The sequence below is a fragment of the Deltaproteobacteria bacterium genome, from assembly GCA_019308925.1.
Taxonomy (GTDB): Bacteria; Desulfobacterota; B13-G15; order B13-G15; family RBG-16-54-18; genus JAFDHG01.
Genome location: JAFDHG010000003.1, coordinates 1 through 57,671 on the forward strand (window position 1 = coordinate 1; position 57,671 = coordinate 57,671).

Genomic DNA, 57,671 nt, shown 5'->3' on the forward strand with positions numbered 1-57,671 from the left:
TGGAGACCCCCTTTCAGGTGGTGGAGAGCAGCGGGGGATGCGTGGAGGACTGCGGCATAGCAGATTTTGACCTGGCCGCCTGTACAGAACAGTCTGCCAAGGGCGGAAGTTATTCCATAAGCACAGTGTTCCCTTGCTCAGGGTGCGAGGTTGGTGAGGATTTGGGGATTAGCTGCAGTTATATGAATATCAGAACTTACTGCTGCGATCCCCCGGATGGACCTGCTGCCTGGGCCGTGGGGACCGATGTCTTTGAGCAGGAGGGTGGAGGCACTAAGTATGAGGGAGACGGAAAGTCCTGGGGTATCAGCCAATCTTTGCCCCCGGGCAGTGTAGTCGAAGAGGACGATGTAACCTGGTACAAAGAATCCTTTCCCACGGTGTCCCAAAGGAGGATCGACAACGCAAACTGTGTATTTGAGATGATAAGATGTTTTGCGGCAGGGGAGACAATCTGCATTCCTCAATGCGGTGAGTGCCCGCCCCATTATCCCCCCTATACGAGCGGGTTGGCAGGGTGTTTCAATTTTGACATATACTATGAGACCTTTGCCAAATTTGAAGACGCCGATCCGTGGGAATACAAGTTCAAACTAGGGGATGTGGAGACAATCTTTAGCGGCAATTGGGCAGGAGTCTCGGAAAACGGATCGTACAGCCTCACTTATTGCGATAGGTCGTTTCAGGACTGTCCTGACAGCCCTTGCGGCCTCTCTGTAAGGGGAGAAGGACTTTCTGGGAATTACCAAAGGTTTGAATGGAATGAGACCTCCTGGGGCCTAGATGGGAGCTTCAGCACATATCTTGAGACGGGACGCTTTGCCATCTTGATCCCCAAACTGGTGATGTCCATTGCCTCGCAGTATAAGACTGAAAATGGCGATGAGGTTGAAAACGAGTATACGATCTCCGCCGTTACTAGCATAATTCTTAGGATCGTGGATGGCGGAAGCTATCAGGACTGGGAGCTTGCCTCCAGCGACTACTCTGACGCAGGAAGCGGGTACTGGTCTAACAGAAAGGACAGCAATGTCAAGCCCGACTGCTACGGGGCCAATCCCCATCTGCCAGAAAGGATGTATGTTAGGGCATTTCACTGGTACAAAATTAGCGAGATGAGCGAGGCCCTGCTGGTGGATTTTGGGTTTGACGGTGATTATCATGCCGTACTTTTTGAGAAGGAAGAGGAAGGGGACTGGACACCGACGCAGTTGGATGCATTTGAGAATTGGGTCAAGGACAATGGGCTTGAAGACTACAAGGCTTTTCTGAACTAAGGAGGTCTTATAGGGGGTCATGCATAAAAATTAAGCATTGGCATTTCAGACATACTTTCCTCTTACATAATATACCCTTGCCAACAATCCTTCACCCTAATCACAAGATAAAGAAGAAAAGAGGGGACATCCTACCCTCCCGAAGACCAGGCAGACGTTGTTCCCTCCGAAGGCGAAGGAGTTGGAGACAGCTATGTGGATTTCTCTCTTCCTGGCCTCATTAGGGGTGTAGTCGAGGTCGCACTCCGGATCAGGAGTAGAGTAGTTGATGGTGGGTGGGATGACCCCCTCCTGAAGGGAGAGGAGGGTAGCGATCGCCTCGATCCCCCCCCCAGAGCCCAAGCAGTGGCCGATCATTGACTTTATGGAACTGAGGGAGATCTCATAGGCCCTCTTACCAAAGACCATCTTTACCCCCCTGGTCTCCACCAGGTCGTTCAGTGGGGTCCCTGTCCCATGGGTGTTGATGTAATCCACTTCCTTTGGGGATACCCCCGCATCCGTCAGGGCCAACCTTATGGTCCTGGCAATCCCCTCTCCCGAGGGTTCAGGAGCCGTGAGGTGGTGGGCCTCGGCGCAGACCCCATAACCCAAAACCTCACCCCATATCCGGGCACCTCTCGCCCTGGCATGTTCCAACTCCTCCAGGATCAGGATGCCCGCCCCCTCCCCCAAGGAGAGCCCCTGCCTGTTTTTATCGAAGGGCCGGCACCCCTTTGGATCTATGGCCCTAAGACTATTGAAGCCGGCATAGGTCACCTCGCAGAGGGAATCGCTCCCTCCTGTAATCATCAACTCCGCTTCCCCATAGACGATGGCTTCATGGGCGAAGGCAATCGCCGCAGAGCTGGAGGAGCAGACAGTGGCCGTGGTAGTCCTGGGACCGCGCATATCAAACTCCTGGGCTATATGGTCCGTGGTGGTGGCGAGGGCAAAGGAGACCAGCAGGCTGGGTGAAGGCCTTTTGGGGGCATGGGTGTAGATGGTCCGGAAGTACTTTTCCATTGAGAAGATCCCTCCAGAATCCGCCCCCAAAATGATCCCAAACCTCTCCCGTTTCAGATTGGCCAGTTCGATACCTGAGGAGTTTATTGCCTCCCGGGCAGCAACGATCCCAAACTGATCGCAGCGGGACAGCCTCCGCAACTCCTTGAGGGAGAAATGTCTCTCCGGAGATAACCCATCTACCTCACCACCATTGTGGCTGCGATACCCGGAGGTATTGAAGATGGTGATGGGTTTGATTCCGCAGCAGCCCTCCTTCAGCGACCTCCAGAAGATAGGGACTTCATTCCCCACCGCGCTCACCACCCCCATTCCAGTGATTACTACCCGTCTCTTCTGCAAGGCTCAGACCTCCAACAGGACCGCTCGCAGGGGGGAACTGCCGCCCCCCTTATCCCCTCCTCCTGGGAGAGGGAAGATCTGAATTTTTACGAGATGATCAATCATGGAAGTCTTAGCGACTCATCGGTTCTATTATCTCGACGTCAGGGGGTAGATGTAACTCAAAAGAGGAATCCGGAATCCCGGAGTTTATCCTGATATGGTGGTAGCTGATGGTGGTGAGATCGCCGTTCTTTTCTAGCATCTCCAACCTCTTCAGCATCCAGTTTGAGGTGTCGATCCAGAGCCTTATCTCTTGGAAGATAGCGAGGTCCTCTGCGGGGTCTATGTTTAGCACCACTTCCCCCTTCTTCTTTTCCTGCAGTGATACCCTTTTGCCCATGGTCTCGATGGGGTTTTGGAAAAAGAGGAGCCATTTAGCCAGAAGGGGGTTGCCGGCCACCTGATAGCGCTGGGCCGCCCTTTCCTCCGGGAAATAGATCCAGAGGACACCTTTGTTCAAGACCGTTAGGCTGGGATAGGGTGGGTACATATCCACCCATATCTGGTTGGGCCGCTTAAATCTCATCTTGCCTTTAGAGACCATTGGTTCCTTAAAGATAGAGGAGATCTTTACCTGGGTGATGTCGGCACTGAAGTCCTGTATGGCCTCCTGGGCCTTTTTGAGTTGCCCCATGATATAGGCAAGATCTCTCCCCTCTTGCTGGGCCCAAGAAGAGGCACCCAAACCCAAAGGGATCAAGGACAAGAGCAGGAAGAAGAGGGGATATAAGGCCTTTTCTCTCAACTTTGCACCTTTTGTGCGATGGTCGTCTTGCTCACCCCAGGCAACAAGATCTTTCCCCAAGATAATTGATGGAGGACCTCCGCCACGTTGCCGAAGAGGAGCCCTGCCAATCTACCTGCCACATTTGGGGGGTTAGTGAAGCCCCCGACGAAGGTCTTTATCTTTTTAAACCCCGCCTCTTCCAAGGCCCTGCGCATGGTCCTGGGGGAGAAGTCGCTGAGATGGAAAGGGAGGTGGTAAAGTTGGTCCTTTATTCTCAAAAGGGAGAGGATATCTTTTATGGGGGTGGTGTGGGGGTAGCGCAGTAAGATCATCCCCCCAGGCCGCAATATCCTGTAGACCTCTGTGAGGAAGGCCAGGGGATCGGGGAGATGCTCTATCACGTAAAAGGCAGTGACCACGTCAAACTCCCCCTCCCGAAAAGAGGTCTTCTCCCAAGGTATAGGAAGGATAGACAGCCCAAACCTTTCCCGGCCATATCGCACCCCTGATGGGGAGACCTCCACTCCCTTGACCTTCCACCCCCTGGCCTGCATCAAGGCGAGGAAGAAGCCATATCCCGCCCCCACATCCAGGATCCTCCCCCGGGGGATGTATCGCTCGATGAGGTCTGCCCCTTTTCTGAAGACTGGCTCCATCATCCTTTCCCAGGCCTCAATTTCGCCTTCTCCCTCGGGGAGGTAGGTTTGATAGGCCTCCCATAATTCTTGTGGTGAGGGGCGGGGATTTTGATAGACAAAACCACACGCAGGACAACGGAACATGGCATAATCACCCTCTTGGTGGAGTCTCTTTCCTCCGTCAGCACCGCAGAGGGGACAGGAGATCCACTCCACCCCCTATCTCCTTTTGACCAAAAAGGCCTCCATATCCCATAGGAGGGCCCACACCACCTTCTCGAAGGACCTGCCCGCCGCTGCATGTCCGTAGTGATTTCTTAAAGTACCCACCTTCCTGGAGGTCACCCCCTTGTAGTTCTTCTTCAGGTAGACCCTCTTGCCCCCTGGATACAAGTGTGGCGTGCGATTGAAGGTTACTTCCCGATCTTATATCGGTAGACGAGCTTGGCTGCTGCCTCGGCGTTTCTCTCCATGGCGTAATCCACTGTATCTTCTCTATAATGAGCGCCAGTCCTCAGATCGGTCTCATAGATGACCTCCCCGCTATCCCTATCGATGAACTTATAGTGGGCGGCAAAGGCGGCTGTCGAGGTGTACTCCCCTCCGGGGATGAAGGAGCGCCTTATACGCCTCCCCACACTAGGTCTGGTATACTCCTTTACCTCTCCCTTGATGAGAAGGGTCTTCTTACCTGCGGGGATCTCCTTAACCCCCTCCTTGACCACTATCTCAAAGAGACCGAATTTCTGAGAATACCTGCGGAGCTGGTAGACCACCTTCTCGGCGATCCGAGGACCTGCATAATCAGGGGCAGGAATGTTGAGGGGGACCTCAAACTCCTGGACCACCGCTGCGTTATAATCCTTGAAAAAAAGCTCTGCCCCTACGGCCATGTTGCTGGCCCCAAAGACCATGGCCAATACCAAAAAGATGCCCAAAAACCTGTTGATCTTCATACCTTTTCCTCCTTTTTGCTTTTTATTTTTGCCTATTACTTTTTCCCCACCTTATAGAGATAGACGATCTTGGCGATAAGTTCAATACGACTCAATCCACATCTCAATGGCCTGGGGGTATATCCTCCAGGCCTGCAGGGCCGAGCGCCGCAATAGTCTATTGCACTCCTCCAGGGTGAAGGAGGCCTTGAGCGAGTTCCAAAGCCCGTCTCTTGCCTTCTCCTCCCTGATCATGAGACGCCACAGGAGGTCAAAAAAGATGGCCAGGGACTTAGGGGCATCCCGGCGAAGGTCCACCATAACAAACCTTCCCCCCTCTTTCAAGACCCTAGCGACCTCGTTGAAGAAGGGGAGGGGGTCTTCCAGGTGGTGAAGGGTATTCACACAGATTACCAGATCTATTGTCTTATCCTTCAGCGGAAGGGCATAGGCGGAGCCTAACTGAAAGTGTACCCGATCTTCTAGGCCTATCTCCTTGGCATTTGCCTGGGCCACTTTGACCATGGCCGGTGAGAGGTCAATGGCCAGAAACTCTATCTCAGGCAGGGATCTGGCGATCCATAGGGGAAAGACCCCCGGGCCTGTGCCCACATCCAGGGCGAGACCCCTCTCTACCCCCCGGGCCCTGATCCTGGAAAGGACCCTCTTGACCGGGAACCCCATATACCTCTTGGCCATACGGCTGTAATAATCCGTCAGGGACTCATCTTCCAATGGGCTGGCCTCAGGTATCCTCTTTTCGGAGATCATCTTGTCCCTTCTGCCAAGACCAATACCCCCTGAGCCACCGTCTCCCCTTCTGCCTCGGCCCTTACCCGTACCTTGGCCATCCCACTGAAACGGAACTCCACCTCGGCACAGAGCTTGAGCCGGCCCCCAGGCCTTAACGCCTTCTCAAATTTCATCTCCTCTACCTTTACCAAGACCCCGGTTCCTCCTTCCCTTGTGCTCAGCAGGGCGATCCCTCCTGTCTGGGCCAAGGCCTCCAAGATGAGGCCCTCGGGTATGCAGGGGTCCCGGGGATAGTGACCTGAGAGGAAGAAGTCGTCAAAGCTCACCACTTTTATCGCTATAGCCCTGCGGCCGGGCTCCAGCTCAATCACCCGGTCGATCATGAGGAAGGGGTAGCAGTGGGGCAGACCTTTTTTCACATCTTGATCTGCTTTCACCTCTTTATCCTCCCTTCAGGACCCACCATATCCCTATCGCCCCCTTCATCAACCCCACGGTCAGGGAGATACCCAGCAATGATCCGATCACCAGGAGGGTTGCCCCCTTGATTCTCCCCTTGCCCAGAAGATAGGCGACCACAGTGGCCGAGAGCACCCCAAAACCCCTGATGGGGAGGGCGCACAGCAGCACGATCCCCACATCCCCCAGAGAGGAGACCCTCTGGACGAGCTTCTTGCGTTGCCAAGCCTCTGAGGCCCTTTTTATCCTCGTTTTCACCCACCTCAAAAGGGGGATGCGGGAGGAACGCTCCAAGAGGAAACCGTATACAGGGATCTGGATGAAGTCGTATCCCCAGGCCAGGGGGAGATAGAGATGGAGAGGGAGGTGGTTGATAATGGCATAGACCACAGAGGCGGTCCTCCCAATGGTAAAGTGTAGCAGGGTGAAGATCAAAAAGGCGCTCTCCGGCGACCTAAAGAACTCCATCGTCACTCCCCAGGAGGATGGATATATATGTCCCATCCAGAGAGATCCCGGTGTGCAAGATTGTCCTGACCAGGGTCTTTTGAATAGCCTTCACGACCATTAGACCACATTTTGGATCGGGATATTCATAAGTTATGGTGGGGGGGATGACCCCCCTGTCCATAATCAGAAGGTCCGCCACCATCCTTATCCCCCCTGAGGCGATTCCCTCCCCCACCATCGACTTGATGGAGCTGAGGGGGATATTGAGATAGCGGTTGGGAATGGCGAGCCTTATCCCCTCGGCCTCTACGGCATCCACTTTTGGTGAGGAGTTCCCCGCGCCATCGATGAAATCGACTGTTTTCACCCCTCCTCTTTTCAGGGCACCAGATATGGAGCGAGCCACCTTTTCACCCGGACCCAGCGTCCCGGCCGTTGCGGCGAAGCCCAGGATCTGCCCGTAGATCCGCGCCCTCCTCCGCAGCGCATCTTCCCTCCTCTCCAAGACCAGGATCCCGGCCCCTTCTCCAGGGATAAATCCGTTTCTCTTTAGGTCATAGGGGGCGCTCCTTTCACCTTCGCCCTCATCCCAGGCCGTCAGGTGCAGTTCGTTCCACCCCCGGTATAAGATGGGGCTCAGTTCGTCTATCCCCCCTGTCAAGATGGCATCGGCCCTCTTGGTGATCAACTGTTGGTAGCCGAAGACAAAGGCCGCCTCTGCGGTGCAGAAGGACTGGACCACGGTACTGTTGGGCCCCTTTATCCCCAGCTCGATGGAGGCATTGCTGGCCGCCGCATTAGGGACGGTATTGGGAAAGAGGATAGGGTTGAGATCCCCAGATCCCCTCAGCACCTGCCCCCGATGGAAGGCCTCAGAGTTGGCCAGGCCGCAGAAGCCAGAGCCGAGGATAATACCGACCCTCTCCGCGGGGATGTCCTCCCCGATCTTGAGACCGGCGTCCTCCAGGGCCATCCTGGAAGAGGCGATGGCAAATTGGCTGGCCCTGTCCAGTCTCCTGACCTTTATCGAGGGGATAAACGCCTTGGGATCAAACCCCTTCACCAACCCACCTTTTTTCGATCTAAAGGGGGTGGTGTCAAACTCTACGATCTCCTTTATCCCGTTCCTCCCCTGCGTCAATCCCCTCCAGAGCTCCTTCTTCCCCACGCCCAAGGGACTTATTGCCCCCAGTCCTGTTATCACCACCTCTCCCATAAGGTCTATAGGTCCTCCTTTGCGAAGATCAGTGCCGTGCAGTTGCCACCGAAGGCAAAGGAGTTGGACAGGACGATCTCCGTCTTCTCTTTCCTGGCCAGAGGGACATAATCGAGATCGCAGATCTCGTCCCCCCGCTCAAATCCGGCGGTGGGGGGGAGAAAGTGGTGATGGATGGCCAACAGTGAGGCCACCGCCTCCATCCCTCCTGCGGCCCCCAGACAGTGTCCGATCATAGATTTGGTGGAGCTGACAGGGATTTGATACGCCTCCTGTCCCCATACCTCCTTTATGGCCAGGGTCTCCACTCGGTCGTTGAGGATGGTCCCGGTGCCATGGGCGTTGATGTAATCGACCTCTTTTGCCTCAATCCCGGCATCCTGCAGGGCCTCTTTCATGATCCTCGCCTCCTCCCTCCCCGTCTCCTCTGGCGCGGTGATGTGGAAGGCCTCTCCTCCAATGGAGTAGCCCAGGAGCTCCCCGTATATCTTTGCCCCTCTCCCCAAGGCCCTCTCCCTATTCTCCAGGATCAGTATCGCTGCCCCCTCCCCCAGGGAAAGCCCTTGTCGGCGGGTGTCAAAGGGGCGACATGGTAAGGAAGCCATGACCTTCAATGAGCAGAACCCGCCGAAGGTAAGCTCACTTAAGGCCTCCCCCCCACCGCAGACCATCACCTCGGCCTCCCCCAATCTGATGAGTTCGGCCCCGTAGGCGATGGAGGTGGCAGAGGAGCTGCAGGCGGTGGTGATGGTCGCCTTGGGGCCTTGAAGCTCGTACCTTTCAGCCAATTGATCAGTGGCATAGCTGGGGATGAAGGGAACAAGGAGAGATGGCCTGGGCCTTGCTCCTGCTAAGAGTTGACGGTGGTACACCTCAGCTGAGTGCATACCCCCTGCACCTGCCCCGAGGCAGACCCCTATCATCTCCCTATCGCCTGGTCCGGGCCTCAGCTCGGCATCGGCGAGGGCCTCTTGGGCAGCGATCAGGACGAACTGATCTGCCCGGGAAAGGCGGCGTAGCTCCCTTTTGTCAAAAGACCCCAGGGGGTCGTATCTCTCGATCTGCGCCGCCACCTGCGAAGGGTACCCGGATATATCGAAGAGGGTGATCTTCCTGATCCCCCCTTTCCCCTCCCACAGGGAGGCCATAAACTCCCCTAAATTCCCCCCTGTGGCGCAGATGATCCCCATCCCTGTGATGACCACGCGCTTTTTACCCTTCATTTTCCTTTCTCTGGGCAATCAGGTCCAAGAAGGCCTCCATGCGTGTCTTCATCCCCTCCAAGGTGGTGTGTTCGTCGAAGGTAAGGGTCATGAAGGGGATATTCCCCCTCCTGTTCGTCCCCACCATCCTTTTGAGAAACTCTTGCATCAGGGCATCTATGCCGCACTTAAAGGAGGTGACAAAGACAATGCCGTCGACACCCCCCTGTTCGGCGAAGTAGAGGATGCTCCCCACTACCTCCCTCGCAGTCTCCCAGTAGATCTCCTTGGATAGCAAGGAGACCCTCCGCTCCCTTTCTTTAAGGGGTATTATATCAGAGGTCACTATCTTTGTCCCCCATCCCTTGGCCAGGGTGAGGAGGTCTTTGTTGATGAAGGGGTCAAAGAGGTTATAGGGACGGCCGATGAAGGCTACCTTAAATTGGTAGTCCCTTTCCTCTGCCGAAGGGGTAGGGAGCGCTGGATCAAAGATCTCCTCTGTCCGCATGGTGTTTATCCTTTCAGTCAGCTCCCTGCTAAATATCCGGTAGCGCTCCTGTCCCATCTGGTATGCCTGACGCACTTTTTGGGGGTCTATTACCGTTCGTTTCGCCATGTCGAGGAAGAAGTTGTGCAGTCCCTTTCTCCCCTGGCGCAGGTCTATCACCCCATCCCAGATCTCCAGCTTCCCCTTCAAGGCCAATCTCAGCACATCGGGTGCCCCTCGGAACTTGGGGCAGAGGATATGGCGGCCCTCCAGACTGATCAAGCGGGGCAGGAAGATGGCATCCACCTTCCCCACCAGGCTTTGGGAGTGGGGGATCAACAACTTTAAGGGGAGGCAACTATCCTCGTAGTAGGGGATACCTTTTCGCAAGATGTGGTAGACCTCCTCATCGGAGGTCATCACCTCCATCCCCAATTCCTGCAGGAAGGTCCTCCAGAGGGGGAAAAGCTTGTAATACATCAAGGCCTTGGGGATACCGATGCGCATGAGCAAAAATCCTTTCCTTTTATCGTCGGCAATTTCAAAAGATATCATCGAATGGAGTAGAAGGCAAGCTGGCCAAGAGAAAAGGAGATGTTGACAATCTCTGCTGAGGGGTGCTAATTAAAGGGGCAGCGAGGAGGCCTTTACCTTTATGTCCCTTTATTCCCATCCTACTATAGCGGAAATAGACTTGGGGGCCCTGGCCTATAATTATCGTCAGTTGCGCCAGCTTGTCCCCCCTTCGGTCAAGTTCTTGGCGGTGGTGAAGGCCGATGCCTATGGTCATGGGGCGGTCCCCATATCCAAGAGGTTGGAGGAGTTGGGGGCGGACCTCCTGGGGGTGGCCACGGTGGAGGAGGGGGTGGAGATGAGGGAGGGGGGGGTCCGCAAACCGATCCTCATCCTGAGCGGCATATATCAGGAGGAGATAAAAGAGGTATTGAGATATCGGCTTACCCCCGTGGTCTATCGTCTGGAGATTGCTGAGGAACTCTGTGCCGAGGCGAGCAAGATGGGCAAAAGGGTCCCCGTCCATATAAAGGTGGACACAGGGATGGGGAGGATAGGTGTCCTCTACGAGGAGGCCCCTGCCTTTTTGAACCATTTGCGGAGCTTAGAGAACATAGAGATAGAGGGGGTTGCCTCCCATCTCTCTACGGCCGATGAGGAAGATCCCTCCTTCGCCGAAGAACAACTGAGGAGGTTTTCTTGGACTATAGAGGAGATAAAAGGGATAGGGATGACCCCGACATTATGCCATATCGCCAACAGCGCTGCCCTATTCAGCCTCCCTGCTGCCCATCTAAACTTGGTGCGGCCTGGGATCATGCTCTATGGCTCCTATCCTTCACCCTCCTTTAAGGACAAGGTCACCCTGCAGCCGGTGATGTCATGGAAGAGCCGGGTGGCAGACCTAAAGGAGGTCCCCGAGGGCTTTCCCATAAGCTATGGGCGGACCTTTTTCACCCGGCGCCCCAGCTTCATCGCCGCCATCCCCGTCGGGTATGCCGATGGTTACAGCCGCCTCTTTTCCAATCGAGGGGAAGTCTTGATAAAGGGCAGAAGGGTGCCGGTGGTGGGGAGGGTCTGTATGGATTGGACCATGGTGGATGTGACAGATGTCCCCGGGGTTGAGGTGGGTGAGGAGGTGGTGTTGATGGGGAGGCAATTGGATCAGGAGATCACCCCTGAGGAGTTGGGGGAGCGGATCGGGACCATCCCCTATGAGATCCTCTGCTCAGTGGGCAAAAGGGTCCCGCGCATCTATAAGGGGTAGCCTATGTGGAAGGCCGTAAATACCGTGGGAGAAGGGGCAGCCGGGTACCTCAAGGAGATGGGCAGGATATTTCTCCTCCTTCTGGATACTGCCCGTTGGTCCCTTTATCCCCCCTTCAGGTTTGATCTGCTCTTTCAACAGATGGAGAGGGTGGGGGTGAGGTCGGTCTTGGTGGTGGTCCTCACCGGGGCCTTTACTGGCATGGTCTTGGCCCTGCAGACCTTTTACGCCACCAGGAAGTTTGGGGCGGAGACCATGGTGGGCGTCACCGTGGCCTTAGGTATGGCCAGGGAGCTGGGGCCGGTCCTCACCAGCATCATGGTTACAGGCAGAGCAGGATCAGCCATGGCTGCGGAGATAGGGACCATGAGGGTCACCGAGCAGATAGATGCCCTCTTCGCCATGGCGGTAAACCCCATCAAGTACCTCATCGTTCCCAGGGTGTTGGCCAGCATCTTAGTGGTACCCATTTTGACCATCATTGCCGACTTTGTAGGGATTGTGGGAGGGTATTTCGTAGGGGTGATCATCCTGAGGATCAACGCCGGGGCCTATGTGGCCAACATGGAGAAGTATGTGGAGTTGACGGATATAAACAACGGCCTCATCAAGGCGGCGGTCTTTGGCCTCATCCTCTCCATCATCGGGTGTTACAAGGGGTTCACCACCACTGGAGGTGCGGAAGGGGTAGGGAAGGCCACCACCCAGAGTGTGGTACTGGCGGCGGTAACCATATTGATGGCGGATTATCTCTTAACGGCGGCGCTGTTTTAGATGATCAAGATCAAGGGATTACATAAATCCTTTGGCGAGCAGAAGGTCTTAAACGGCGTGGACCTCCAGATCCCTAAAGGGCAGACAACGGTCATCGTGGGACGCAGTGGGGTAGGCAAGAGTGTCCTGCTGAAACACATCATTGGACTCCTCCGGCCCGATAAAGGGGAGGTCCGGGTAGAGGGGGTTGACATCGCCCGTTTGGGGGATAAAGATCTGAACGAGATGAGGAAGAAATTCGGGATGCTCTTTCAGGAGGCGGCCCTCTTTGATTCTATGACCGTGGGGGCAAATGTGGCCTTTCCGCTACGTGAGCACACCAAGCTCAAGGAGGAGGATATCAGAAGGATTGTGACCCAAAAACTGGAGCAGGTAGGGCTCCCCGGTGTGGAGGAGAAGATGCCTGCTGAGCTCAGTGGGGGTATGAAGCGGAGGGTGGGCCTGGCCCGGGCCCTCACCTTGGACCCGGAGATCGTGCTCTTTGATGAGCCCACCACCGGCCTCGACCCCCCTATGGCCGAGGCCATTGAGGACCTCATCATAGAGACCCAGAGGAGGTTTGGGGAGACCTTTGTGGTCATCACCCACGATATCCAGACCACCTTTCACATCGCCCACAAGATAGCTATGTTGCACGATGGCAGGATCGTAGAAGAAGGTCCCCTTGAGGCCTTCAGGAGGTCGTCGAACCCGGTGGTTCAGTCCTTCCTGGCGAGGGGGGAGAAAAGGAGGTGAGAGGATGAAGGAAGGCAAGGTCAGTCCAGAGGCAAAGGTGGGGATCCTGGTGCTGGCGGGGATCGTCCTGTTGTTTTTCATGTCTTTCAGGATAAGCAGGCTGGAGAGGGTGAGGGGAGAGGTATACACCGCCCTCTTCCCCTCGGTCTCAGGCCTGGTGATCAACTCCGATGTAGAGGTGGCCGGGGTGCCTGTAGGAAAGGTGGAAAAGATCGGTTTGGAAAAAGGCAAGGCCAAGGTCTGGATGAAGGTCGGGCAGGTCGAACTACATCGGGATGCCGAGGCGATCATCAAGACCCACGGGGTCCTGGGGGACAAATATATCGAGATTAAGCCGGGGTCCCCTGGAGCCCCTCTCCTACAACCAGGGGGGACCATAACCCGGGTGAGATCAGCACCGGATATGGATCAACTCTTCGTCTCTTTGGAGTCCGCCGCCCGGGGTATGGGCGATCTAGGGCAGTCCCTGCGGGAGGTCATCGGGGAGGAAGAGGGGAAGAATGCGATCAGGGAGTTGGTCATCAACCTCAAAGAGGCGAGCTCAGACTTCAGGGAGGTCGTCAAGGATAATAAGGACAAGGTAGGCAATATCATCGCCAACCTGGAGGACTTCTCCCATGGGCTGAAGCCCCTCTCACAGAGGGCCGAGCGGACCTTGGCCAATCTGGAGGAGATCAGTGCCAAGGTGAGGGCAGGGCAGGGGACCTTGGGGAAGCTCCTCACCGACGAGGCACTTTATTACGATGCCAAAGAGGCCCTGGCCAGTTTCCGCAGGGTCATGGTGAAGGTAGAAAAGGGAGAGGGTTCCCTGGGGAAGCTCATGACTGATGATACATTCTCCCAAGAGGCCGAAAAGACCATGAGGAAGATGCAAAAGGCCTCCGAAGGGGTTCAGGAGCAGACCCCTATCACCACCCTGGGGGCCCTATTGGGGCTCTTCTTTTGATCGGTGGGAGGTCCTTTGCTCAGCAAGGTCTTTACATGGTTGCTCATTTTTCTTCTCATCCCCCCTTTTTTTCTGACCTCCCCTGCTGCCCAGGGGAAGTCTTTGGGATTTTGGCCCTTTTTTTCGTACTACGAATCCGAAAGCCTCAAGGAATTGGAGGTCCTGGGACCCTTTTTTGTCTGGCGGGAGACTGAAGATGGTAAGGAGTGGGGGATCAGGCCCTTTGTGTACCGTGCTACCGATCCCTCCCGGGAGGTCGAGCGTACGGAGTTCCTGTACCCTCTGGGGAAATATCAGCATGTTCAGGGTGACACTAAGTTCTATCTTGTTCCGGTCAGCCTATCGCGGGATGAGGTGACCTATTCTTCCCCCGAAAGGAGGGAGAAGGCCTCCTCCATCCTCACTGCCTTTTGGGGAGAGACGGATACAGGTGAGCGGTACGGGGGGTTTTTCCCACTGACCGGACACTTGAAGGAGCGGTTCGGTAGGGATGAAATTACGTTTCATCTGTGGCCCCTGTATTCGCAGATTAAGAACGAGGGTGAGGTTACGTGGCGGATACTCTGGCCATTTATCTCTGTAACCAGGGGAGCGGCAGAGGGTGTGTATCTGTGGCCTCTCTGGGGTCATAAGGTGAGGAAAGGTGAGTATTCCAGAGGGTTTTTCATGTGGCCCTTTTATGCCTATTTTGATGAAGATATGGACACCGATACGCCGGTACAAAAGCGGTATTATCTCCCGTTCTATGCATCGATTCGGTCACCTCAAACGACCGTTGATATGGTTTTCACCCCCTTCTTGTTCCATCAGAAGAGCGATACGCCTGCCTTCGAAAAGTGGGCGCTCTGGCCCATCGCGACGAAGATTGAGGGAGATAAAATTCGAGAGAGGAGACTCTTCCCTTTGTTCCGCAAACGGGAAGAGCCTGGGAAGGAGCGGCGCTTTTTTCTCTGGCCCCTAAATTCCTATGAGTTTGATCGATTTGGGACAGAGGAACAGGAGGTACACCGTTTCCTACTCATCAATAGGTACAGGATAGTTAGGGATGTTGGTACGGGGACAGAAGCCATCGATGCCAATCTCTGGCCCCTCTTTGACTATCGTCAAGGGTTTGAGGGTGAGGTAAGCCTTTATATCTTTCCCCTTCTCCCCCTCCACGATGAGGGGATGAAGCGCAACATCTACCCCCTTTTTTGGGTCTACCGATATACTCGCTCCCCAGAGGGGGAGACTCTGTCAGACCTCCTCTGGGGGCTTTACAGACGCAGGAGCTCACCTCAGGTTTCATTTACCCAACTTGCCTTTTTCCTGCGCATCGAGAAGAAACACAATGGAGATTTTTATTTATCCTTTTTCGAGGGATTGTTCCGCTATCAGAGGACGAAGGAGGGGGAGATGATGAGATTTCTGTTTATTGATTTTTGAAGTAATAATTCTCAAGGGTGTGGGTTTTGCTTTTAATTCGGCTGAGCTTACCCCTCAGAGTCGGGTCGTCTTGGACAAGCAGGTTGCTATCTTAAAGGAGAATCCTGATGTTAGGGTAGAGATTGCGGGTCATACTGATAGCGTTGGCTCAGATGCTTACAATCAGAGCCTTTCAGAGAGGAGGGCCAAGGCGGTGATGGAGTATTTTATTTCGGAAGGTATCTCTCCAAATCGTCTAAAGGCAGTGGGTTATGGAGAATCACGCCCCATCATTTCCCAGAAGGCTGAGGTAGTGGGTTCAAAGGGTTTTTAAAAAATTGAACATGATAAATATTTTTTTTGACAAAGCGAGGGTTAGCAGGTAAAGTATATCACTAAACGCTTCGCTGAGTTCAAAAGGATAGGGAAAGGAGAAAAGATGACAAAGGCGAAAGAAGGGGACACAGTTAAGATCCACTATACCGGCAAACTCAAGGATGGGAGTATATTTGACTCCTCTCGGGACGGCGACCCCTTGGAACTTATCTTAGGAGCCGGGCAGGTGATCCCTGGTTTCGAGGAGGCGGTGGTAGGGATGAGCCCGAGTGACTCCAAGACCTTCGAAATATTGGCTGAAGAGGCCTATGGTCCCTATAGGGAGGAGTTGCTTGTGGAGATCGACAAGGAACAAGTCCCAGAGGATCTCAATTTAGAGATCGGGCAGCAACTCGTCTTGCGCCAGGCCGAGGGGCAGATGGTTAGGGTGATGGTGACGGATATATCTGAGGCCACCGTAACCTTAGACGCCAACCACCCCCTGGCTGGGGAGGACCTGACCTTTGAGGTCCAGTTAGTAGAGATTGTTTAGCAAACCCTCATGAGGGTTTGCCCTCATCCTCGACTATGTAAAATACAGGGTTCAAAGATTTAAATCATAGGATTCCAGGGGTCTAGGGGCCCAGGGTTCTAGTGAAAGACAAAGACCTTGAACCCTGTAGAATTAAATTATTCACAGGGTGAATCCTAGAACCCTCAAATCCTGTCTTATATAGGGTTTCAGGGGGCGAAGCCCCCTGAAGTAAGGCTGCAACACGTAAGAACCTAAATGAATTATATAAACTTCAATTTACCATGAAGTATTTTCACGGTAAATTTAGACTCCCTGTTGAGATAGATAATCACCCAGAAACCTGGCGGTATATGATTTGTCCTTCTGCTCTATGATCTCCCATGGGTTGCCCTGGACGACAATGTGGCCTCCACCTGCTCCGCCTTCAGGACCAAGGTCGATGATATAATCGGCCTCCTTAATCACCTCCAGGTTGTGTTCGATGACTACTACCGTGTTTCCCCTGTCTATTAGATTTTGCAGTACCTTCAGCAGTTTTTCAATATCCGCTATGTGGAGGCCGGTGGTCGGTTCATCCAAGACGTAGAGGGTCTTTCCCCTGGAGGGCTTGCAGAGCTCGGCGACCAGTTTTACCCTCTGTGCCTCCCCCCCAGAGAGGGTGGGGCTCGGTTGCCCAAAGGTGAGGTAGCCGAGCCCCATATCCACGATCATCTGCAGGATCCGCTTCACCTTGGGTATGGCGGAGAAGAACTTCAGGCCCTCCTCAAAGGTCATCTCCAAGACCTGGTGGATGTTTTTGCCCTTGTAGATAACAGAGAGGGTTTCATCATTGTAGCGGCGCCCAGAGCACCCGTTGCAGTACACATATACATCAGGCAGAAACTGCATCTTGACCTTGATCTTGCCCTGGCCTGCACACTCCTCGCACCTCCCCCCTTTTACGTTGAAGGAGAACCTCCCCGCTCCATACCCCCTTCCCCTCGCCTCGGGGGTCAGGGAGAAGATGCGTCTTATTTCATCGAAGAGCCCCACGTAGGTGGCAGGGGTGGAGCGAGGTGTCCTCCCGATAGGGGAGTGGTCCACCTCCAAGACCCTCTCCAGATGCTTCCATCCCCTGATCTCGTTGTGGGCCCCCACCTTTCCCTTGGCGTCGCTCAAGAGGTTTCTCAGCCCACAGAAGATGGTCTCCTTCAGGAGGGTAGATTTCCCCGATCCTGAGACCCCGGTGATACAGGTGAAGCTGCCCAATGGGATACAGACATCGATCTCCTTCAGATTGTGTTCCCTGGCTCCCAGGACCCAGAGCCATCGCCCCTCCTTGGGTGGGCGCAGGCGGGAGGTGATCTTTCTTCGACGACGGCCGTTCAGGTAGGCACCGGTGATCGAGGCGGGGCAGCTTTGGATCTCCTCCAGGGTGCCGGCAGCTACCACCCTCCCTCCATGTACCCCCCCTCCAGGCCCTAAATCTATGATGTAGTCCCCCCTTCTAATGGTCTCCTCATCGTGCTCCACCACCATGATGGTATTGCCTCGGTCCCTCATCTCCCCGAGGGTGGCCAGCAGCATCTGGTTGTCCCGGGGGTGCAGCCCAATGGTGGGCTCATCCAGGATATAGCAGACCCCTCTCAGGTTGGAGCCGAGCTGGGCAGCCAGGCGGATCCTTTGGGCCTCTCCCCCTGAGAGGGTGTCCCCTCGGCGCTCCAGGGTGAGGTAAGAGAGCCCAACCCTGTTGAGGAACTGGAGCTTGGTCATGACCTCTCTGATGATCCCCTCGGTAATGGGTATCTCGGCCTCATCAAAGTGGAGCTCCCCAAAGACCCTCTCGGCATCCTGCGCTGACAGGGAGACAAGATCCCATATTCCCCACCCCTTCACCTTTACCGCTAGGGCGTTCTCCTTCAGGCGTTGCCCCTTACAGAGGGGGCATTCTCTCTCCCCCATATAGGGGAGCAGGTAATCAAGGAGCCCATTCCCCTCGGCGTATCGGAGCAGCTCCCTCAGGATAGGGATCACCCCCTGGAATCCATCGCCACCATGGAGGATCTTTCTTTTTATCTCCTCCCTCAACTCCACCAGGGGCCTGTCCAGGGGGATGCCGAGCCTTTTATGGATCTCCCTGAGGACCTTCCCTTTCTGTCTTCGCAGCGGCCCCTCCTCAAAAGGGGTCAAAGCACCCCCTTCAAGAGACCTCTTCGGCTCAGGCAACACCAGGTCATCGACGAAGTCGCTCAGGCTTCCCAGCCCCTGACAATAGGGGCAGGCCCCGTAGCGACTGTTGAAGGAGAAGAGCCGTGGATCGAGCTCCTCAAACCCTATGCGGCACCGAGGACAGTAGAGCCGCTGGCTGAAGATCCTCTCTTCCCCGTCATGGGCCAGGAGATAGATGGTTCCCCTGCTCAACTGCAGGCCCCTGTGCACCACCTCCATGAGCCCGGAGCGGCCCCCCCGGCTGATCTCCCGCTGATCCACCACTACCTCTATGTCATGCTCTTGGTAGCGGCTCAAAAGTGGTAAGGGGTCAAGATCCACCATCACCCCGTCGATTCTTGCTTTGGTGTAGCCAGCCCGCCTCGCCCCCTCCAAGGCCTCCTTGTGAAACCCTTTGCGCCCCATCACCAAGGGGGCTAGGATGGCCACCTCCCTTCCCCCGTAGTCCTTTATGATCTCCTGTGTGATCCCCTCCAGAGGGTGCGAGGAGATCTCCCCGCCACAGTGGGGGCAATATTGCACCCCTACTTTGCTGTACAGCAGCCTCAGATAGTGGTAGATCTCCGTCATGGTGGCCACGGTGGAGCGACTCCCCCCTTGACTGATCCTCTGCTCGATGGCCACGGTGGGGGGGATGCCGGTGATGAGGTCCACGTGGGGTCGGTCCATGATCTTGAGGTACTGCCTGATGTACGAGGAGAGGCATTCCAGATAGCGCCTTTGTCCCTCGGCGAAGACGACATCGAACGCCAGGGTCGATTTTCCCGAGCCGCTCATGCCGGTGATGATCACCAGCTGGTCCCTGGGGATGGCCAGTTTGAGGTCACGCAGGTTGTGCTCCCTGGCCCCGGTGATGCAGATGGCCCCTCTATCAGTCCCTTTTTCCTCCTTCAGTTCCAGGGGCGTTGGGAGAACTTTTACCTCCTCCCCCTTCAGATATCTATGCAGGAAACGCCCGGTATGGGAGCTCTCACATTCCGCCACCTCCTCGGGGGTGCTGGCGATCACTACGTACCCTCCCTCTTCGCCGCCCTCGGGCCCGAGGTCGATGAGGTAATCTGCGCACTTGATCACGTCCATATTGTGCTCGATGACCACCAAGGTATTTCCTTCCTCCACCAGCCTGTCGAAGGCGGACAGTAACTGGCGGATATCGTCAAAGTGCAGTCCTATGGTGGGTTCGTCGAAGATGAACAGAGTGTTCGCCCTTCCCCGTTTCATGTACTGGGCCAGCTTCAACCTCTGGGCCTCTCCCCCTGAGAGGGTATTTATCGGCTGCCCTAGCCTCATATACCCCAACCCCACCTCCACTAGGGGAGACAGGGAGGCGGTGATCCGGAGATGGTCGCAGAAGAACTCTATGGCCTCCTGGGCCGTCATCTCCAGGACATCGTTGATATTCTTTCCCTGGTAGGTAACCTCTAAGATCTCATCTTTGAACCTCTTGCCCCTGCAGACAGGGCAGGTGATGTAGACGTCAGAGAGGAACTGCATCTGGACCTTTTCGAACCCCTCACCCTGACACTCCTCACACCTGCCTCCAGGGACATTAAAGGAGAAGGTCCCCGGGGTATATCCCCTCGCCCTGGAGAGGGGAACTCGGGAGAACAGGTGACGGATGGGGTCGTAGGCCTTGAGGTAGCTGATGGGGTTGGCCCGCGGGGTCTTCCCGATGGGCCTCTGGTCTACCAGGACCACCTCGGAGACCAGATCAGCCCCAGTGATCTCCTTAAACCTTCCCGGCCTCTCTTCATGGGCGCCCTTGGCCCTCTTGAGCCCCTTGTAGAGGATATCCTCGGCCAGTGTGCTCTTACCTGAGCCGGAGACCCCGCTGATACAGGTCATCAGCCCCAGGGGAATCTCCAGGTCGATCCCCTTCAAGTTGTGCTCTTGGGCCCCGCGGACCCTGATCACCTCCCCTTCTTTGGGTCTGCGGCGCATTGTGGGAACAGGTATCCGCAGGTCACCCTTTAGATACCTACCCGTGAGGGACCCTGGCTCCTGCGTGATTCCGGCTATGGGGCCATGGTAGACCAAGGTTCCCCCCTTCTCTCCGGCCCCTGGCCCCAGGTCCACGATGTAATCGCATCCCTTGACGATCTCTGTGTCGTGTTCCACCACCACTACCGTGTTTCCCATCTCCCTGAGGGCCTGAAGGATCTGCACCAAGCGGTGGCTGTCCCGGGGGTGTAGTCCGATGCTTGGCTCATCCAGGATATATAAGGTGTTCACCAAGGAAGAGCCCAGGGCCTTGGTGAGGCTTACCCGTTCTACCTCCCCTCCTGAGAGGGTGCGGGACTGGCGCTCCAGAGTAAGGTAGGCTAGCCCCACCTCCATCAGATACCACAGCCTCCCGGTGATCTCCCGCAGGAGGAGCCCGGTCACCTCATCACCGGGCAACGCACTGAGCTCATTGAAGAACTCCTGGGCCTCACCGATGCTCATGGCATAGACCTCGGCGATGTTTTTTCCCTTTATCCTCCAAAGGAGCGCTTCATTCTTGAAGCGCGTCCCAACGCAGCTGGGGCAGGTCACATAACTGCGATAGCGGGACAGAAAGACACGAACATGGAGCTTATACCTCTTGGTCTCCAGCCAGCGGAAGAATCCCCTCACCCCGTAAAACTTCCCATCGCCGTCGATGATGGCCCTTTTGTCCTCCTCCTTGAGGTCCTTGAAAGGGATGTCAGTGGGGATCCCCCGACGCCGGCAGAAGGTCATCAGGTCCTCGAACTCCAGACGGGCGATCCCGGTCCACGGTTTGATGGCCCCTTGGCGCAAGGTCTTGTTCTTGTCAGGGACTACCAGGTCGAGATCGATGTCGATGACCCGACCAAACCCCCGGCAGGTCTTGCAGGCCCCGATGGGGGAGTTGAAGGAGAATAGATTGGGGATGGGGTCCCGATATGAGATATCGCAGTAGGGGCAGTGCAGCCGGGTACTGAAGCGCAGGGTTTCCCCTCCAAGGAGGTGGATCGCCATCTCTCCTTTCCCGAACGTGAGGGCCTGCTCAAGGGAGTCGATGCACCGCTTCCTTTCCTCGGGCCGGAAGACCAGACGGTCGACTACCACCTGGATCTCCTCCCCCGTTTCTACACCCCCCTCCAGGGGTGTCACCTCCCCATCTCTGAGGATCCGGAAGAACCCCAGACCTGCGAGGCGGCTTGCAGCCTGCTCTGGTGAGATTCCCTGCAGGCGGAAGGGAAAGGTGATGACCATCTTTGTGGCGGAGGGGAGCTGAGAGAGCTCGGCGAAGATGGTTTGAGGGGTATCCCGCTGCACCTTACGGCCACACCCCCGGCATGAGAGCTCGGCAATGCGGGCAAACAGCAACTTGGTATAATCGGTGATCTCAGTCATGGTCCCCACGGTGGAGCGGGAGGTCTTGACCGGGTCCCCCTGCTCGATGGCTATGGCCGGGGGGATCCCCTCTATCCTCTCCACGTGGGGCCTGTCCATGCGGTCCATGAACTGGCGGGCATAGGGGGAGAAGGTTTCCACATAGCGGCGCTGGCCCTCTGCATATAAGGTGTCGAAGGCGAGGCTTGACTTCCCTGAGCCGCTCACCCCCGTGACGACGGTGATCTTCTGCAAAGGGATCTCGAGATCGAACCCCTTCAGGTTGTTCTGCCTGGCCCCGATGACCTTTATGGCCTTCTCACCCATTTCGATATCATTTTATCCCCTTATTGGGGAAAGGGAAAGGGGGTCTTTTGGGGGTTATTGGACTGTTATTCCGTGATTTAAGTTCAGGTTCAGTTTTTTTCAATAAGTTGCTTTATCAGTAACTTTGTTCTGGCATTAAAGCCTGTATTTGATAAAATGATAAAAGTTAAACCCTTACTGAGGAAGGAGGTTGGATTATGGATAAAAAATTTTTCTATTTTTTGTTAGTAGCTGGATTGGTTGTTTTTGGAATAGTGCTAGCAGGATATGGAAAAGAGAGAAAAGGCACTGCAAAGGTAAAGGTAGAGGGATCCCCCAAAATTGCGGAAGTAAGAGCATTGAGGAATGTTATAGAGATAAAAGCAGAAGGGGAAATTCTGCATTATCAAAAAGAATCTCTTTGGAATGAAGAAGATTTTTCTGAAATCCTGGGATCAAGAAAGAAATTTGAGTCTACAGAGGTCGGTTCTTTTAAGAAAAACGTGGAAAGATATAACAGATATGTCGTTGATTCTAAGGTTGAATTCAATAAAGCAAGGAAATCAACCACTTTAATATGCGATGTGAAGGGGGCAAAAGCAGGATCTTGGTATGATTTTGATTGGTTTCTAAGGCCTCGCGGTTTAGACTTCATTGACAGTCATTTTAACAGAAGAGAAAAGGAGCTTTATTGGGAAGGGGAAATCAATGGGATAAGAACATCAATAAGCATAAAGTTCCCTTTTCTTATTTCTAATTGCCATGAGCATGTCTGGCCAAGGTAAGAATGATAATAGTAAAATGCGCTAAATGTAAGAGGAAGATATTTAGATACCTGAAGATTGGAAAAGGGCGATTATGGCACTGCTGGAAGGATCGAATAATCGAGGATTATAGTATCCGAGATGGAAATGACATTAAATGTCAATGCGGCAATTTAATTGGTATTGATGAGGTGAAATGGATTAAAATTTACCCCGTTAGATGTATAATTGTCGGACGATAAATTAATTGATGTCAGGAAAGTATAAAGGCGGTTAATATGAACTGAATATCTAACGAGACGAACAACATTCTTTTACATATTCAGGAGCAACAACAAGAAAATAGGGGGTAAAAAGATGAAGATCACCATTGTTTATGATAACACTGTTTACCAAAAAGATCTTAAATCCGATTGGGGTTTTTCTTGTCTTGTAGAAGTAGAGGACACGCCGAAAATCCTTTTTGATACAGGCACAAGGGGTTCCATACTTCTTTCGAATATGCAAAAACTTAATATTGATCCTGCCTTGATTGATGAAGTCTTTATTTCCCATGCCCATTTTGATCATATAGGTGGTCTCTCAGCCTTTCTTGATGTGAAAAGCGATGTTACAGTCTATGTTCCCATTTCAGCCAGAGGAGTTCGTGGTGCAAAGGAGGTAATCTCTGTGAGTGAGCCCCTAAAGATCCATGAGAATGTGTTCTCTACTGGAGAACTCGACCACATAGAACAATCCATGGCAGTTAAGACAGACAAAGGGGTAGTTTTGATTGTAGGATGCTCGCATCCAAAGATGGCACATATTCTTAAAGCGGCTTCTCAATTTGGGAAGCTCTATGCGATTGTTGGTGGGTTACACGGATTTAGTGAGTTCTGGTTGTTTGAAGACTTAGAACTGATTTGTCCTACCCATTGTACTCAACATAAAGCAGAGATAAGGTCTTTGTACCCGGAACAATACATTGATGGTGGAGTAGGGAAAGTAATCGTGTTCTGAAGTTAATGTGTTTAAGCCCTTGAAACGCTGAGTATCCAGGAGGTGCGGTCGTGGCGGAGAAGGTTATCATATTCGGGAAGGCGGGTTGACCCTATACTGCGCAGGCTAGGTCAGCCTACGGCGACGCTGCAGAGTACCATGGTGTCTACGCAGCCCCCCAAAACTCCAGGAGATGCTGAAGTATTCCAATGGCGCTCGGCAAGTGCCCGTCATTGTTGAAGGTGACAACGTAATGATCGGTTATGGAGGCACCTGAGGAGTTTAATCACCGGTAGTTTGCCGGTAATGTTCCATCTGTGGAGTTCCTGCAGGATAAGTCTCGCTAGGTGTCTTTGATATGCCTTCAAGATCAAAACTCCTGATCCTAACCCTCCTGATGGAGGGTATGGTGTTGATAGTGGCCTTGCTTTTAGCGAGGCTCTTGGGAATTGCTTTGTTTCCTTTAACTAAGAATCTTTTATATGATATCCTGTTGGGGACCTGTGGAGCTGTATTCCCTTTGGCTCTATTTGTTTTTTCCATTTCGAAAAAGGCAGAAGCTATTCCCCTATTAAGGTCAGTCAGAAAGACAGTAATGACAGAGATAAGGGCCGTATTTTCTATGACCAGATTGATAGATTTATGCTTCATTTCTCTCTTTGCAGGTTTTGCTGAGGAATTTTTATTTCGGGGAGTGATTCAAATCAAATTGGGTATTGTCGCAGCAAGTATCATTTTTGGGCTTCTTCATTGTGTGACCCCTGCCTATGTTGTTCTTGCTACAATTATAGGATTCTATATCGGCATCTTATACTATTTGAGTCAGAGCCTTCTTATACCTATTCAATTGCATTTTATCTATGATTTTGGAGCGCTGATCTATTTAAGATATTTTGTGAACGAGTGACATGGAACAAATCTCCTGACTGGACTGTCTAACTGGATGAAGGGAAAAAAGCAGACAAGAGATGAAGATTATGGGCTTGTATCTTTATGTAAAAAAGGTGATATAGATGTCTTTGAAGTATTGGTAAGAAGGCACCAGAAAAGGATGCTCAATATCGCCTACAGGATAATCGGGGACTATGCAGAGGCATGCGAGATCGTGCAGGAGGCATTTGTCTCTGCATATAGAGGCATCAAGAGTTTTAAAGGAAAGGCCAAGCTCTCTACATGGCTTTATACTATAGTCATTAATCTTTCAAAAAACCGTCTGAAACAGTTGAAGACCCAACTTTATCGCGAAAAATTTTCGATAGATGATCCTGTTCCTACAACTGATGGCGAGATACAAATAGAACCCGCATCGAGTGAGCCCTCTGCCCTTGAAAGGCTCGAAAAACGAGATATCCAGCAAAAGGTGCAGGGATGCATAAACGCCCTCGATACCGAATTCAGAGAGGCACTCATTCTGAGAGATATACAGGGTTTCTCCTATGAGGAAATAAGCGACATGCTTGAGGTACCAGAAGGTACTGTTAAATCAAGGCTTTTCAGGGCAAGGGAGGCTGTAAAGGACTGTTTAAAGAAATGGGTTGGAGATTTGTAGATGGAATGCAGCGAGGTTCAAAAAAGGCTATCAGCCTATATAGAAGGCACTATTTCTCCAGAAGAAAAGGTGCTCATTGATGAGCATCTCACCTCATGTCAGAGATGCAATGATGCTCTTTCTGACCTGGAGAAGACCATTGAGTATATCCAGGAGCTCGAAGAAATAGAGCCTCCTGCATGGCTCGCGCAGAAGGTTATGGCGAGGGTCCAATCAGAAGCTGAATCGAAGAGAGGAATCCTGCGAAGGTTATTTTACCCGATCCCGATAAAGCTGCCCATTGAGGCGGTTGCCGTTGTCTTAATTGCAGTAGCCACGATATATGTCTTTAAGACCATGCAGCCAGAGATGAAACTTGTACAGGCACCCTCAGAGGAGGTGGCATCTCAAATTCTTTCACAAGAAAAAGAAAAAACACTTGCTATTGAGGAGGGCAAACCTGTTCCTGCCAAGCCAGCAGAGCGATTCATGCTTGCAGAAGAAGAGACCCAAGCAAGAAAATATGCAGGAGCACCCAAGGCCCCTGCGAAAGTTGCAAAAGGAGGCAAGGTTGAGCCACCAGCAGGCGCTGTTGCAAGGGATGAATTAAAACGAGAAGTTGTATCAAAAGAATCCAGAGCAAGGACATTGGCTGAGAGAAGAGAGGAGGGTATTGGTTTAGCTGTTAATGTCCGAGACATTGAGACTGCCAGTAAAGAGATTGAGGAAGTTCTTATGCAGCTTGGAGGGAAGATAATCCGAACAGAATCTCTTGAGAATAAAATTGTCATCGCCGCAGAGCTTGACTCTCAAAAGGTGAATGAATTACTTGAAAAACTAAAGGCGATTGGGGAGGTTAAAGAAAAGGGGATGGCATTAGAGGTTTGGGAAGGTGAAGTAGAGATAAGGATAGAGCTTGTAAAAACGCCAATACATCCTTGAAAAAAGACTTGACATGACCTTATACATAAAGTACGTTATATCGTACGTAATTAAAGAGGGTTTATCATGACCACTATTACTGCAACTGAAGCAAGAAAAAGATTATACCGACTTCTAGATGAAATTAGCGAGTCTCACGAACCGGTACATATCACTTCTAAGCGTAGTAAAGCCGTGCTTGTCTCTGAAGGCGACTGGCGTTCTATCCAAGAAACACTTTATTTGCTCTCAATTCCTGGCATGCGAGAGTCAATTGTCGAAGGATTAAAGACACCGGTCGAAAAATGTGAGCAGGAACTTGACTGGTGAAATGGCAACTTGTCTATACCAGACAAGCTCGAAAAGATGCCAGAAAACTTGCAGCTTCGGGGTTACGCCACCAAGCAGAGCAGTTACTTAAAATCTTACGTGAAAATCCTTATCAAGATCCTCCACCTTTTGAAAAATTGGTTGGAGATTTGGAAGGTGCTTTTTCAAGGCGTATAAATATCCAGCATCGCCTTGTATACCAGATTCTCGACGAAATTAAGAGCGTAAAGGTAGTTCGAATGCGGACACATTATGAGTAGGCACAAGGCTAACCAGTCGTTGCCCTGACCTCTATTCCGTTGACACTCAATAGAGGTAGGTGATCTTAATCGTTAGGACGGCGCGGAGGGCCGCTGACTCATTTAAACGTAGAAAATTAAGCTCACCCCTCCAAAATCCATCTGCCAACCCATCCCACCAAAGGGGCCTTAAAGCTACATTTTCCTCAGCATTCACCATAAAAATAGGCCGTGTTCGGGAACTTTTTGGAGACTTTTTTTGTCTTATGAACTAGCACAAGTCAAAAATATTAAAGGAGGTTTGAAATGAAAAGGAAATATCATTACATTGCCTTGGTGGCTATGCTTTTGGTAGGGATCGGCTGTAGCGCATTGGCAGTTGCAGGGAGAGGGGCAGAAAAACCTGTAGCCCTTTCAACTACACTGGAGGACCAGACAGGGGTGGCAGTGACCATCTATAATGTCAACCTCGGGCTTGTGAAAGACCAGAGGAAGATAAGCATTACGAGAGGGGCAGGGGAGTTGAGGTTTATGGGTGTGGCATCTAAGATAATTCCTACAAGCGTCTCTATAAGATCCCTCATAGACCCTAAAAGCCTTCAGGTCCTTGAACAGAACTATGAGTATGACCTGCTCAATCCGAAGAAGCTCCTCGACAAATATGTGGGTAAGGAGGTGAAACTATACTACAGAAATCCATACACAGAGAGAGAAGAGATTGTGAGGGCCACACTCCTATCGAATAATGGAGGCCCGATATTTAAAATCGGGGATGAGATAACCTTCGGGCATCCTGGAAGGATCATATTCCCCAAGGTCCCGGACAACCTTATCTCAAAACCGACCCTTGTCTGGCTCGTTGAAAACACCCTCTCAAAGGCCCAGAAGATCGAGGCATCATATCTCACAAATGGCATCAACTGGCGGGCTGATTATGTTGTCACATTGAACGACAGAGACGATAGGACTGACCTTACTGGCTGGGTTAGCATTGATAATAAGAGTGGTGCAACATATAAGGAGGCAAAACTCAAACTGGTGGCCGGAGATGTCCACAGGGTTAGAGACAAATGGGAATATAAGGACAAGATGCTTCGTGCAGCAATGGCAGAGGCAGCGAAAGCAAAACCCCAGTTTAAGGAGGAGGAATTCTTTGAGTATCACATATACACCCTGCAGAGGCCAGCAACGATTAGACAAAATCAGACAAAACAGATAATGCTTGTGAGTGCCGATAACATCCCTGTCAAAAAAGAACTCCTCTACTATGGCGCAAGATTTTATTACCGCAACAGACACGGCCAGACGATATCGAACCAGAAGGTTGGTGTGTTTGTAGAGATAAAAAATAAGAAAGAGAATAACCTGGGTATCCCCCTTCCCAAAGGCACGATAAGGGTCTACAAACATGACAAGGAGGGAAGCCTGCAATTTGTTGGCGAGGACTCTATAGACCATACACCAAAGGACGAGAAGGTCAGGATAAAGCTCGGAGACGCCTTTGATGTGGTTGGAAGTAGAAAACAGACGGACTGGAAAAAGATTGCCTATGATACATACGAGGCGAGCTTTGAAATCTCTCTGAGAAATCACAAGAAGGAAGATGTCGTTGTGAAGGTTGTTGAGCCCATACCAGGAGACTGGAAAATGCTCAGTTCGTCTCATAACTATACAAAGACAGAGGCATTTACTGCTGAGTTCAATATTAAAGTCCCCAGAGACAAAGAGACAAAGCTTACATACAGGGTGAGGATGAGATTTTAGATGATTTAAAAGGGGTGTGGCCATAAATGAGATCGTCGTCAGACCTACATAGAAAGAGAGACGAAACTGTTTAGCTTTATTTTGTTGACAAACCCCTATTTATCTGCTATGGTCGCCTGGGTTTGATAAGTGGAGATCTATTGAGGGCGGAAGGATGATCTCGGTGGGGTCCCTGGATAGTTTTCCTTTTTGTCCTCAGAGTATCCTGCTTATCAAAGAGAGGCCTGCGATGGGCGGGGCCTCAGAGAGTTTAAATTTTTGTTTGAAGGAGGAATGGGAAGTATGGTTAAAGGACGAGTAAAATGGTTTAACGACAAGAAGGGGTATGGCTTCATCGAAAGGGATGACGGAGACGATGTTTTTGTCCACTACACGGCCATCTCGGGGGAAGGTTTCAAGACCCTTTATGAAGGACAAGAGGTAGAGTTTGAGATCACGCAAGGCCCTAAAGGACCCCAGGCCTCCAAGGTATCTCTGGTCTGATCCCTTGAGGCCCTTTCAAGGGGACCCTCAATGAGGGTCCCCTTTTTTATGCCATTATCTCAACCCATCTTCACCCTTTATTTCCTCTTTCTTCAATCCACCAATCCGTGCCAGAGGTCTTCCTGAATCAGTGACCACGATAGCGACCAGTATTTCGTCGTTTTTTGGAGCGTCCGGGATCCGTACTTCCATGGCGTCATAGTGGGTACGAACGAAGGCAGCATCCTTAAAGTGAAGGGGGACGTCAATGGGCGTTCCTGCAGTCCCCCGTTTCCCCGCCGAGGGGATGATGGCCTTACCGCCGCCTACCTGCTCCCGCAGCGGTTTCCCCAACTTGGGGTGCAGGATAGCGTGAAGGTGTTCTAATTCTCCATCAAGGCCTACGATTGCCGCCTTTCCGTAGTCTTGGGCCTTTTCCTTCGGGATCCCCAAGGCAGCGACAGCCCGTTCTCCTAACATTGCCCCCAACTGCTCACCGTAATCCATGAGTTCAGAGAGATCATCCACGTATTGATTGGCAAAGGGGTTTTTGATCACCGCTATGGCTGCAGCCTTTCGGGTGGGAGGAGATATCTCCTTTTCCCCTTCCCTTTGGATCTCCTCCACTATGGTGACGACCTTTCTTATCTCCATTGTTTACCCCTCCTTATCGAATAAATTTTGGGTTAGGGGGGATAAAAAACCCTTTATCCCCTGATCCCAGACCACCCTCCCCTGCACACAGATGAGGGCACCTAAGATTACACCCTTATCCATTAGGTGTTGAGCCTTTCCCATACCCCGGGAGAGGGCCTCATCAACCTCGTGAGACGTGAGTTTTTCCACCTCCAGAGTTACCTCCTCCCCTCGCAGGTCTGTGTCCGGATCAATTTCATCAGCCCGAATCCTTTTTACCCTAGGGGAGTCTATCGCCGTGGCATTGGCCACTGATGTGGAGGCCGCGTCGGCTACCGAGGCAGAGGGGCCAAGGACAACGGCCGCCTGAGCCACCCCCTTGGTGAAGCTCCTTCCTCCCAGACCACTGGTGGTCACTCCCCCCACTCCCATCCCCCCTGTAAGCTGCAGGCAATAGGAGATCTCCGGGCAGGTTACATCGAGCCTGATCCCCACCCTGACCACCTCTTCTGGGGCCATCCTGATGGCGACATCACCACCGTTGTCGACGATCACCTTGCTGACCCCTTGGGAGAAGGTATGCTCCGCTACCAGATCGGAGATGGTCCCGGCCACGGCCGACAAAGGAGTAAGGTCCTCATCTCCCACCCGCTGCACAGCACCGACCATCTCCTTGACCACCTGGGGAAGGTTTCCATCGGCGCTGAGCCTAGGGGCCTTCTTCTTGATGATCACCTGAAAAGGGGCTAACTCCTTTAACAACCCACAAGCCCATTCCCCACCCCTTTGGGCTGACTCCAATAACGGTTTACCTCCATCCCAGGCAGCAACCAGCAGGCGCATGGGACCTGACTCCGCCAGGACCCAGGCATCATTCAACGGGATTACCAATCCTTTGGCCATTTAGACCATTACCTTCTTCAGGTCTTTTACCACCACGTCAAAAGGCTTCATTGCCTCCTGATGCCCCCCCATCTCTATGTAGTCATCGTGCCTCATGGTGTACTCTATGGGAGCCACCGTAGCCGGCGTAGGGACCCATGTAAAGGCCCCTCTCTTTACCCGTTCCACGTCCACGGCGAAGGTGATTCCGCCTCCTGGAAAGATAAAGGTTGGAGCACCTCCCACGGTGAGACAGGCCTTACAGGCGTGGACTGCCTGGGTGAGTTTGATGGGGTACTTGGTTACGCCAGCCCTGGCGCTTCCGCCTGCCCCTGCGACGTATATAGCTGATACCCGCGAGGGTTGAGCGGTGTTATTGATGACCCCCACCGCCCTTTGGGCGGCCGCGGTGAGGGGGATCTCCTCGAACCCCTTCCCATTCCAACGGAACATAGATGCCCGCTCACCGGTGGTCTCCGTGATCAGGAGGGTCATCCCATCCCAGGCAATTTCCTCGTCGACTCCCGCGATGATCTCAAGAGGATTGGTGATCGAGGTTCCGCCCCATCCATGACCTTGGTCCTGAAAGTATCTGCCCGGAGTACTCTTCCTGCCACGCAGTTGAATGCCGCTATAGCGCGCGTTAACATATCTTCCGGCAGCATGTTCGGTGAAGAGCCCGGTAAGGTGAGAGTCGAGGACGATCACCTCGTCTGCTGCTTCCTTAAAGAAGGGGGTGAACAACCCCATGGAGGCACTACCGCAGCCGACCCGCATCTTTTGTATTACCTCACCGTCGATCACCGGGGCTTTACCCACCTGCATTTTAAGGGTACTTCCTTTTTTTACTCTCAACTCTACTGGCTCGCGGTTCGCAATTTCAACAATGGTGCGTGCTACCGTGAAGCAGTTCTTTCCTGTAAGGAGGTTGGCACCACCGATGGAGAGGATCTTAGAGCCGTACTCCTCTGTAGTTACATGTCCCACCTTTCTCCCCTTTATTAAAACGGGAGCACCCTCTTCACCAATGGTCTTATCAGTGTCAATTTTTACCTTGATCCCACTGTAGCTCAGTGGGGCTTCAGTTACCACCGTTACGACATCGATTCCATCTGACTTACCCTGGACGATGTAAGGGGCAGGTCGTGCATCAGGGTAGGTAGTCCCTGCTCCAATGGCAGTAATGAGGGGGCGGCGAATGGCCTCTTCATAGTCGGGGCCGACTATATCCTTGATGTCCGCAAAGGTGTGCAGGGGCACGGTGCGCACCAGTCTCCCATCTTCGTTTTGGAACCGTTTGCATGCCCCGGTCTTTCCCAAGGCGATTTCGCAACCTATAGGGCAGGCGTCACAGCGAACCCTTCCGGGCAAGGGTTCGGCTTCTTTGGTGATAGCTTCTTCTGGGCAGACCTTGGCGCAAGTCTGGCAATTGACACAGAGCTTCTGAGAGATGACCGCCTTTTCCTCTATCAGGGAAATGGCTCCCAGGGGGCAATCCTCCACACACTTGCCGCAGCCTACACACCTTTCAAGATCAACGATCACCTTTACTCCTCTTTACACCGACGTACTGGAGGTGGTGTGTTTCTGCTGACCCAGGCATTGACCTCTCCGTCCACGAGGACGGCGGCTATACCAGGGATATCACCCGCCTCAATAGCCTCCAGGGCATCCGCTCCCACAGATCCCATGGGTGTATCCATTACAACGAGGTCTGCCTCATATCCTTCTTTGATCTGTCCGCGATTGAGCTTGTACACCCGGGCAGTATTACCGGTAGCCATGGCAATGGCCTCCTCGGCCTTGACACTTCCTACAGAAGCGATGAGGTTCAATACGCGCAGGATCCCCAGGGGGATTACCCCCGTACCTGATGGGGCGTCGTTCCCGATGAGGATCCTTTCAAAGACCCCTTGCTCCCGGGCGATCCTGACGATCTCCAGTGCAACCTTGGGGTTACCGCATTCGACGATCTCAAAGGCGTAGTTGGTCTCCTTGATGATCCTCTCCGCCTCGGCCAGGGGGACAGCGGTAGGCCCTCCATTGAGGTGGGCCACTACATCCGGACCGGTTGCCATCACCTGATCGGCTGTCACGGTGGTGCTGCCGGGGATGGAGGTTCCACCCGTGTGCATCATCACCACCATTCCATATTTCTTGGCCAAGCGAACCATAGGAGCGGCATCTTCCGGTCTTTTCACGGCCCCTAAGCCGATCTCCCCCACATGCGTTACCCCCTCTCGGGCCATCTCCGCAAAGTCCTCCTCACCCAGGCCCGGTTCCAGGATGAGGCCACCACCCAACACCTTCACCCCCCCTGGCCGGAAGTTGGCGAAGGCCTTGGCCGCCAGGATGGCCAGGGCCTTGGTCCCTGCAGCATCTCGGGGTCTGCCAGGGGTGTGGACCTCTCCAGCGGAGATCATCGTGGTGACCCCCCCGTGGAGGGAGCTAGCAATGAAATCGAGCTGTCTCTGCCTGGGGGTGAAGTCACCGATGACGGGATGGCAGTGTGAGTCGATGAGACCAGGGGCCACCGTCATCCCCCCAACATCGATGACCCTGTCCACATCTGGTGCCTCCAGATCCTTCCCTTTTCCCAGCCCTTTGATCAGGCCATCCTCGATCAGGATGGCATCGGCCTCCAGGATGGGTTGAGAGAGGTCCCCTGATACCAGTTTGCCTATGTCTTTGATCAAGAGCTTGCCCATTTTGTCCTCCTTTTTGTCGAGCCATGCCTATAATAATCAGAACTAAACCTCGCCTATATAAAATACAGGATTCAAGGGGTCTAGGATTCAAGGGATCTAGTAAAAATATATTTTAAATCCTGGAATCCTTGACCCCTAAAGCGAGGCCGAAATATTTTGGGGGCTGAAACATCCTTAAGCCTTTCAGCATACCGTGATATTTTCAGGGTAACTATCTACAACTTCTTGATCTTATCGATATCGAGTTTATCGAGGATGATCACCCCCGCCCTCTTCATCTCCACTAGGGCCTTCTTTGAGGTATCTGGGGCCACCCCCCGGCACAACTCCTTGATCACGATCACCTCATAGCCTGCCTTGGCTGCATCAATGGCCGTCGCTTTCACGCAGTAGTCGGTGGCGATCCCATAGACCACGACCTTCTCGATCCCATTCCGCCTCAGGATGGAGTCCATCTCCGTCTTTTGTCCCCCGTCGTCCTGAAAGCCGGAGTAGCTGTCGAACCTTTTATCCCTTCCCTTCTGGACGATGGCCAAGAAGAGGTTGTTGTCCACCAAGATCCTGGCGTTTTCTGTCCCCTGGACGCAGTGCGGGGGCCAGAGGACCTGGGTCCGGTCATCGACCTTGATCACCTCGAAGGGCTTCTTGCCTGGGTGGTTGGTGTAAAAGGAGATATGGTCCCCTGGATGCCAGTCCTGGGTGGCGAAGGGGATAAAGCCGGCCTTTTTCAACAGCTTGGTGGCATTCCTGACCTTTTCGATAAAGACCTTGTTTGTGCCCGAGACAGCAAGGGAGCCTTTTTTCCATTCGGTGAAGTCACCCTGGACGTCTACTACGATGGCCCCTATCCTTTTGACAATGGTGGCCTTTTGCCCTGATGCGGTCGATGCAACGGTGAAGGCGATCGCTGCCCCCAAGAATAATACCAATACGATCTTCATTGTCAGACCTCCTCCCTTCATTGTAAGACCTCCTTTTCTGTTAATATCTTTTGTTTGACGATCCCAACTTCCTCCTGGATGCCTCCAGCACCCTCTCCAGGCTGGCCGGCAGGTGATAGATCCTCTCCCCCAGGGCATGGGCGATGGCGTTCAGGATGGCCGGGGCGGTGGGGATAAGGGCCGGCTCCCCCACCCCCTTGGCCCCAAAAGGACCGGTGGGTTCTGGATCCTCCACAATGATGGGGATGACCTCTGGTATGTCTTTTATCGAAGGGATCAAATAGTCCCGCATGGAACGGGTCTGCCCAGGGACGAACTCCTCCATCAGGGCGAAACCGATCCCCATGGCCACACCGCTGGCAATCTGCCCTACCACATTGGAAGGGTTTACGGCCTTCCCCACATCGTGGGCTGCCACCACCCGCAAAACATCCACCTCGCCAGTAGCAGGGTCCACCTCTACCTCTGCCATCTGGCAGGCGAATGCATAGGTGGCATACGGGATGCCTTGGCCAGTCTCGGCGTCCAGGGTAGTGGTGGGTGGGTCGAAGAAACCCTCACCCATTAATTTCTTTCCCTCCTGATAGGACCTGGCTGCCACATCCTTCAGGGTGGCAAATATTTCCCCGTCTCTTTGGGATTTGACCAGCCCGTCCTCCACAGTGAGCTCGTGCGCAGGGACTTTCAGAAATCGGGAGGCCTCCTCCAGGACCAACCCTTTTAACTTGTCTGTCGCCTCGTACACCGCATTGCCGGAGATATAGGTCTGGCGGCTGGCCGAGGTGGCCCCGGCATCAAGGGTAAGGGCTGTATCCCCCCTAACGAGCCTGATATCCTGTGTATCTATCCCCATTTCGGAGGCGGCGATCTGGCTGAGCACTGTATCGGAACCCTGGCCGATCTCCGCTGCCCCTGTAAAAAGGGTGAACCTCCCCTGATGATCGAGTTCGGCCCGGGCCGAGGCGGGGTTCTTCAACCCTGTATTGCCGATCCCATACCACATGGCCCCGATTCCCTTTCCATAGAGCCTTCCCGGGTTGGACTTTATCTCCCCCCTATGCTCTTTTACCTGCTGCAGGCACTCCTTGATCCCCACGCTCTCCTTTAGTGTCTGGCCGGTAGCAGTCTCCGAGCCCCGGTCGAAGGCGTTTAAGAGACGGATCTCAAAGGGGTCCATCCCCAGCTCCTCAGCCAGGATATCCATCTGGGATTCATGGGCGAAGGCCACCTGGGGAACGCCGAAGCCGCGCATGGCCCCACTGAAGGGATGATTGGTGTAGGCCATTTTACTCTTCACCCTTACATGGGGCACCTGATAAGGACCGGTGGCGTGCACCGCCGCCCTGCTGGCCACCGCTACCCCATAGGAGGCATAGGCCCCTGTATCCCCCAGGATATCGGCCTCCACGGCCACAAGCCTTCCATCCCGGCGGGCGCCGGTCTTGTATCTCATGATCAGGGGGTGACGCTTGGCCGTGGCCAGATAGGCCTCCTCTCTTGTGTAGACCAACCGAACCGGACGCCGCAGATGATAGATGGCCAAGGCGAGGAAACACTGAACGCTGATATCAAGTTTGCTCCCGAACCCCCCTCCAGTGGTCGCCTGGATCACCCTTGCCTGCGATGGTTCTACCCCCAGGACGGCCACGATCTCCATGTGGTCATAGTGGGGGTTCTGGGTTGATGGGTAGACAGTGATCCTCCCCTCTTCGTCCACCCAGGCCACCCCAGCATCAGGTTCCAGATAGGTGTGCTCCAGCATAGAGGTTAGATAGGTCCTCTCTATCACCAAGTCGGACTCGGCGAACCCCTGCTCTACATTACCCTTGATGGTGTCACGCTGATAGAGGAGGTTCCCTTTTTCGTGGATCAGAGTGGGGGAGCGCAGGGCCTCTTCAGGGTCGAAGATGGGAGGGAGATCTTCATATTCCACTCTAATCTCCTCCAAGGTCTGTTCGGCCTCCCTTTCAGTGTGGGCTACTACGAGGGCGATCGGATCTCCTATGAATCTGACTCTGTCTTCGGCCAGCACGTGTTGATCCTTGGTTATGGCTATAATTCCGATTTGATTTTTCCCAGGAATGTCTCTATGGGTAAAGATCCTCACCACACCAGGCATCGCTTCAGCCTTCTCGGTGTGAATCTTTTTTATGCGTGCATGAGGACGATCGCTGCGCAGGACCTTCATGTGAAGGAGTCCCTCCATCTTGAGGTCGGCGGCGAAGAGGGCCTTGCCCAAGACCTTCTCCATGGTATCCACCCTTGGTATGCTCTCTCCTACCTTGCCCTTAAGCATCATGACTTAGATTGAAGACATCCAATAAGGCCTTTTTTACCAGCCCCTGGACGGCAGGCCTTTTATATTCCGTTGAGGGCCTCACCCCGCTCCTTTTCACCATCTCCTGGGCCACCCTCTGGGCCGCCTCCTCGATCAGGGCGACGGAGGGTACCTCCTCCCTAAACAAGGCTTCCACCTCCCCCATCCTGCATGGTGTGGGGGTGCAGGAGCCTACTGAGACCCTTACCTCCTTTGCCCTCCTGCCCTCCACCTTGGCCAGCGCCGCAATATTTATCCTGGCGATGGCCAGGGCCTTTCTCCTGGCCAGCTTGACAAAAGAATGCCTCCATCCATCATCCAATTTGGCAAAACTGATCTCCGTCAGGATTTCTTGTGGCTCAATGACCGTTCTATAAGGACCGAGATAGAGATCAGTTATCGGAAGGGTCCTCTCTCCTCCCTTTCGTTGTAGAGTCACCTTGGCCCCCAGGACCACTAGGGCAGGGATGGTATCGGCGGCAGGGGAGGCATTGACGATATTCCCTCCGATGGTCCCCATGTTTCTGATCTGGGGAGAGCCCACGTTTTGGGCGGCCCTTCCCAGGATATCTCCCCCCTCCTTGATCAACCCGGAGGAGGCGAGCTCAGCATGGTTGATGAGGGGACCTAGACAGATCTGATCCCCCTCCTCCCTGACAAACCTCAGCTCAGGGATGCGAGTGATATCCACCAGGAAATCTGCCCCCAGCTTTCCCTCCCTGATCTCTGTCATCAGGTCGGTCCCTCCGGCGATCACCCGGGCCCTTTCTCCGTTATCCTTTAGTATCTCTAAGGCCTCCCCCAGAGAGCTTGGACAGATGTATGCGAACTCAGACCTCACCCTTTTTACCGCTCCCACTGGCCTTGATGGCCTTCACGACCTGCAAGTAACCGGTACAACGACAGAGGTTGCCGGAGATGGCCTCCTCGATCTCCTCCTTGGATGGTTGGGGGTTTTCATCAAGGAGGGCCTTGGCCGCCATGATCATCCCGGGGGTGCAGAAGCCGCACTGAACGGCCCCATGGTTGAGAAAGGCCTCCTGCAATGGGTGCAGTTTCCCCTCCTGTCCGATCCCCTCAATGGTGATGATCTCCCTTCCATCTATTTTGGGGGCCAAGACGAGGCAGGCATATACCGGTCTTCCATTCAGCAGGACCGTACACGCCCCACATTCCCCTATCCCGCACCCCTCCTTGGTCCCTGTGAGGCCGAGTTCGTCCCTGAGGAGTTCCAACAGGGTGAGGTTAGAAGGGATCTCCAGTTCTTTATCTTGGCCGTTTATTTTTAACCTTACCCTTACCTTCTGGACAGGCATCATCCCCTCACAAGGAAGCAATCTTTACCGTAGCATCATTCCAGGAAGTAAAAGGGCAATCTTAGGAAAGACCGTTATGATTGCGACTATCACGAATATTGATATTAAAAAAGGCATTGCACCACGGAAGATCTCTTCCACTGGCGTATCCTTTGCTACCCCAGCAACGGTAAATATATTTAGTCCCATGGGCGGGGTGATCAATCCTGCCTCCATCATGAGCACTGCGATTACCCCAAACCAGATGGGGTCAAACCCCAGCGCCAATATCACCGGGAAAATTACCGGCAGCGTCAGCACCATCATTGAGATTGCGTCTAAAAAGCAGCCCAGGAAAAGGTATGAAACGACTATGATGGCGAGGATGACATATGGGGATACTTCAAGCCCGGCTACCCAAATTGCCACCTTCATGGGTATCGTGGACAGAGCTAGAAAATAACTGAAGACATTAGCCCCGGCAACAAGGAAGAGAACCATTACAGAAATCCGGACGGCCTCCTCCAAAGAGGCGAAGAGATTATGCCAGGTTAGTTTCCTTTTGACAAAAGCAGTCAAGAAAAGGGCAGTAGCCCCCATCGCTCCAGCCTCAGTGGGGGTAAAAAAGCCCAGATATATGCCACCCATTACCACCAAAAAGATTGCCAACGGTTCCCATATACCTCTGAGTGCTATGAATTTCTCTCTCCAGGTAACCGATTCAGGACTGGCTGGGGCTAAACTGGGGTTCATTTTGACCTGGAGCACTACGATAGCTATATAGGCTGCCGCCAGAATGATTCCAGGAAGCATGCCAGCGATCAGGAGTTTTCCGATAGACTGCTCAGTGAGCATACCATAGACCACAAAGCCGATGCTCGGCGGGATAAGAAAACCCAGGGTACCGCCCGCGGCAATACTCCCTGTCGCAAGCCTCGGGTGATAGTTAAAGCGCTTCATTTCCGGAAGAGCAACGGTCCCCATAGTGGCTGCCGTCGCCACGGAAGATCCCGAGACAGCAGCAAACCCGGCACAGGCACCAATTGTTGCAATCCCCAGCCCCCCGGGCAACTTTCGAAACCACTTGTCAAAGGTTCCATACAAGTCTTGAGTCATCCCGGAGCTACCGGCAAACCCTCCCATAACAATAAAAAGTGGGATGACCGTGTATGGGTAATGATAGGCAACTTCATAGACTGTCCGAGCGGTTACTGGTAGCGCTGCCCCTATGGACGCCAAATAACTAAGTCCCAAGAAACCCACAAGCATCAAAGCAAAGGCTATGGGCATACCAAGGAATAGCAGAAAGAATACTAAAAACGTTCCGATGATACCTACAATTACTGGATCCAAGGTTATTTCCTTACCAGCTTTCCTACAGAAGTTGAAAGGTCAATCAAGAGTTCCAGGCAGAGGAAGACAGCCGCTACGGCGACAAGCAACCTGAAGGGTAGCTGGGGGATTCTCAGCATGTCTGAAACGGTTCGTTCCTCGATTCCTACCACCCAACCCTGCCATGCTAGAATAGAAATTATGAACAGGCTGAGAAGGGTGGTCATTACATCCAGGATTAGCCCCATCCGTTCGGGGAGTCGAGATACAAGCATCGATACGCGAACATGCCCTTTCACCTGGTGCGTGTACGCAACGCCCAAGAGGATAAATATTACGAGCATGTAACTGGATAGCTCGACCGCGCCAGGGATAGGCCGGGTCCATAAGACCCGGCCTATCACATCACCGGCAGTGAGCAACATCATCGGGATGAGCAGACACATGCCCACTGAACATAGGTAAAGGTTTATGCGTTGTATCCCCTTCTTGATCGTGGTCAACCACCCCATTTTTCATTATCCTAGCAAGGTGATTACTACTTCCATTCGGGCGGGCATGCTACGCACTTTACACCCCTCTTTTTGCATTCCTCGTTGTACATCTTCACTGCCTTTTTTGCCGGAAGGCCCTTCTTCTCCAAATCTGCCGCCCACTTCCTCGTCATATCCTGAAATCTTGCGTACCAGCGATTCTCCTCTTTTTTAGGTAGGTAATAGAGTTTCACCCCTTTGTTAGCGATCTCCTTCATCATGACCTTGTAGACGTCTACAGTTAATCCCCCGGTGGTGCGGAAGGGATTTGAGCATACTTCCTCTATGATAGGCTTTAGGTCGTCTGGTGTCCTCTCCCAGCTCTTTTGGTTCATTATTACACCTTCGGTCACACAACCAAAAGTGGCGATCGTCCCATATTTTGCTACCTCATAGAGTTTGAAGGCGAGGACCAGTGGTGGGCAGGTAACGAGCCCGTCTACGGTACCTGTCTCCATAGCCAGATAGACATCACCAAGGGGCATGAATACCGGCTCCGCCCCTAGTGCCTTGATATAATTCGTTTGGTGACCCCCCGGGGTCCTTATTCTGAGTCCTTTGCAATCCTCCAGGGTACGCACAGGCTTCGTAGTCCATAATGAGGCTTTGATGCATCCGTTTAATTCGATCATTTTCACGCCGGGGAATTCTCGCTTCAGGATGCGCTTATACATAGCATTGCCAATGTCAACGCCGATGTCTTTGCCATTTACCCAGACAGCCAGCGAGAGCACATCGCTGAGAGGAAAGCGTCCCGGTGTCCAGGTCGCGGTAAAATAGCCCATATCAGAGAGTCCCTTCGCCACTATATCGTAATGCTCTGCTCCTTTGCCCAGGGCGCCGCCGGCGTACAGGGTGTAGGTTATGCGGCCATTACTCCTCTTTTTCAGCTCCTCAAGCATCGGTATCCAAACAGTCTTCACCTCTCTGCTAACAGGAGGGTGCCAGGTGCTAAATTTTATATGCATTGTCTTCTGTGGCTCTGCCACCGACCTCGTACTAACAGCCAACAATAGACTGGCTGCTAGCACAACCACTAGAGAAACTAAAAATATCTTCTTTTTCATCTTTTCCCTCCTTTTGGTTGTAGGTTGGTCCTTCAGTGGGGAAAGGCACAAAAATGGACATCACCTCCCTTCATGCCCGACTTCCCCCCTTTGCCTGTGTCATGCATGAAGCCCATAAACTTATCTCTACTTTCTACCATGTAGGAGGACTTACCACCCAGACTACCACCGTCTCCTCATTTGTGGGGTTGATCCAGCTGTGAGGTATCTGGGAGGAGTAGTAGAAGCTTTCATTTTCCTTTATCTGATAGCGGGTGCCATCGAGGTTTATCTCCAGTACCCCCTTGAGGACTATGCCGAACTCCTCTCCCTCATGGTTGTAAAGGCCCAAAGCCCCTCCTCCTGGCTTGATCACCGTGTAGAAGGGCTGCATCCTCTTCCCCTGGGTGCTCTTGACCAGGAGGTTGATCTTCGCCTTCCACCTCTTTATGGAGATCTCCACCCTCTCCCCTTCTCGCATCACCACGGATTCAGAGTTATTAGGGGGGAGAAAGAAGTCCACAATGTTTACCCTGAGGACATTGGCTACATGTTTCAATGTGGCTATGGAGGGGGAGACCTTTCCTCTTTCCACCTGGGAGATAAAGGAAGGAGAGCAATTTACCCTTTGGGCCAATTCCTTTAATGTCAACCCCCTTTCCTTTCTTAAGGCCCGAATTTTTTGTCCTATATCCTCTATCATAATTAAATTAGTAATGAATTTTTTGTTTTTATAATTAAATAAATATCACCGAAAAGGTTACCTGTCAATGAGAGATTTCCCTATTAGCATGTTTTTTCGAACCGTCCTTCAAACCCAACGTAAGGTGACCGTCTTCTGGTCCATGAACAGCCTTACAGAGTCCATCCTGCTATGGGCATTTCCGAAGAAGGACTCCCTCTTGGACGCCATTGGGAAAAAGGAGTATGGTTGTGGTATACCCAAATTCACCCCCACGTTTCCTACGTTGACCTCTCTTGTAAACTTTCGCGCATTTTTACCGTCCGCCGTAAGGATGCATGCTGAGTGTCCAAGGTTTGTCTTGGTGTTGATCCACTCTATTGCTTCATCGAGATTGCTGGCCCTTATCAGGTTGGCAACAGGGCCAAATGCCTCCTCTTTCGCAATGTGCATGTCAGGGTGGACATCTCCCAGGATGGTGGGACCGAGGAAATAGCCATTAGGATAGTCCTTTACCTTGACCTCTCTGCCATCCAGTGCGATCTTAGCCCCTTCCTTTAAACCCTTCTCTATCCACTGAAGGACCTTTTCTTTCCCCATTTGTGTGGTCATAGGCCCGAGGTCCGTATCTTCGTCAAGTCCATAACCCAGTTTCATGCCCGCAGAGGCCTCTACAAACTTGCTCTTCACCTCATCGTATACATCTCCCACGATAACCACGTTGTCAGTACCCAGGCAGCGTTGGCCGGTCATACCATAGCATCCCCTCAGAAGGTACTCAATCCCTCTGTCTATGTCGGCATCTGGCATGATAACGATATGATTCTTTCCATTACCGTTCAAGGATGTCCTCTTCCCCAGTTTTCCCGCTTGGTCGAACAGTATTTTGCTGACTGCTGTCGACCCTATAAACCCGGCTCCCTGCACATAGGGATGGGCGAACATCGTGGCATTGAGCTCTACCTGATTCCCCACATGAATGAGATTATGTACGCCAGGAGGGAAACCGGCCTCCTCAACCACCTCGGTGATCTTATTGGCGCAGACAGGACCCTGCCAGCTTGGGCTCCAAACTACAGGACATCCGCAGGCAAGGGCATATGGGACAAAGGACGACCAGGCATGCATGGGGATGTTTCCTGGTGTAATGATGAGGAAGACCCCCACTGGTTCCCATACTAGATATTCGTCAATACCCCTGGCCAACTGATCCACATGTTCGTTCTCCCTTGCTAACCTGTACAGGGCTGAGCAAGCCGATTCGATATTCTCAATAACCCTTCTCACAGACCCTCTGGATTCATCTATGGTCCTTCCGTGATCTTGGGTGAGAACGCGACTGAGTTCGTCGAAATATTCATCAAACTTGCCCCTGAGGTCGAAGAGTAAACGGGCCCTATCCCGCAGGGGGAGATTGCTCCATGTCTTAAAAGCCCTGTATGCTGCCTCAACTGCCGCATCGGCCTCTTCCTGTGTTGCCGTAGGGAACTCTGCGATCACCTCACCTATAGCAGGATTGGTGGTCTGATTAATGGTGGTGGACTTGGAGTCAACCCACTTGCCGTCGATGAAGAATTTTAACCTTCCATAATGCTTGCTGACTTCAGATAGTAACGCCATCCTAACCTCCTTTTCTAGTTTTTGATCTGACCAATGTCTTATTTTATTAAAAATTAATTTTTTATTTTATTTCTTAAAAACATCCTATTATTACCACTCGAAAAATTACGTGTCAACGGTTTTGTGCCAATGCCTCGGGAATAAATGCGGCAAAGGCTTAATGAAGGCAGTATTGAGTTTGTTGAGTGTACACGGTGAATGGGTGAATTGCTGCTGATAACTGACAGATGAATCCTTGGACCATTTTTAGCAACTTTTTTGGAGAAGAACCATAATATGTTCCTGTCGGTTAGATGTCATTCGTCGAGGTTGACAAAAATTGTCACATCGACATCTTTTGATCCTTTGTCGTTTTTCCCATCATTGAGAAATCCTTTTGATTTTGCTCAGTTGTGTTACAATAAGGTGCTAACCTTTTTAAAGGCACAAAATTTGCGATAAAAAGATCAGAGAGGTATAAGTGATAGGGTCTGCAAATAGGATAATCTTTTGGAGGGGCCTAACGCAGGTATTTTTTATCAAAAGCTCTTGACAAATTTTTAATTTTTTAGTATAAGCCTTCCTTGTCAAAAGGAAGAACTGTGGAAGAGGAGACCCTTTAATCTTACCAGAAGGGGGTTTCAAGATGAAAAGGGATGGGATCTATACGATATGGATCTTCCGCAATGGAGCTTTCAGGCCTTATAAGATAAAACTTCCTGGGCTTAGCGCCAAAATCCTTTTAGCGGTTTTTCTTGTCATCATCTTTTCCTTTCCCTTTATCACCTTTAGTTACATCTCCAAGAGTTTAAAATTATCCAGGATAGAGAATGAAAGGACTGAGCAACAGGCCAAGATTGCCTCCTTAAATAAAAAAATGGGGGAATTCAATCAACAGATCCAAAGGTTGAAGGAGTTTGATGTAAAACTACGCATCATTGCCAATCTCGAAAATGCCGAGGAGACCGGTCCCTTTTTGGGGGTAGGAGGTCTTGTCCACTCTTCTCGCGAACCGTGGGAAAAGACGGAATCCGATCTACAAGGAATGAAGAAGGAGCTGGACCATTTATGTACAGAGGCAAAGTTTTGCGAGAAGAGCTTTCGAGAACTTTACTCCTTTTTAGAGGGAAAGAAGAGACAATTGGTATGTACCCCCTCTATCTGGCCTGCCCGAGGGTGGTTGACGTCGCGCTTCGGATATCGCATTGACCCCTTTACCGGATTGAGGCAGTTTCACGAGGGGATCGATATCGCCAACAGGATAGGCACTCCTATTATCGTCCCCGCCGATGGGGTGGTTTCCCGTGTTTTCAAAGACTTCGGCCTAGGATTAGTATTGGAGATCAAACATGGTTACGGTATCATTACCCGCTATGGCCATCTCTCCAAGGTGCATGTGAAGGTGGGCAAAAAGGTCAAAAGGGGTGAAAGGGTCGCTACCATTGGCAACACTGGAAGATCTACTGGTCCCCATCTGCACTATGAGGTGAGGTTGAACGGTGTCCCCGTAAACCCCCAGCGCTATATCTTGAATTAAGTCAGTCTATCGCTTGATTTAGATCTCAACAGGGAATTCTTATTGCCTTTAGGCCAAGAAAAAGTCAGTCTTTTGGTCTACATAAAAGACTTATCTTCAAAGTCTAATCCTCTCTTTGTTTCACCCTGTTTTTGGTGTTTAATGAGTCAAATTGAATCCTTCCCTTTTTCTTCGATTAGAGGTAAAATATTAAAAAGTGAATTGGCCTCAGGTCAGTTTTCGCGTGAAAAGTATTTCTTCGGAGGAAGGGTAAAATGTTAGGTAACATCGCAAAAAAGGTTGTAGGGAGCAAAAACGAGAGGGAACTCAAAAGGATCAAACCCCTCATCGAGATGATAAGCTCTCTAGAACCCCAGATCTACCCCCTCGATGATCATCGCCTGGCCGCCAAGACAGGTGAGTTCAAAGAGAGATTGGAGAAGGGGGAACCCTTAGATGATCTCTTGCCCGAGGCCTTTGCAGTGGTCAGAGAGGTGGCAAGGCGCACCTTAGGAGAGCGCCATTTTGATGTTCAGGTCATTGGTGGGGTAGTCCTGCACGAAGGCAAAATAGCTGAGATGGCTACAGGGGAGGGGAAGACCCTGGTATCTACCATGCCAGCATATCTCAATGCCCTGCTGGGCAAAGGGGTGCATATTGTAACCGTAAATGACTATCTGGCCAAGAGGGATAGCGAGTGGATGGGGGTCATCTACCGATTTTTGGGGCTCTCTGTAGGCGTGATCCTGCATGACATGGACGATTACGCCAGGAGAAAGGCCTACCAGGCTGATATCACCTATGGGACCAACAATGAGTTCGGCTTCGATTACTTGAGGGACAATATGAAGTTCAGCCTGGATGACTATGTGCAGCGACAGCTCCACTATGCCATCGTGGATGAGGTGGACAGCATCCTCATTGATGAGGCGAGGACCCCCCTCATCATCTCCGGACCTGCGGAGGAGTCCACAGACAAATACTATAAGATCAACCGGATCATCCCCCAACTGAGGAGAGAGCGAGATTATACCGTGGATGAGAAGAGCAACGCTGTGGTACTTACCGAAGAAGGGGTGGCCCGGTTGGAGAGGCTCCTGAATATAGAGAACCTATACGATCCCAGATATATCGATACCCTCCATCACGTAAACCAGGGGCTGCGGGCCCATACCCTCTTTAAGAGGGATGTGGACTACGTAGTGAAGGACGGCAAGGTGATCATCGTCGACGAGTTCACCGGCAGGCTTATGCCCGGTAGACGCTGGAGCGACGGGCTCCACCAGGCCGTGGAGGCCAAAGAGGGGGTCAGGATAGAAAGTGAGAATCAGACCTTGGCCACCATTACCTTCCAGAACTACTTCCGGATGTACGATAAATTGGCGGGGATGACGGGAACTGCCGACACTGAGGCCGCGGAGTTCAAGAAGATATATAAACTAGATGTAATAGTGGTCCCCACCAATCGACCCCTGATCCGAACGAACTATCCGGATGCGATCTATAAGACGGAGAGTGAAAAGTTCAACGCAGTGGTAAGGGAGATAGAGGAGCTCTACCAGATAGGACGGCCCGTCTTGGTGGGGACCGTCTCCATCGATAAGTCAGAGCGATTGAGCAGGTTGTTGAAGAAGAGGGGGATTCCACATCACGTGCTCAACGCCAAACACCACGAGAAAGAGGCCGAGATCATCGCCCAGGCGGGTCGTTTTAAGGGCACGACCATCTCCACCAACATGGCTGGCCGCGGAACCGACATCCTCTTGGGGGGAAACCCAAAGATGATCGCCCTCCAGACGGTTGGGAAAGAGGCGGGCGATGGTGAGCTGGAGGCCGCCTATCAAAAGGCCTTGGCCATCACCTCCCAGGAGAAAGAGGAGGTGATTAAGCTGGGTGGGTTACACGTCCTCGGGACAGAGCGACATGAGAGCCGTCGCGTCGACAATCAATTGAGGGGGAGGTCTGGTCGACAGGGAGACCCTGGCTCATCCCGCTTCTACTTATCCCTGGAAGATGACCTGTTGCGGATCTTCGGCTCCGAAAGGATAGCGGGGATCATGGACAAACTGGGGGTAGAAGATGATCAACCCATCGAACATTCCCTGGTTACCAAGGCCATTGAGAACGCCCAAAGGAGGGTGGAGGGCCATAATTTTGAGATCAGGAAGCACCTCTTGGAATATGATGATGTAATGAATCAACAGCGAGAGGTAATCTACTCACAGCGCAAGGAGATCTTGAAGGGAGAGAGGTTGAAGGAGCTGGCCCTTGATATGATAGAAGAGGTAGTGGAGGAGATTGTTGGGGAATACACCGATGAGAAGCGTTACCCCGAAGAATGGGATCTGGAGGGGTTAAAGGAGGCCTTTCACCAAAGTTTCTCCTTTCAATTAGGGCTAGATAGAGAGACCTTGGAGGGGATGAATCAACAGGACCTCTACACCTCCCTTATGGAGAAGGCCCAGGCCTTTTATGAGGAGAAGGAGAGGGTCTTTGGTGATGAGGTGATGAGAGATTTGGAGCGCTTCATCCTCTTGCAGACCCTGGACAGCCATTGGAAAGATCATCTCTTGAACATCGATCACCTAAAGGAAGGGATAGGCCTGCGGGGTTACGGCCAGAAGAACCCCCTTTTGGAGTACAAAAGGGAGGGTTATGAGATGTTTATTGATATGCTGGCCAGCGTAAGGGAGGACGCAGTGCACAAGCTCTTTGCCGTGCAGCTTGCCGAGGAGGAGGGGGTACCGACGCTACAAGATGCCCTGGGGCCGAGGTTATTTTTGATCAGGGGTGGGCTCGAAGCTCCGCCGCCACCTCCCCCTCCGGAGATGATGGGTGAGCAGGAGCGCCCCATACCCGTGCGTCGCGAGGGCAAAAAGATCGGCCGAAACGATCCCTGTCCATGTGGCAGCGGGAAAAAATACAAAAAGTGTTGCGGGAGGTAGCAAACTGAGGCCCAAAGGCTTTCAGGCGGCAGGGATCACCTGTGGGATAAAGGAGACAGAGGGGGCCAAGGATCTGGCCCTCATTTATTCAGAGGTCCCGGCAAAGGTGGCTGGCCTCTTCACCAGAAACAGGGTCAAGGCGGCACCTGTCATCTATACCAGGAGGAGGGTGCGCAGGGGTATCTGCCAGGCCCTCATCATCAACAGCGGTAATGCCAACGCCTGTACAGGTCAGAAGGGTTTGATGGATGCAGAGACCATGGCGAGGTTGATTGCCAGCACCCTTCATATCCCCCACCAGCAGGTCTTGGTCTCCTCCACGGGGGTGATCGGCCGCCCCCTTCCCATGGGAAAGATCGAGAGGGGGATTCCATCCTTGGTTGCCAAGCTCTCCCCTGATGGTTTTCAGGATGCCGCCGAGGCCATTCTGACCACTGATACCTGCTCCAAGGTGGCCATGGAAAGGGTGGACACTGATGGAGAAAAAATCACCATCTTTGGGATGGCCAAAGGGGCGGGGATGATTCACCCTCAGCTTGCCACCATGTTGGCCTTTATCCTGACCGATGCGGAGGTGGAGGCAGAGGTATTGTCCGCTCTTTTGCAAGAGGGGGTCCGCTGCACTTTTAACAGGATCACGGTCGATGGGGATACCAGCACCAACGACATGATCCTCTTGGTGGCCAATGGTGAGGGAGGGAGCAGCCCTCTTCATCCTGGGGATGTGCGATTTCGTCCCTTTAGGGAGGCCCTGTTTGGGGTCATGGACCAATTGACCCAGGCCATTGTCAGGGATGGGGAGGGCAGGACAAAGGTGGTGGAGATCGTCGTGCGCGGGGCCAGCAGCAGCAAGGAGGCCGAGAAACTGGCCTTCAGGGTAGCCCATTCCCCTTTGGTGAAGACCGCCTTTTTCGGCCAAGACCCCAACTGGGGGAGGATCATGGCGGCAATGGGAGATGCAGGGGTCCCCTTCGATCCTCAAAAGGTGGCCATCTACTTTGATGGTGCCCTGGTAGTAGAGGGAGGGATCCAAGCCCAAGGTATCAGAGAGGATAGGCTAAGGGAGGTATTAAAAAAGGAGGAGTTCAAAGTGGTCATCGATCTGCATCGAGGGACTTCTCAGGTCTCTGTCCTCACTACCGATCTCTCCTACGATTACGTCAGGATAAACGCCTCATACCATACCTAAAGGGTTCAAGGGGCCACGGGTTCTAGGGTTCAAGTGTTTATGCATTCATGGGGTTAATCACTCGACCCCTTGAATCCTGCCGCCAGCGGCATCCCGCTTCCTTAAATCTATATTGTGGGGCGGGATTGAATCCTTGACCCCTCAGTCCCGCCCTTGGCGGGGCAGTTTACTTTTTCCCATCCCCCCTCAGCACCCTCTCATCGCCTACCCTAATGGTGACCTTGATGGCATCGAAGTACTCTGCCAAGGGTATGGTGTACTTCCTGGAGACACTGGTGAGGGATTTGAACTCCTGCGTGGATATCTTCCCCCTTTCTTTGACAAAGGAGATCAACCTTCCTCTGAGCTCATTCAAGGGGTCTTGATGGAAGTATATCCCCTCCTTTAACTTGACCAGCTTGCCCTGAGTGGTAAGCAGTAAAAGGATCTCCTTTACCTCTTTTTCGCTGGCACCGAGTTGTTCGCCCAACTCCCTCACCGAAGGAGGGGTGAGGTCACTGCGGTGCATGATCTCCTCGATCTTTTCTTCCAACTCCCGCTGCCTCCCCTGGAGGGCGATTTGATGTCCGGACAGCCTCAATTTGTCCTTCTCCTGAACCAAGACCTTTCTTTCCATAAGGTTTGACAAAAGGGCATTAAAGAGCTTCCCGTCCACCTCCGGGGGGAGTTTTGACTTAAGTTCCTCCTTGGGGATACCGGGTTTGAGGGGATTTTCAGCGTGGTACTTCTCCAGGGCCATCACCATCTCATCCTTAAGGTTGCTATATAGTTCTCCATCGATGATCCGCTCGGCCTCCCTGTCGAATTTGATCGTCTTTTGTCGGGAGAGGAGTTCGGCCAGGGTTGCGGACAAGGTAGTTGGGGGAATGTTGGCGTAGCCGGAGAGCTTCCTCAGTTCTATCCCCCTATAGCCCCCCTTTTTGGTGTGAAAGCTGAGCACAAAGGAAGGGTCTCCCCTCTTAAGTTGTTCCAGTTGGGTGGTGACCTCACCCTTAAACCTCTTGTGCCTCTGGGGATGGGCGTCTAAGACCACGCCACCACCGATAGTCTGGATCAGGGAGGAGCCGCGCAGCACGAAACGATCATTGGGCAAGACCACCAAAGGCCCTCCCAGTCTTATCTGGGCGTATCCCCTTTGCCCGGGTTTCAGTTCATTGGTGCCCAACAAGAGGATCTTGGCCATCTGGTGGGATGTCCCTGTGTGGAAGCGGAGCATTACGCCATTTTTTAAGGGACGAGGGGAGTGGGACAGGTGGATGATCTCCACGTCGAGAAGGTCCGCCGGCTCCACTGTGCCCGGGTGAAGGAGCGCCTCACCCCTTTGTACCGAGGACTTTTCGACCCCCTGCAGGTTGACGGCGGTCCTTTGCCCCGCCACTGCCTGTTTGACTTTTTCGTTGTGGACCTGGAGCCCCCTGACCTTTGCCTTGAGCCCTCTGGGGAGGAACTCAACGGCTTCCCCGGTTGTAACCTTGCCCGACACGAGGGTCCCGGTAACCACCGTACCGAACCCCTTTATGGTAAAGACCCTGTCGATGGGAAGCCGGAAGATGCCATCAGAGGGTCTCTCCACGACCTGCTCAACCAATTTCTCCAGGGCCATGATGAGTTCTTCTATCCCTTCTCCGGTGACCGCCGAGACAGGGATGATGGGGGCCCCTTCGAGGAAGGTCCCCTTGGTGAATGCCTTTATGTCCTCCATGGCCAACTCTCTTAGCTCTTGGTCCACCAGGTCGATCTTGGTCAAAACCGTCAATCCCTTCTCGACCCCCAACAGGGTGCAGATATCCAGATGTTCCCTGGTCTGAGGCATGACCCCCTCGTCGGCCGCGATGATCAGGGCCACGATGTCTATCCCCCCAGCCCCGGCAACCATGTGTTTGACAAATCTCTCGTGCCCCGGCACATCCACGATTCCGATCCGTTCTCCACTGGGCAGATCTAGGTAGGCAAACCCCAACTCTATGGTGATTCCGCGCTCCTTTTCCTCCTTCAGCCTGTCGGTGTCTATCCCGGTGAGGACCTTCACCAGGACCGTCTTCCCGTGGTCTATATGGCCAGCCGTCCCCAAGATGATCTGCTTCATCCCATGTCCCCTTTTGCCAAAGTGTATGTCACCAGCCTCAGCTATGTCAAGCAAAGGGATATGTCTATGAGAGGTTTCAAAGGGTTTGTCTTTCACTAGAACCCTGGGTCCCTAGATCCCTGGAACCCTCAAAGTCCTTTTCTTTTTTGAGCACCACCCAGTCCGTACTGCCCCTCTCCATCTCCTGGCAGAATTTGCGGTAGAGGGGGTAGTCCTCCAGGGGGATGGTGGTGGTCTTCCTTATCCGTTCTCCTTGATAGAATATCTTACCCTCCTCGTACCGATAACTGGAGCAAAAGTCAAAATAGGGGGTCTTTATCTCCACCGGTTTAGGCAGGTAATAGACCCCATATCCATCTGGGAGGTCTACCTCCACTTCATTTCTGAGGAAGTGGACGGAGCAAAGCTCTATGGGGTATTTGCGTCCTTCCTTGACAGGGGTAAGGCAGCTATATGACACGCCAGGCAACTGAAATATCAGGAGATCTCCCGCCCTTTTACAGTAGTCTTCAGCGATAAATCGGTATGTCTTGGTGAAGGGCCTCTTAAAATCAAAGGGATCGGAGATGCTGCAATCGATCAGTTTTGCCCCGGGGTGAAGGGCGCTTGCAGCCCCCTCAAATATCTCTCTCAATTCGGTGGGACCACAATCCATGTAGGTCGCCCGGTTGTATGCCCCTACATCGCCAAAGTCCAGGGACCTTTTTTCGACCTCTATAGAGCCATCAGGACCGATTCTAATGGTTTGCCTGTAAAGGACTCCATTTTCCCGGGGCCTAGCCAGGGGGGTGCGGGTGAAGATCCCTTGCTGGCCCTTAAAGAGGAGGGCATCCCGATCTTGATCCTCACTTGGGAGATAGTCAAAGGGATAGGTCTCCCCGGTGGGGTCGAGGAACTGATATTTCCTCTCCCCTTCGATGGCGACGATACAGTGATTGAACTGAAAGGGGTAGGGGAAGTCTTTGATCAATCTTCCCACCCCACGTGTGGGGATCAACACATAGTAGGCAGGGACTCCAGCCGCCTTAAGCATGCTTATCAGAAGGGTGCTTTTGTCCTTACAATCTCCATACTTGTTTTCGAACACCTCCCGGGCCGGGGTCGGTTCGTATCCAGACTTTCCTAGATTGATGGAGACATATCTGATCTCAGTCTCAACATAATAGAAGAGGGCCTCTGCCTTCTCACCAGGGTCTTTTAGGCCCCCTGTCAACTCGGCAACCTTTTCCCGTATGGCCTCATCGGGTTCAATCTTGTCATCCTTCAGTCTGTTCCACCAGGAGAAGAAGTCCTTCCAAGAGCGGACAGTGGTGCCCTGGATGTTAAAGGCGATCTCCGAAAAAGGAGGCATGTTATACTCGGGCATGATCTGGGGGATATTTCTGTATTCCCATAGAAAGACCTTCTTACCTCCCTCATGATAGGTCTTGGGGGATGTGGCAAACTCCTTTAAGGGGTTTCTGATGTAATACCTCAGATCCATATCCTCGGGGGCAATGACCTTGAACCTGGAGAGAAAGGCCGGTTCGTAACCCTGGAAATAGAACCTGCTTGCATATTCTCCCTCCATTGTGGGGCGCCTTTTCTCTATTACTACCTTGTAATCAATAATGGAGCCAACCACTATCCCAGGAAGGGAAAAGGTCAATATTTTGTACTCACCGTATGAGGGGTAATTGCTGTAGGGGGTTGCCATTGTTACTACGTCATCCTTCATGGGAAGGATTTCTCCCTCTGGGGTAATGGTCCTGGCGTATTCGACAAAGATGTTCTCGCGGCGGGAATTGTAGCCGATCTCCACGTTGGCGTATCCCTTCCCCCCTTCCTTGATCACCTTGAAGACCGTGTGCAGGGTGGATCTACAGGTGCGCTGAGCGAGGACTTCGTCCACTTTTTCGTCCAGGACCACGATGACTGAGGCATCGGGATAGAACTCATCCGGAGGGAGGATCTCTAGGAGGTGGATTACCTCATCATCTATCATCCCTTTTAGTTTAGAGAAATCAAGGGCTGGTGAGGAAAGAGGGACGGAGATTAGAATTAAAGGGAGAAGAAAGAAAAGAAGTATTTTCCTTGTCTTTTTCATGAGGGGCCCTTATGTTAATCAATTTTTATAAAATTTAGAGAAAATTGTAAACTATTTTTTGATAAATTTAGCCTGGCAAAAATAATGGTGATGGATCAAGCTCCTTAAGGGTAATACCTCAGTCTTGGGGGGAATGGGTTTCAAAGTGCCTCCCCCCTTGCAAGTGAGGCATTACTCCTTAAGGATAGCTTGTACTTGACAGAAATTAAAGCTAACTGTTAAAATCGTTCCGCACTATGAAGCAAGAAAAGACGTCTTCCATTGTCCCTTCCGATTGCGGTAAAAAGGACATCTGTACCGGGTGCTGGTCTGGTTTGTTATATCCTTTCAGACCCATCAGTAGACAAAGATGAAGAAACGTCCTTACTTCAAATTCCCCGTTTTCAAGCGTCGCTGTATCATCATGGGGGATGAAGATGAGGTTCAGGCGATAGAGGCCTTTCTCGCCGACTATCCCGTTTTTGATGTGGTGCATTTCACGAATCCCCATGGAATACCGGTTTCAGCGGGGAGGCCAAGGAGCTTGTATTCCTCATTGATTCACTTGAGCTGGATGAAATCATCCTTGGCAAAACAACCGATCTGGGCCCAGAAACGAGAGATGCCCTCCTTACGTGCAGGGAGCAAAGGGTGGCAATTACCCCCTTTCCCCTTATTTACGAGGGTCTGACAGGGCGTATCCCTGTGGATTTTATAGGTGAGCGATGATGGCGCGCAGGAGCGCGGGATATATCCCGTGGCCAAGAGGCTCTGTGATATCACAGGGGCTGCCCTGGGGCTTGTGGGGTTTGGGCTCCTTTCCCCTTTTATTGCCCTGGCCATAAAACTCGATTCCCCAGGACCCATCTTCTATCGACAGACACGGGTAGGCAGGGGAGGCAAGACCTTTGTTATCAGGAAACTGCGCACCATGGTAGCGGATGCTGAAAAAGAAGAAGACTTCTGGTCAAATCACACTGATCCCAGGGTGACCCGGGTAGGCCGCTGGTTGCGCAAAACAAGGCTTGACGAGGTCCCCCAGTACTGGAGGATCCTCAAGGGCGAGATGAGCATCGTGGGTCCCAGGCCAGAACGTCTCAATGTTGTAAAAAGGCTTGAGAAGGAGCTCCCCCTTTACCACCTGCGTTACATCGCAAAACCAGGGTTGGTAGGCTGGGCCATGGTTAATCGCGGTTATATGTGCAGCTTTGAGGATGCCAAGGTGAGGCACGAATATGACCTATACTACGTAAAGCACCGGTCCTTCTGGTTTGATGCATTGATTTTTCTTAGGGCCTTTTGGCACTTGCTCACGATGAGGGGAAGGTGATGATCGCTGTTATTGGTGCTTCGAGTAGCGGGATTTTTGCTGCATGGCGCCTGGCACAGGAGGGTCATCCGGTACAGCTCTATGAAAAGGAGCCTGCCTTTCAGCCCTATGCCCGAAGGCTTATCGTGACCTCTTTGCTCTTTCAGTTCCTATCCCTCCCTGAGGATTTGATCCTCCATCAGATAGATGCCTTCGAGTTCATCGCTGATGGGTACCGAGGTCATATTCAGCTCAAAAGCCCTGATCTGATCCTAGAGCGCAGAGACCTCATCCAGTGGCTTGCAACAAAGGCGCAAAAAAGCGGGGTGGAATTAAGGGGGGATGGGTCTTTTCCGGCCTCAGCGAGGAAGTAAATGAGGTGAGGGTCAGGCTGCGCCACGCATCGACAGGACAACAGGAGGAGGTCTGCCCTTCTATCCTCATCAGTGCCGATGGGGCAGAGGGTTCAGTGGGGAAGACCCTGGGTCATCGACTGCCCACGGTCTCGCTGCTTCAGGCAAAGATCACCCTTCCTCAAGATCATCCCCCAAACCTTGCCCGGATCTTGTTTAAGAGGGAGATAACGCCCTATTTCTTCTGGCTTTTCCCTGATTCCCCGCACACCGGCATTGTAGGGGTCATCATGGATAATGGGGATGGGGTTAGGCAGGCCCTGGATGGGTTTATCCACCAGATGGAGTGTGAGCCGCTTGAGTACCAGGAGGGGTATACGTCCCTGTACATGCCCGATTTTAGACCGGAGCTAAAAAGGGGAGGACTACATATCTTCTTTGTGGGCGATGCTGCAGGGCAGGTGAAGGCCACCACCGTGGGGGGGACGGTTGCAGGCCTTCGAGGGGCAGAGGCCTGTGTCAGGGTGATCAATAAAGGGACCTCTTATTGGCAGGAGCTTTCCCCTCTGAGAAGGGAACTCAGGGTCCATTCTTTAATTCGGAGGTTTTTGAACCCTCTGGATGATGGGGATTACGGGAAGGTCTTATCCTCTGTTGACGGGAAGGGGTCTTTTCCCGGCCGCTTTTCCCGCGATGAAATATCCTCTCATCTCATTCCTCTTCTCCTGAAACACCCTCGCTTTTCCTTCACGATATTAAAAGCTATGACAAAGGGCATGTAAAGGCGTAAAGCGTAAGGGGTGATACGTAACGGGTAGATAGTTATTGGTTTTGGGTTATTGGTTTTGAGTTAAACTTGATAATTCCCTGTGGCTTGCCACAGGGTTACCTTAGGTAGTAGTCTTGCCATGTGGTTAAGGAGGAAGAAAAAAGGGGTGAGGTAAAGAAAGGGTATCGTTGGGCATGGCAGATACATTATCACGTAGTGTTTCCGGTGAAGTATAGGAGGGCATTGTTGGAAGAGGATGTGGTGGAGATAATAAAAGAGACAGCACGGGGAATACAAGAGAGCAAGAGAGGTATGCAATAGAGTTTGAAGCCTTGGGGATGGATAGAGACCATATTCATATACTTTGCAGTGCACATCCAAAGCTAGCTCCTGGTGAGATAGTAAGGATATTCAAGGGCATAACAGCGAGGGAGATTTTCAGGAGGGAACCGACGATAAAGAAGGAATTATGGGGAGGAGAGTTTTGGACAGATGGATATTATGTTGCGACTGTAGAGGAGAGGGCAGACTGGGGGACAGTGGAGAGATACATAAAAAGACAAGGCAAACCAAGAGAGGAATTGAGGCAACTGAAATTATTTGATTGATACCCTGCGGCTTGCCGCAGGGTTATTCATTAAATTATTTGATTGATACCCTGCGGCTTGCCGCAGGGTTATTCATTGATCACTACCCTCAGCTTACCAGAGAGGATATACACGCCGCTCTGGCCTATGCGGCAGAGCTGTCCCACGAAAGTATCTGGAAAACCGCAGTGCCTGCATGAAGCTGAAGCTGGATGAGAACCTGTCCCGTCATCTGACTAGGGGGTATTTCACGTTCAGCATTTCCCGATTTCAATGAGAATATTTGGTTGACTAAAGGTATATTTTAGGTATAATAATTATATCGTGGAGTTTGAATTCGACGCAAAGAAAAGCCATGGTAATAAGGAAAAGCATGGGATCGACTTTTTCGAAGCGCAGGCACTCTGGGACGATCCTGATTTAATTGAAATTCCGGTAAAAACAAGCGATGAACCAAGATTTTTGGTAATCGGAAAGATTTCAGGAAAACATTGGTCAGGAGTTATTACGTATCGGGGTGAAAAGATAAGAATCATTTCGGTGCGGCGATCTAGGAAAGAGGAGGTAGACATATATGAAAGCTAAGGAATTTGATAAGGAATTTGATGAAGGCAAGGACATTTCCAAACACCTTGATATGTCAAAAGCGAGGAGACCGGAGCAGGAGCAGAAAAGAGTAAATGTAGATTTTCCGATGTGGATGATTAACTTATTGGATAAAGAAGCAAGACGGTTAGGTGTGCCCCGACAATCCATTATCAAAGTCTGGGTCGCTGAGCGACTTGAAAAGGCATCTTGAACTTGGTTATTCCCTGTAGCTTGCTACAGGGTTATCTTATCTTTTCTTCCCCCTCGATGGGGGAGGGTAGGTGGGGGTGATTCTAGGTGTCTTTTTCTCACCCTCCCCTTTATCCCCTCCCATCAAGGGAGGGGATAATAAGATACCCCGCAGCTTGCTGCGAGGTTCATTGTGGCATTGAATGTCTTGGTGAGGCGTTGTATTCTTATACATTGATGAGTCCGGCGAAATTGGTATGTTGACCTACCGCGCTGAATCTGACTTCTTGCAATGCTTCTCATTTAATCCCAAAGGCGCTCGGGGGATTTTCGCTTGACCCTGAAGCCCGTTTTCGTTTGCAGTTTTGTATGAGCAGAGGGTGGTTATATTTGTTAGCAATCTTGAAACATAGAACTCCCCCCCTTACCTTTTGTCCCCTTTAACCTTCCTTAACATCACGAGTCGTTTTCATCAACTACCCATATATTTACCCATACTTTTCAGGACTTTCCCCAAAAATCCTCTATCAAATTGAAATAGGCTATTGATATTAATAGCTTAGGAAGGATTGCATGTGGAAAGGTATGTTCTTGATGAAAAAATGGGGAAACTTTTTTCTCAAAAAATAGCCTCCTTTTGGTATGATGCAGGGTGTGGATTTATCAGTAAAATCCGCAACATACCACAGGAGGCCGTTATGAATATAGCACAGGTATGTGCCAAATTGCGAGCTCAGATGGTGCTTTTTTTGGGGAAACTTTCTGGCTATTTCCCCTTGACACCGATGCCCGTTTTCGTTTACAGTTTTGTAATAGTCATGGGCGGTTAACTCAGTGGGAGAGTGCTACCTTCACACGGTAGAAGTCACTGGTTCAAATCCAGTACCGCCTACCAAGTTTGATCTTGTCAAGACCGCAGGGAACGGGAGGAAATCGGTGGTCAGACCACAAAGGGAAAGAAGGCCCTTTCTCCTCCCTGCGGTTTTTATTTTAGGCAGGGGAAAGCGCAATGTCAGGTCACTCTAAGTGGTCGCAGATTAAGAGGAAAAAGGGGGTCCAGGATGCCAAGAGGGGGAAGATCTTCAGCAAGCTGATCAGGGAGATCACGGTGGCTGCCCGATTGGGAGGAGGTGACCCGGAGGGGAACCCCAGGCTGAGGGCGGCCATTGCCGCCGCCAAGTTGGAGAACATGCCCAGGGACAACATCGAGAGGGCCATAAAAAAGGGGGCAGGAGAGCTTGGT

The 57,671-nt window shown here is 52.3% G+C and carries 54 protein-coding genes, 1 tRNA gene and 1 pseudogene (1 of these 56 running past the window's edge); 29 read left to right on the top strand and 27 right to left on the bottom strand.

The features are described from left to right. The coding region (locus JRI46_00595; GenBank protein ID MBW2038089.1) for a hypothetical protein at nt 1-1,277 on the top strand (1,277 nt) is incomplete at its 5' end. Between the two features lie 96 nt (nt 1,278-1,373). Here the strand turns inward: JRI46_00595 and JRI46_00600 are convergent. The 10 genes from JRI46_00600 to JRI46_00645 form a co-directional block, all read right to left on the bottom strand. Further along, nucleotides 1,374-2,624: a beta-ketoacyl-[acyl-carrier-protein] synthase family protein gene (locus JRI46_00600; GenBank protein MBW2038090.1), complete on the bottom strand. Its 1,251-nt coding sequence runs from the start codon at nt 2,622-2,624 to the stop codon at nt 1,374-1,376. Between the two features lie 112 nt (nt 2,625-2,736). Next, entirely contained in the window at nt 2,737-3,411 is a 675-nt protein-coding gene (locus tag JRI46_00605; GenBank protein ID MBW2038091.1) for an outer membrane lipoprotein carrier protein LolA, read from the bottom strand. Further along, nucleotides 3,408-4,247 carry a methyltransferase domain-containing protein gene (locus JRI46_00610; protein ID MBW2038092.1) on the bottom strand — a complete coding sequence of 280 codons (840 nt, stop codon included), beginning with the start codon at nt 4,245-4,247 and terminating at the stop codon, nt 3,408-3,410. Before JRI46_00610 ends, JRI46_00605 begins: the two co-directional genes overlap by 4 nt. 197 nt (nt 4,248-4,444) lie before the next feature. Next, nucleotides 4,445-4,987: a hypothetical protein gene (locus tag JRI46_00615; GenBank protein ID MBW2038093.1), complete on the bottom strand. Its 543-nt coding sequence runs from the start codon at nt 4,985-4,987 to the stop codon at nt 4,445-4,447. An 81-nt stretch (nt 4,988-5,068) separates the two neighbouring features. After that, the gene (locus JRI46_00620) at nt 5,069-5,737 is read right to left on the bottom strand and encodes a class I SAM-dependent methyltransferase (protein MBW2038094.1); all 669 of its coding nucleotides are present in this window, start codon (nt 5,735-5,737) and stop codon (nt 5,069-5,071) included. Next, a complete protein-coding gene (fabZ, locus tag JRI46_00625; GenBank protein ID MBW2038095.1) occupies nt 5,734-6,156 on the bottom strand; it encodes a 3-hydroxyacyl-ACP dehydratase FabZ in 423 nt (140 codons plus the stop codon). Before fabZ ends, JRI46_00620 begins: the two co-directional genes overlap by 4 nt. Nucleotides 6,157-6,160: 4 nt before the next feature. Further along, complete coding sequence (locus JRI46_00630) at nt 6,161-6,646, bottom strand: small multi-drug export protein (GenBank protein ID MBW2038096.1); 486 nt, start codon at nt 6,644-6,646, stop codon at nt 6,161-6,163. Beyond that, nucleotides 6,633-7,844 carry a beta-ketoacyl-[acyl-carrier-protein] synthase family protein gene (locus JRI46_00635; GenBank protein MBW2038097.1) on the bottom strand — a complete coding sequence of 404 codons (1,212 nt, stop codon included), beginning with the start codon at nt 7,842-7,844 and terminating at the stop codon, nt 6,633-6,635. The genes JRI46_00630 and JRI46_00635 overlap by 14 nt, the downstream gene beginning before the upstream one ends. Nucleotides 7,845-7,849: 5 nt before the next feature. After that, nucleotides 7,850-9,067 carry a beta-ketoacyl-[acyl-carrier-protein] synthase family protein gene (locus JRI46_00640; GenBank protein ID MBW2038098.1) on the bottom strand — a complete coding sequence of 406 codons (1,218 nt, stop codon included), beginning with the start codon at nt 9,065-9,067 and terminating at the stop codon, nt 7,850-7,852. Further along, the gene (locus tag JRI46_00645; GenBank protein ID MBW2038099.1) at nt 9,057-10,040 is read right to left on the bottom strand and encodes a hypothetical protein; all 984 of its coding nucleotides are present in this window, start codon (nt 10,038-10,040) and stop codon (nt 9,057-9,059) included. The genes JRI46_00640 and JRI46_00645 overlap by 11 nt, the downstream gene beginning before the upstream one ends. A 148-nt stretch (nt 10,041-10,188) precedes the next feature. On the opposite strand from JRI46_00645, the gene JRI46_00650 reads away from it, so the two are divergent. The 7 genes from JRI46_00650 (at nt 10,189) to JRI46_00680 (ending at nt 16,040) form a co-directional block, all read left to right on the top strand. Next, a complete protein-coding gene (locus JRI46_00650) occupies nt 10,189-11,313 on the top strand; it encodes an alanine racemase (GenBank protein ID MBW2038100.1) in 1,125 nt (374 codons plus the stop codon). 3 nt (nt 11,314-11,316) lie between these two features. Continuing rightward, nucleotides 11,317-12,087 (top strand): ABC transporter permease, encoded by a 771-nt coding sequence (locus JRI46_00655; protein MBW2038101.1) that lies wholly within the window; start codon nt 11,317-11,319, stop codon nt 12,085-12,087. Beyond that, a complete protein-coding gene (locus JRI46_00660) occupies nt 12,088-12,822 on the top strand; it encodes an ABC transporter ATP-binding protein (protein MBW2038102.1) in 735 nt (244 codons plus the stop codon). It abuts the gene before it with no gap. A gap of 4 nt (nt 12,823-12,826) precedes the next feature. Further along, nucleotides 12,827-13,768: an MCE family protein gene (locus JRI46_00665; protein ID MBW2038103.1), complete on the top strand. Its 942-nt coding sequence runs from the start codon at nt 12,827-12,829 to the stop codon at nt 13,766-13,768. A 15-nt stretch (nt 13,769-13,783) separates the two neighbouring features. Beyond that, nucleotides 13,784-15,193: a hypothetical protein gene (locus JRI46_00670; protein MBW2038104.1), complete on the top strand. Its 1,410-nt coding sequence runs from the start codon at nt 13,784-13,786 to the stop codon at nt 15,191-15,193. Beyond that, the gene (locus JRI46_00675; protein ID MBW2038105.1) at nt 15,183-15,506 is read left to right on the top strand and encodes an OmpA family protein; all 324 of its coding nucleotides are present in this window, start codon (nt 15,183-15,185) and stop codon (nt 15,504-15,506) included. The genes JRI46_00670 and JRI46_00675 overlap by 11 nt, the downstream gene beginning before the upstream one ends. A 105-nt stretch (nt 15,507-15,611) precedes the next feature. Then, the gene (locus JRI46_00680; protein ID MBW2038106.1) at nt 15,612-16,040 is read left to right on the top strand and encodes a peptidylprolyl isomerase; all 429 of its coding nucleotides are present in this window, start codon (nt 15,612-15,614) and stop codon (nt 16,038-16,040) included. Between the two features lie 285 nt (nt 16,041-16,325). Here the strand turns inward: JRI46_00680 and uvrA are convergent, their stop codons facing one another. Then, nucleotides 16,326-21,896 carry an excinuclease ABC subunit UvrA gene (gene uvrA, locus JRI46_00685; protein ID MBW2038107.1) on the bottom strand — a complete coding sequence of 1,857 codons (5,571 nt, stop codon included), beginning with the start codon at nt 21,894-21,896 and terminating at the stop codon, nt 16,326-16,328. A gap of 197 nt (nt 21,897-22,093) precedes the next feature. On the opposite strand from uvrA, the gene JRI46_00690 reads away from it, so the two are divergent. The 9 genes from JRI46_00690 to JRI46_00730 all read left to right on the top strand — a co-directional run bounded on the left by JRI46_00690 (nt 22,094) and on the right by JRI46_00730 (nt 28,882). Continuing rightward, complete coding sequence (locus JRI46_00690; protein ID MBW2038108.1) at nt 22,094-22,660, top strand: hypothetical protein; 567 nt, start codon at nt 22,094-22,096, stop codon at nt 22,658-22,660. A gap of 336 nt (nt 22,661-22,996) precedes the next feature. Then, nucleotides 22,997-23,638 (top strand): MBL fold metallo-hydrolase, encoded by a 642-nt coding sequence (locus tag JRI46_00695; GenBank protein MBW2038109.1) that lies wholly within the window; start codon nt 22,997-22,999, stop codon nt 23,636-23,638. Between the two features lie 385 nt (nt 23,639-24,023). Continuing rightward, nucleotides 24,024-24,524, top strand: coding sequence for a CPBP family intramembrane metalloprotease (locus tag JRI46_00700; GenBank protein ID MBW2038110.1), 501 nt, complete (start codon nt 24,024-24,026; stop codon nt 24,522-24,524). Between the two features lie 36 nt (nt 24,525-24,560). Beyond that, nucleotides 24,561-25,166, top strand: coding sequence for a sigma-70 family RNA polymerase sigma factor (locus JRI46_00705; protein ID MBW2038111.1), 606 nt, complete (start codon nt 24,561-24,563; stop codon nt 25,164-25,166). Further along, a complete protein-coding gene (locus JRI46_00710) occupies nt 25,167-26,087 on the top strand; it encodes a DUF2275 domain-containing protein (GenBank protein ID MBW2038112.1) in 921 nt (306 codons plus the stop codon). Between the two features lie 66 nt (nt 26,088-26,153). Next, nucleotides 26,154-26,396 carry a type II toxin-antitoxin system Phd/YefM family antitoxin gene (locus JRI46_00715; GenBank protein MBW2038113.1) on the top strand — a complete coding sequence of 81 codons (243 nt, stop codon included), beginning with the start codon at nt 26,154-26,156 and terminating at the stop codon, nt 26,394-26,396. Next, nucleotides 26,393-26,656 carry a Txe/YoeB family addiction module toxin gene (locus tag JRI46_00720; GenBank protein ID MBW2038114.1) on the top strand — a complete coding sequence of 88 codons (264 nt, stop codon included), beginning with the start codon at nt 26,393-26,395 and terminating at the stop codon, nt 26,654-26,656. The genes JRI46_00715 and JRI46_00720 overlap by 4 nt, the downstream gene beginning before the upstream one ends. A gap of 285 nt (nt 26,657-26,941) precedes the next feature. After that, a complete protein-coding gene (locus JRI46_00725; protein MBW2038115.1) occupies nt 26,942-28,399 on the top strand; it encodes a DUF4139 domain-containing protein in 1,458 nt (485 codons plus the stop codon). A 282-nt stretch (nt 28,400-28,681) separates the two neighbouring features. Continuing rightward, complete coding sequence (locus JRI46_00730) at nt 28,682-28,882, top strand: cold shock domain-containing protein (GenBank protein MBW2038116.1); 201 nt, start codon at nt 28,682-28,684, stop codon at nt 28,880-28,882. A gap of 54 nt (nt 28,883-28,936) precedes the next feature. Here JRI46_00730 and JRI46_00735 read toward each other — a convergent pair whose 3' ends face one another. The 13 genes from JRI46_00735 to JRI46_00795 all read right to left on the bottom strand — a co-directional run bounded on the left by JRI46_00735 (nt 28,937) and on the right by JRI46_00795 (nt 42,853). Continuing rightward, nucleotides 28,937-29,515 carry an amino acid synthesis family protein gene (locus tag JRI46_00735; GenBank protein MBW2038117.1) on the bottom strand — a complete coding sequence of 193 codons (579 nt, stop codon included), beginning with the start codon at nt 29,513-29,515 and terminating at the stop codon, nt 28,937-28,939. A 3-nt stretch (nt 29,516-29,518) separates the two neighbouring features. After that, nucleotides 29,519-30,400 carry a hypothetical protein gene (locus tag JRI46_00740; protein MBW2038118.1) on the bottom strand — a complete coding sequence of 294 codons (882 nt, stop codon included), beginning with the start codon at nt 30,398-30,400 and terminating at the stop codon, nt 29,519-29,521. After that, on the bottom strand, nt 30,401-31,924 hold the full coding sequence (locus JRI46_00745; protein MBW2038119.1) for a 4Fe-4S binding protein: 1,524 nt from the start codon (nt 31,922-31,924) through the stop codon (nt 30,401-30,403). It lies immediately after the preceding gene. Between the two features lie 2 nt (nt 31,925-31,926). Then, nucleotides 31,927-33,087 (bottom strand): amidohydrolase family protein, encoded by a 1,161-nt coding sequence (locus JRI46_00750; GenBank protein ID MBW2038120.1) that lies wholly within the window; start codon nt 33,085-33,087, stop codon nt 31,927-31,929. Nucleotides 33,088-33,302: 215 nt separating this feature from the next. Next, nucleotides 33,303-34,028, bottom strand: a complete 726-nt coding sequence (locus JRI46_00755) for an isochorismatase family protein (protein ID MBW2038121.1) — start codon at nt 34,026-34,028, stop codon at nt 33,303-33,305. Nucleotides 34,029-34,068: 40 nt separating this feature from the next. Further along, entirely contained in the window at nt 34,069-36,327 is a 2,259-nt protein-coding gene (locus JRI46_00760; protein ID MBW2038122.1) for a xanthine dehydrogenase family protein molybdopterin-binding subunit, read from the bottom strand. After that, nucleotides 36,317-37,186, bottom strand: a complete 870-nt coding sequence (locus JRI46_00765; protein ID MBW2038123.1) for a xanthine dehydrogenase family protein subunit M — start codon at nt 37,184-37,186, stop codon at nt 36,317-36,319. The genes JRI46_00760 and JRI46_00765 overlap by 11 nt, the downstream gene beginning before the upstream one ends. Next, nucleotides 37,176-37,661, bottom strand: a complete 486-nt coding sequence (locus JRI46_00770; GenBank protein ID MBW2038124.1) for a (2Fe-2S)-binding protein — start codon at nt 37,659-37,661, stop codon at nt 37,176-37,178. Before JRI46_00770 ends, JRI46_00765 begins: the two co-directional genes overlap by 11 nt. Nucleotides 37,662-37,685: 24 nt before the next feature. Beyond that, complete coding sequence (locus JRI46_00775; protein MBW2038125.1) at nt 37,686-38,993, bottom strand: TRAP transporter large permease; 1,308 nt, start codon at nt 38,991-38,993, stop codon at nt 37,686-37,688. Nucleotides 38,994-38,995: 2 nt separating this feature from the next. Next, the gene (locus tag JRI46_00780) at nt 38,996-39,466 is read right to left on the bottom strand and encodes a TRAP transporter small permease (protein ID MBW2038126.1); all 471 of its coding nucleotides are present in this window, start codon (nt 39,464-39,466) and stop codon (nt 38,996-38,998) included. Nucleotides 39,467-39,510: 44 nt separating this feature from the next. Continuing rightward, the gene (locus JRI46_00785) at nt 39,511-40,572 is read right to left on the bottom strand and encodes a TRAP transporter substrate-binding protein (GenBank protein ID MBW2038127.1); all 1,062 of its coding nucleotides are present in this window, start codon (nt 40,570-40,572) and stop codon (nt 39,511-39,513) included. A gap of 133 nt (nt 40,573-40,705) precedes the next feature. Then, nucleotides 40,706-41,203, bottom strand: a complete 498-nt coding sequence (locus JRI46_00790; GenBank protein MBW2038128.1) for a helix-turn-helix transcriptional regulator — start codon at nt 41,201-41,203, stop codon at nt 40,706-40,708. Between the two features lie 159 nt (nt 41,204-41,362). Further along, on the bottom strand, nt 41,363-42,853 hold the full coding sequence (locus JRI46_00795; GenBank protein MBW2038129.1) for an aldehyde dehydrogenase family protein: 1,491 nt from the start codon (nt 42,851-42,853) through the stop codon (nt 41,363-41,365). A gap of 625 nt (nt 42,854-43,478) precedes the next feature. Here JRI46_00795 and JRI46_00800 point away from each other — a divergent pair. The 3 genes from JRI46_00800 (at nt 43,479) to argJ (ending at nt 48,482) form a co-directional block, all read left to right on the top strand. Continuing rightward, nucleotides 43,479-44,369, top strand: coding sequence for a peptidoglycan DD-metalloendopeptidase family protein (locus JRI46_00800; protein MBW2038130.1), 891 nt, complete (start codon nt 43,479-43,481; stop codon nt 44,367-44,369). A 254-nt stretch (nt 44,370-44,623) separates the two neighbouring features. After that, on the top strand, nt 44,624-47,293 hold the full coding sequence (gene secA / locus JRI46_00805) for a preprotein translocase subunit SecA (GenBank protein MBW2038131.1): 2,670 nt from the start codon (nt 44,624-44,626) through the stop codon (nt 47,291-47,293). A gap of 4 nt (nt 47,294-47,297) precedes the next feature. Then, nucleotides 47,298-48,482, top strand: coding sequence for a bifunctional glutamate N-acetyltransferase/amino-acid acetyltransferase ArgJ (gene argJ / locus JRI46_00810; protein ID MBW2038132.1), 1,185 nt, complete (start codon nt 47,298-47,300; stop codon nt 48,480-48,482). Between the two features lie 166 nt (nt 48,483-48,648). Here argJ and selB read toward each other — a convergent pair whose 3' ends face one another. From selB to JRI46_00825, 3 genes are all read right to left on the bottom strand, one after another. Next, nucleotides 48,649-50,568 (bottom strand): selenocysteine-specific translation elongation factor, encoded by a 1,920-nt coding sequence (gene selB, locus JRI46_00815; protein ID MBW2038133.1) that lies wholly within the window; start codon nt 50,566-50,568, stop codon nt 48,649-48,651. Nucleotides 50,569-50,644: 76 nt separating this feature from the next. Further along, complete coding sequence (locus JRI46_00820; GenBank protein ID MBW2038134.1) at nt 50,645-52,552, bottom strand: DUF3857 domain-containing protein; 1,908 nt, start codon at nt 52,550-52,552, stop codon at nt 50,645-50,647. A gap of 313 nt (nt 52,553-52,865) precedes the next feature. Continuing rightward, the gene (locus tag JRI46_00825; GenBank protein ID MBW2038135.1) at nt 52,866-53,129 is read right to left on the bottom strand and encodes a hypothetical protein; all 264 of its coding nucleotides are present in this window, start codon (nt 53,127-53,129) and stop codon (nt 52,866-52,868) included. Between the two features lie 222 nt (nt 53,130-53,351). Between JRI46_00825 and JRI46_00830 the strand changes: the two genes are divergently transcribed. From JRI46_00830 to JRI46_00870, 9 genes and pseudogenes are all read left to right on the top strand, one after another. Continuing rightward, nucleotides 53,352-53,963: a sugar transferase gene (locus tag JRI46_00830; protein ID MBW2038136.1), complete on the top strand. Its 612-nt coding sequence runs from the start codon at nt 53,352-53,354 to the stop codon at nt 53,961-53,963. Continuing rightward, complete coding sequence (locus JRI46_00835; GenBank protein MBW2038137.1) at nt 53,963-54,316, top strand: hypothetical protein; 354 nt, start codon at nt 53,963-53,965, stop codon at nt 54,314-54,316. Before JRI46_00830 ends, JRI46_00835 begins: the two co-directional genes overlap by 1 nt. Before the next feature lie 5 nt (nt 54,317-54,321). After that, on the top strand, nt 54,322-55,077 hold the full coding sequence (locus tag JRI46_00840) for a hypothetical protein (protein MBW2038138.1): 756 nt from the start codon (nt 54,322-54,324) through the stop codon (nt 55,075-55,077). 128 nt (nt 55,078-55,205) lie between these two features. After that, a pseudogene (gene tnpA, locus JRI46_00845) lies at nt 55,206-55,672 on the top strand (IS200/IS605 family transposase). Continuing rightward, nucleotides 55,669-55,851 (top strand): DUF433 domain-containing protein, encoded by a 183-nt coding sequence (locus JRI46_00850; protein MBW2038139.1) that lies wholly within the window; start codon nt 55,669-55,671, stop codon nt 55,849-55,851. Before tnpA ends, JRI46_00850 begins: the two are co-directional and overlap by 4 nt. A 121-nt stretch (nt 55,852-55,972) precedes the next feature. Then, on the top strand, nt 55,973-56,236 hold the full coding sequence (locus JRI46_00855; protein MBW2038140.1) for a BrnT family toxin: 264 nt from the start codon (nt 55,973-55,975) through the stop codon (nt 56,234-56,236). Further along, complete coding sequence (locus JRI46_00860; GenBank protein ID MBW2038141.1) at nt 56,226-56,450, top strand: CopG family transcriptional regulator; 225 nt, start codon at nt 56,226-56,228, stop codon at nt 56,448-56,450. Before JRI46_00855 ends, JRI46_00860 begins: the two co-directional genes overlap by 11 nt. 798 nt (nt 56,451-57,248) lie before the next feature. After that, a tRNA-Val gene (locus tag JRI46_00865) sits at nt 57,249-57,323 on the top strand. Between the two features lie 114 nt (nt 57,324-57,437). Then, nucleotides 57,438-57,671 carry the beginning of a YebC/PmpR family DNA-binding transcriptional regulator gene (locus tag JRI46_00870; protein MBW2038142.1) on the top strand. The gene runs 522 nt beyond the window's last position, so the window shows 234 of its 756 coding nt (coding positions 1-234); it begins with the start codon at nt 57,438-57,440; the stop codon falls past the right edge of the window.

Coding starts and splice junctions, on each gene's coding strand:
- JRI46_00615 (MBW2038093.1), bottom strand. CDS start 4,987: ATGAAGATCAACAGGTTTTTGGGCATCTTTTTGGTATTGGCCATGGTC.
- JRI46_00620 (MBW2038094.1), bottom strand. CDS start 5,737: ATGATCTCCGAAAAGAGGATACCTGAGGCCAGCCCATTGGAAGATGAG.
- JRI46_00630 (MBW2038096.1), bottom strand. CDS start 6,646: ATGGAGTTCTTTAGGTCGCCGGAGAGCGCCTTTTTGATCTTCACCCTG.
- JRI46_00635 (MBW2038097.1), bottom strand. CDS start 7,844: ATGGGAGAGGTGGTGATAACAGGACTGGGGGCAATAAGTCCCTTGGGC.
- JRI46_00640 (MBW2038098.1), bottom strand. CDS start 9,067: ATGAAGGGTAAAAAGCGCGTGGTCATCACAGGGATGGGGATCATCTGC.
- JRI46_00645 (MBW2038099.1), bottom strand. CDS start 10,040: ATGCGCATCGGTATCCCCAAGGCCTTGATGTATTACAAGCTTTTCCCC.
- JRI46_00650 (MBW2038100.1), top strand. CDS start 10,189: ATGTCCCTTTATTCCCATCCTACTATAGCGGAAATAGACTTGGGGGCC.
- JRI46_00655 (MBW2038101.1), top strand. CDS start 11,317: ATGTGGAAGGCCGTAAATACCGTGGGAGAAGGGGCAGCCGGGTACCTC.
- JRI46_00660 (MBW2038102.1), top strand. CDS start 12,088: ATGATCAAGATCAAGGGATTACATAAATCCTTTGGCGAGCAGAAGGTC.
- JRI46_00665 (MBW2038103.1), top strand. CDS start 12,827: ATGAAGGAAGGCAAGGTCAGTCCAGAGGCAAAGGTGGGGATCCTGGTG.
- JRI46_00680 (MBW2038106.1), top strand. CDS start 15,612: ATGACAAAGGCGAAAGAAGGGGACACAGTTAAGATCCACTATACCGGC.
- uvrA (MBW2038107.1), bottom strand. CDS start 21,896: ATGGGTGAGAAGGCCATAAAGGTCATCGGGGCCAGGCAGAACAACCTG.
- JRI46_00690 (MBW2038108.1), top strand. CDS start 22,094: ATGGATAAAAAATTTTTCTATTTTTTGTTAGTAGCTGGATTGGTTGTT.
- JRI46_00695 (MBW2038109.1), top strand. CDS start 22,997: ATGAAGATCACCATTGTTTATGATAACACTGTTTACCAAAAAGATCTT.
- JRI46_00700 (MBW2038110.1), top strand. CDS start 24,024: ATGGTGTTGATAGTGGCCTTGCTTTTAGCGAGGCTCTTGGGAATTGCT.
- JRI46_00705 (MBW2038111.1), top strand. CDS start 24,561: ATGAAGGGAAAAAAGCAGACAAGAGATGAAGATTATGGGCTTGTATCT.
- JRI46_00710 (MBW2038112.1), top strand. CDS start 25,167: ATGGAATGCAGCGAGGTTCAAAAAAGGCTATCAGCCTATATAGAAGGC.
- JRI46_00715 (MBW2038113.1), top strand. CDS start 26,154: ATGACCACTATTACTGCAACTGAAGCAAGAAAAAGATTATACCGACTT.
- JRI46_00725 (MBW2038115.1), top strand. CDS start 26,942: ATGAAAAGGAAATATCATTACATTGCCTTGGTGGCTATGCTTTTGGTA.
- JRI46_00730 (MBW2038116.1), top strand. CDS start 28,682: ATGGTTAAAGGACGAGTAAAATGGTTTAACGACAAGAAGGGGTATGGC.
- JRI46_00735 (MBW2038117.1), bottom strand. CDS start 29,515: ATGGAGATAAGAAAGGTCGTCACCATAGTGGAGGAGATCCAAAGGGAA.
- JRI46_00740 (MBW2038118.1), bottom strand. CDS start 30,400: ATGGCCAAAGGATTGGTAATCCCGTTGAATGATGCCTGGGTCCTGGCG.
- JRI46_00750 (MBW2038120.1), bottom strand. CDS start 33,087: ATGGGCAAGCTCTTGATCAAAGACATAGGCAAACTGGTATCAGGGGAC.
- JRI46_00755 (MBW2038121.1), bottom strand. CDS start 34,028: ATGAAGATCGTATTGGTATTATTCTTGGGGGCAGCGATCGCCTTCACC.
- JRI46_00760 (MBW2038122.1), bottom strand. CDS start 36,327: ATGATGCTTAAGGGCAAGGTAGGAGAGAGCATACCAAGGGTGGATACC.
- JRI46_00770 (MBW2038124.1), bottom strand. CDS start 37,661: ATGCCTGTCCAGAAGGTAAGGGTAAGGTTAAAAATAAACGGCCAAGAT.
- JRI46_00785 (MBW2038127.1), bottom strand. CDS start 40,572: ATGAAAAAGAAGATATTTTTAGTTTCTCTAGTGGTTGTGCTAGCAGCC.
- JRI46_00795 (MBW2038129.1), bottom strand. CDS start 42,853: ATGGCGTTACTATCTGAAGTCAGCAAGCATTATGGAAGGTTAAAATTC.
- JRI46_00800 (MBW2038130.1), top strand. CDS start 43,479: ATGAAAAGGGATGGGATCTATACGATATGGATCTTCCGCAATGGAGCT.
- secA (MBW2038131.1), top strand. CDS start 44,624: ATGTTAGGTAACATCGCAAAAAAGGTTGTAGGGAGCAAAAACGAGAGG.
- selB (MBW2038133.1), bottom strand. CDS start 50,568: ATGAAGCAGATCATCTTGGGGACGGCTGGCCATATAGACCACGGGAAG.
- JRI46_00820 (MBW2038134.1), bottom strand. CDS start 52,552: ATGATAGATGATGAGGTAATCCACCTCCTAGAGATCCTCCCTCCGGAT.
- JRI46_00825 (MBW2038135.1), bottom strand. CDS start 53,129: ATGCACCACATCAAAAACGGGATAGTCGGCGAGAAAGGCCTCTATCGC.
- JRI46_00835 (MBW2038137.1), top strand. CDS start 53,963: ATGATCGCTGTTATTGGTGCTTCGAGTAGCGGGATTTTTGCTGCATGG.
- JRI46_00860 (MBW2038141.1), top strand. CDS start 56,226: ATGAAAGCTAAGGAATTTGATAAGGAATTTGATGAAGGCAAGGACATT.